A 57671-nucleotide genomic window follows, 5' to 3' on the forward strand; every position below is an offset into this window, starting at 1 on the left:
GCTCCGCTACCAGGCTGATGCGCACAATCGACTTGATGCTCTTGAAGCCATACTTCCAAGGCACCACCAAACGCAACGGCGCACCGTTCTGGTTGGGCAGTTCCCGGCCGTACATACCCACTGCGAGAATTGCCAGCGGGTGCATCGCCTCATCCAGGCGCAACCCTTCTCTATAAGGCCAGTCGATCAAGGCGAAGCCAGAACGCTGCCCCGGCATATGCTGCGGATCCTTCAGCGTTTCGAAACGCACATAACGCGCACTGGAAGTCGGCTCGACCTGCTTGAGCACCTGAGCCAAAGGGAACCCCAGCCACGGAATGACCATCGACCACGCCTCTACGCAGCGCAGCCGATAGATCCGCTCCTCAAGCTGATAGGGTTTGACGAAGTCCTCCAGTGCATAGCGTCCGGGCTTGCCAACCTCACCATCCACCACAATGGACCACGGTTCGGTCTTCAGGCTGTCGCCATTGGCCGCCGGGTCGCCCTTGTCGGGCCCGAACTCGTAGAAGTTGTTGTAGTGAGTGGCGTCCTTGAACGGCGTAATCGCCTCGTCCTTCACCGTCACCGCTTGCCAGCGCGTGGCCGCGAGCTTGTCAGTGAACCAGGCCGGCGCGGCCCCCGCCTGCACATCGGCATAACGCGACATTTGCGCCGCGCCCACCCCGCCCGGCAATGCGCCTAGCGCCAAGCCAGCCAATGAGCCACCCAGCAGGGCTCGACGGGAAAGGTAAATGCCTTCGGGGGTGATCTCCGACGCCTTGCACTCGGAAGACCTGGGAAGCTTGATAAGCATGAACGGCTCCATAGCACTGAGTAACGGATGTACCAGTAAGACTATGGAGCCGTGAGGTTATTCCAGCGTTAAGTGATTTTCACGCTTTGCGACGGCGCGCCTTCAGCAGGAACTGGATCGGCCCCGATGCTGCATAGGCGAGGAAGATCAACAGAAGGATACGCGGCGGGTCGCTGAACACGACGGCAAACACCAGCACCACCGCCAGGATCGCCACGAACGGGACGCGCCCCTTGAGGTCCAGCTCCTTGAAACTGTTGTACTTGATGTTGCTGACCATCAGCATGCCAGCAGCAGCCACCAGCAGCGCGACCAGGAACGACAGCTTGGAGCCCTGGATGCCGTAATCGCTGAACGCCCATACGGTGCCCGCCACCACACCTGCGGCAGCCGGGCTGGCCAGGCCGATGAAGTAGCGCTTGTCGGCGGTACCGACCTGGGTATTGAAGCGCGCCAGGCGCAACGCGGCGCCGGCCACATAGATGAAAGCAACCATCCAGCCGACCTTGCCCATGTCACCCAGCGCCCAGCCGAAGGCCAGCAAAGCCGGGGCCACGCCGAAGGCGACCATATCCGACAGCGAGTCATACTCGGCACCGAAGGCACTCTGGGTATTGGTCATGCGCGCAACGCGGCCGTCCAGGCCGTCGAGCACCATGGCCACGAAGATGGCGATAGCGGCAAAAGCGAAGTATTTGCTCGCCTCGCGCGGGTCGCCGGCACTCAGGGCGCTCTGTGCGCTCATCGAGCTGATGATGGAATAGAAACCGGCAAACAGGTTGGCGGTGGTAAACAGGTTGGGCAGCAGGTAGATGCCGCGATGGCGCACCTTGCGGCCTTCGGCGTCATGCCCTTCTTCAACGTGCTCATCGACAGGTAGCAGGCTTTCGGCGTCGGAGGGCTTGTTCGGCTCTTCGGGACGTTCGCTCATGGAGGGTACCTTGCAACAGGATGGAAAATGTTCGACACGGGCCCGCGAAACAGGTTCTGACAGCGAGCCACTGGTCTGCTTTATACCAGAAGCTGGATGCCAGAACGAAAAAACGCGGCCGAAGCCGCGTTTTTCATCTTTCGATAAGACTTAGTTCTTGGTCTTGTCGACGATTTTGTTAGCCGAGATCCACGGCATCATCGAGCGCAGCTGCTCGCCGATGATTTCGATGCCGTGAGCGGCGTTGTTGCGGCGCTTGGCGGTCATCGATGGGTAGTTGGTAGCACCTTCGGAGATGAACATCTTCGCGTACTCGCCGTCCTGGATGCGCTTCAGGGCATTGCGCATGGCCTTGCGGGATTCTTCGTTGATGACTTCCGGGCCAGTGACGTACTCACCGTATTCGGCGTTGTTGGAGATCGAGTAGTTCATGTTGGCGATGCCGCCTTCGTACATGAGGTCTACGATCAGTTTCAGCTCGTGCAGGCACTCGAAGTAGGCCATTTCCGGCGCGTAGCCAGCTTCGACCAGGGTTTCGAAACCGGCTTTGACCAGCTCGACGGTACCGCCACACAGAACAGCCTGCTCACCGAACAGGTCGGTTTCGGTTTCGTCCTTGAAGGTGGTTTCGATGATACCGGTACGGCCACCACCCACGCCCGAAGCGTAGGACAGTGCGACGTTCTTGGCGTTGCCGGATGCGTCCTGGTAGATAGCGATCAGGTCAGGGATGCCGCCGCCTTTGACAAACTCGGAGCGAACGGTGTGGCCCGGGGCTTTCGGCGCGATCATGATCACGTCGAGGTCGGCACGCGGAACAACCTGGTTGTAGTGGATCGAGAAGCCGTGAGAGAAGGCCAGGGTAGCGCCCTTCTTGATGTTCGGCTCGATTTCGTTCTTGTACAGAGCGCCCTGGAACTCGTCCGGGGTCAGGATCATGACCAGGTCAGCCGCAGCGACAGCGGTAGCAACGTCGGCAACTTTCAGGCCGTGGGCTTCAGCCTTGGCAACGGTAGCCGAACCTTTACGCAGACCGACGGTAACGTCTACACCGGAGTCTTTCAGGTTGCACGCCTGAGCGTGGCCCTGGGAGCCGTAACCGATGATGGCGACTTTCTTACCCTGGATGATGGAAAGGTCGCAGTCTTTATCGTAGAAAACTTTCATGAAAATACCCCTGGTTATATCTCGGCCCCTGCGGAGCCATCGCTAATTTTTTGGATTTAGATGCTGAGCACTTTGTCGCCACGGGCAATGCCGGTAACGCCGCTGCGCACGGTTTCCAGAATCGATGCAGTGCCGATCGCCTGGATGAAGCTGTCCAGTTTGTCGCTGGTACCGCTCAGCTGCACGGTGTACACGCTGGCGGTCACGTCGACGATCTGGCCACGGAAGATATCCGTAGTGCGCTTGATCTCGGCACGCTGGGCACCGGTGGCCTTGACCTTGACCAGCATCAGTTCACGCTCGATGTGAGCGCTTTCCGACAGGTCGACAAGCTTGACCACTTCGACCAGCTTGTTCAGGTTCTTGGTGATCTGTTCGATCACTTCGTCATGGCCAACGGTGGTCAGCGTCAGACGCGACAGGGTCGGGTCTTCGGTTGGCGCTACAGTCAGGCTTTCAATGTTGTAGTTGCGCTGGGAGAACAGGCCGACCACGCGGGACAACGCACCTGGTTCGTTTTCCAGCAGCAGGGAAATGATGTGCCGCATATCAGGTACGCTCCGTCTTGCTCAGCCACATGTCACGCATCGAGCCATCCTTGATCTGCATCGGATAGACGTGCTCACTGCGGTCAACCGCGATGTCGATGAACACCAGACGGTCCTTCATCGCAAACGCTTCTTCCAGCTTCGGCTTGAGGTCCTTCAGGCTGGTGATGCGGATACCCACATGGCCATAGGCCTCGGCCAGCTTGATGAAGTCAGGCAGCGACTCGACGTACGAGTGCGAGTGACGACCGTTGTAGGCCATGTCCTGCCATTGGCGGACCATGCCCAACACACCGTTGTTCAGGTTGACGATCTTCACCGGCAGGCCGTATTGCATGCAGGTAGACAGCTCCTGGATGTTCATCTGGATGCTGCCTTCGCCGGTCACACAGGCCACGTCCTGATCCGGGAAGTTGAGCTTGACGCCCATCGCCGCCGGGAAGCCGAAGCCCATGGTGCCCAGGCCACCGGAGTTGATCCAGCGGTTTGGCTTGTTGAAGCGGTAGTACTGCGCGGCAAACATCTGATGCTGGCCCACGTCGGAAGTGACGAAGGCATCGCCATTGGTCACTTCACACAGTGTCTCGATGACTTTTTGCGGTTTGATGACGTTGCCATCGCCCTTGTCGTAAGGGAACAACTCGCCATTGCCACGCCATTCGTCAATCTGCTTCCACCAGGCATCCAGCGAAGCCTTGTCAGGCTGCTCGCCGATTTCCTTGAGGATGCCGAGCATTTCGCTGAGCACGCTGTCGACCGGGCCGACGATTGGCACGTCGGCCTTGATCATCTTCGAGATCGACGCCGGGTCGATGTCGATGTGGATGATCTTGGCGTTCGGGCAGAACTTGGCCGGACCGTTTACAACGCGATCGTCGAAACGCGCACCGACGGCAAAGATGACGTCGGCATTGTGCATGGCCATGTTGGCGGTGTAGCTGCCATGCATGCCGAGCATGCCGAGGAACTGGCGGTCGGTACCCGGGAAGCCACCCAACCCCATCAGGGTATTGGTGACCGGCAGGTTCAGCGACTTGGCGATTTCAGTCAAGGCTTCGGAGCCACCGCCGAGGATCACACCGCCACCGGAGTAGACGACCGGGCGCTTGGCCGCCAGAAGCATCTCGGCAGCCTTGCGGATCTGGCCGGAGTGACCACGGACCGCCGGGCTGTAGGAGCGCAGCTTGACCTTTTTCGGGTAGACGTATTCGAACTTCTCAGCCGGGTTGGTCATATCTTTTGGAATGTCGACCACGACTGGACCTGGACGACCGGATTGCGCCAGGTAGAAAGCTTTTTTCAGAACTTCAGGGATCTCGGTCGGATTCTTGATCATGAAGCTGTGCTTCACGATCGGCCGCGAGATACCGATCATGTCAGTTTCCTGGAAGGCATCGGTGCCCACCATGGTGCTAGGCACCTGGCCGGACAGAATGACCATCGGAATCGAGTCCATGTAGGCGGTGGCAATACCGGTAATGGCATTGGTTGCGCCAGGACCGGAGGTTACCAGCACCACACCGGCCTTGCCGGTGGCGCGAGCGTAACCGTCCGCCATATGGGTGGCCGCCTGCTCGTGACGAACCAGGATGTGTTCCACTTCCGGTTCTTTGAACAGTGCGTCGTAAACATGCAGGAGAGCACCACCAGGGTACCCGTAGATGTGCTTAACGCCTTCGTCACGCAAAAAGCGGACGACCATCTCAGCGCCAGATAAAAGCTCCACGTTGTTCACCTCTAAAACGCCAGAATACCGCCCTCACTGGACGGGTCTTAATAGGTTTACTGCCAAGCAGAGCATGAGCGAACGTCAGCACTGACTGAGCAAGTATTGGGAAATCCCCAGAGTGTTGCGGGGGTTTCCCACCCAGCGCGAGGTAACGCGTTGCGGGGTGTAACAGGTCGGCGCGGGTGTGCACCTCATGATCTGCTTAGCGGGTCTGCTTCTGGCAGTCCCTCTACAGCGGAAGTTGGATTCTTGTGATTCGGCGCCAACAAGTCAAGAAAAATTATTGCCAATTTTTCCCCAAGATGAATTCCTGCCACCACTAAAAATCGCTTCAGCAGCAGAATTAAGAAGATTTCCAAAAAAAAGGGCCACAATCTGCGGCCCTTGACGGAAAAACTGAAGAAATCAGGCGGAAGGAGCGATCAATTGGTCAAAAGCTGCCAACAGGCGGCGTAGCTCACGACTTTGCTCTGGCCGGTCGGTAAACACGGTTTCGGCCATGACAAGGATGCTCGATGCGTTGGGCAGCGGGTGGCCCAGCTCGATGATGATCTTCATGCGTGGCAGGAAGATCCATTGCAGCCACTGCTCAAAACTGAGGGTATCCACGGCGAACGGCACCGTACTGGCCAGTGCCTCGTCGCTTGGCGGCTCGTCATCCCACCAGCCTTGCACCTGCAGCTCGCGCTCGATCAAGAGCAGGTGGTCGGCAATATCCAGCACGCGTTGCTCGATCATCACGAATTGACCCGCGCCTTTTGCCGGGCCAGCGCAGCGCCGGCGCTGTCACCCTGCTTTTCACGGGCCTGGGCGATCGTGTTCCAAAGCTCTGCCTGCAGGCTTGGGCGGCCGTTGGCGTAGGTCAGGGCGCGGCGCGCCAACTGCTCGGCCTGCGCCGCATCACCTTGCGAGAGGCGCACCTGGGCCAGGCGATACAGTACCTGCGGCTCACGCGGAGCAATGCGCTGGGCACGCTCCAGGCTCGAGGCGGCACCGTTGAAGTCGCCACTGCCCTGCTGCGTCTTCGCAGTGGTCAGCAGTGCCAGCACAGGACCGTCCAGCTGCTCGTCGGCCGACAGGCCACCGGCGGCGGCGCTGCGCGGAATACCGGTTGGCGCACTGGCGCTTTGCGGGGTACTGTTCATCGCAGCGATGTCGAAGGGTTCATCGGCAATCGGGTTGGGATTGGTGGTCATCGGCGCCGAACTGACAGGCCCTGCACTGATCGGCCCCGGGGTGATCGGCGAGGTACTGATCGGCGCAGCGCCATTGCCCGCCGGGAATGTCTGGATGCCCGATGCGCCTGCGCCCTGCGGGATCATCACGGTGACACCGGAATCCTCCGGCAGCGTCTGCGCCTGGGCGGTGCCGGTGTTATAGCCACCCGCCGAGCGGTTGGCCGTCACGCGTTCGCTGTTGGACACGCGGGTGCTCGAGTCGACCACCGGAATATTGCCACGCGGGACGCTGGAGCACCCCTGGAGCACAGCCAACGCCGTCACGGCAGGAAACAGCCACTTGTTCACGTCACACCTCATCAATGCAGCCTGTGCTTAATTCATCCAGCCCTTGACCCAGTCCATTACCGATTCGACTGGGTCCTGCTCGCCGCCACAGGTTGCGCCGGCCGGCGGCTCACTCCCGCGAATATACGGCATCTGCACCGCTCCCGGACAGCTGGCATCAGACCCGTGGCCTGTGTAAGGGTCGATCCAGGCCTGCACCACGTTATCCGGTTGCGGCATATCCAGCGGCAGCGGGTCGGCTTTCTTCATGAAGCTGGTCCACACCTGCAAGGCGCCGGTGGCGCCGGTAAACGGTGTCTTGCCGTTATCGTCACGGCCCATCCACACCACGGCCAGCAGATCCTGACTGAAGCCGGAGAACCAGCTGTCACGCGAGTCGTTACTGGTACCGGTCTTGCCCGCCAGGGTCAGCGAGCGTGGCAAGGTGTTGTACACCGAACGCCCTGTACCTTCGCGCATTACACGCTGCATGGCGTTCTGCACCAGGTAAATGGCACCCGGGTCGAAGGTTTGCTGGATCTGGAACGGGTAGCGCTTGAGCGGCTCGCCCTCGGCGGTGAGCACGCTGCGGATACCGCGCATCGGCGTGTTGAAGCCGCCGTTGGCGATGGTCTGGTACATGGTTGCGACCTGCATCGGCGACATGCCACCCGCCCCCAGCAACATGGCCGGAAACGCTGGCCAGTCGACATTCACGCCCAAACGACCAATGGTCTTGATCACGTTCGGCACACCCACTTCCAGGCCGAGCTTGGCGGTCGACAGGTTGTAAGAGTTGGCCAGCCCCTGGTACAGGTAGATAGTGCCATGCGGGCGGCGGTCATAGTTTTGCGGGCGCCAGACCTGGCCGTCAGCCCCTTTGACCGAAAATGGCTCGTCCTGCACCCAACTGGTCAGGGTGTACTTGCTCGGCTGCTCCAGCGCAGTCAGGTATACCGACGGTTTGACCAGGGAGCCGATCGGCCGTACAGCATCGATGGCCCGGTTGAAACCGGCAAAACCTGCCTGGCGGCTACCGATCAGCGCCTGTACTTCACCGGTTTCAGGGTTGGTCACGACCATTGCCGCTTCGACATCGTCTGCCCCCTTGCGGCCCGCCAGGCGCTTGAAGGTCTCGCTCATCGAGGTTTCGGCCTTCATCTGCAGGATAGGGTCGAAGCTGGTAAAGATGCGCAGGCCTTCTTCGGTCAAGTCTTCGTCGCGGTAGTCCTGGCGCAACTGTCGCTTGACCAGGTCGAGGAAGGCAGGGAACGAGCTGTCGGCCAGGCTGCCACGCTTGGTCACGCCCAGCGGCATTTTCTTCGCCGCATCGACTTCTGCCTGGCTGGCCACGCCCTGCTCGGCCACCAGGTCGAGCACCAGGTTGCGGCGAGCCAAGGCACGCTCGGGGTGACGCCGCGGGTTGTAGTAGGACGGGCCTTTGACCATGCCCACCAGCAGGGCGATCTGATGCAGTTTCAGCTCAGACAGCGGCTGGCTGAAGAAGAACTGGCTCGCCAGACCAAAGCCGTGCACCGCGCGTTGACCGTCTTGGCCGACGAACACCTCGTTGAGGTAAGCCTCAAGGATTTCGCGCTTGTCGTAGTGCAGTTCGAGCAGGACCGCCATCATCGCCTCGGTCAGCTTGCGGCTGAGGCTGCGCTCGCTGCTGAGGTAGAAGTTCTTCACCAACTGCTGGGTCAGGGTACTGCCACCCTGGCGCATCGAGCCGGACGACGTGTTGACCCACATGGCCCGGGCGATGGACTTTGGCGACACGCCGTAGTGGCTGTAAAACTCGCGGTCTTCCGTGGCCACCAAGGTTTCGAGCAGATATTTGGGTACCTGATCGATCTTGATCAGGATGCGGTCTTCGAGATTTTTCGGATAGATGCCGCCGATCATCAGCGGCTCCAGCCGCACCACGTCAAGCGCCTTGCCATTGGCACCGGAAAGGCCTGCAACGTAATCGCCAGAGAAGCGTACACGGACGAACTGCGCCGGCTCCATGCCCTCGTAGAACTGAAAGCCACGGGTATTGAGGTCGACGGTATTGCCGCTGACGGACGCAGCGCCCGGGCCGTTGGCCGCGTTTTCGCGACGGTAGCCGAGCGCATCGAGCTCGGTGAGGAAGTCGTTCTTGCTCAACTTCTGGCCGGTGAACAGCTCCAGCGGTCGGGCATACACTTTGGCCGGAATGGTCCAGCGCTTGCCGGAGAACTTTTCCTGGACGACGGCATCGAGGTAAACCGCGAAGCCGGCGACGATCACCAGGCCAACCAGGCTGAGCTTCAAAGCCCAGCCCAGCCAGGCGCGGGAGCGGCCGGTCGGGCGTTTCTGAGGGGTGCGGGGATTTCGGGTTCGGGTCATGGCGGCGGATTATACGCACTTTATAAAGGCTGGGCAGACGGCCCGGCGGTAGGCAGGGACGGCACCATTGACCATAATGGCGCATTCGAATTCCCTTGCCCCGGAAGGATTTGCCGTGAGCCAAGCTCTTATTACTGCGTTGCAGAACCCTGCCCTGTACCCTCACCCCGTGGAGGGGTTTCAGCTCATCGAGACGCATATCTCCTGGGTCCTGCTCACTGGCGAATACGCCTACAAGATCAAGAAACCGATGAATTTCGGCTTCCTGGACTTCACCGGACTGGACCAGCGCCAGCATTTCTGTAACGAAGAATTGCGCCTGAACCAACGCCTGACCGAAGGCCTGTACCTGGAAGTGTTGCCCATCACCGGTAGCGTCGACGCACCGCAGATCGGTGGAGAAGGCGTAGCCATCGAGTACGCGCTGAAGATGCGCCAGTTCCCCCAGGGGCAGATGCTCAACACCCTGCAGGCCAATGGCGAACTGAACGCCACGCACATCGACCAGATGGCCCGGCAGATTGCCGATTTTCACCTTCAGGCGCCGCGTGTGCCGATGGAGCACCCGCTGGGCACGCCAGACAGCGTGATGGCCCCGGTGGAGCAGAACTTCGAGCAGATTCGCCCATTCCTCAGCGACAAAGCCGATCTGCAGCAACTTGACGCCCTGCAGGCCTGGGCCCGCAGCAGCTTCGAGCGCCTGCAAGGGCTGCTGGAAAAGCGCAAGGCCAATGGCTTCATCCGTGAGTGCCACGGTGACATTCACCTGGGCAACGCCACCTTGATCGATGGCAAGGTGGTGATTTTCGATTGCATCGAATTCAACGAGCCTTTCCGACTGACCGACGTCTACGCCGACACCGCCTTCCTGGCCATGGACCTGGAAGACCGCGGCCTGAAATGCCTGGCCCGGCGCTTCATCAGCCAGTACCTGGAACTGACGGGGGATTACGAAGGCCTGGAACTGCTCAACTTCTACAAAGCCTACCGTGCGCTGGTGCGGGCCAAGGTCGCACTGTTCAGCATGCCGGCCGACGCCGATGGCGTGCAACGTGCCACCACCCTGCGCACCTACCGCAACTACGCCAACCTGGCCGAAAGTTACAGCGCCATCCCGTCGCGCCTGCTGGCCATCACCCATGGTGTTTCGGCGGTGGGCAAAAGTCACGTGGCCATGCGCCTGGTCGAGGCCTTGGGTGCAGTGCGCGTGCGTTCGGACGTGGAGCGCAAGCGCCTGTTCGGCGAACAACAGCAGGCCGACGCCGGCCAACTGAGCACAGGCATCTATGACCAGGACGCCAGCGCTGCGACCTATCTGCGCCTGCACGAGATAGCTGCGACCGTGCTGCGCGCCGGCTTCCCGGTGGTGCTGGACGCCACCTACCTCAAGCGTGAACAACGCCAGGCTGCGGCAGAGGTTGCCAGCCAGACCGGCGTGCCGTTCCTCATCCTCGACTGCCACGCGCCAGAGGCGGTCATCGCCAGTTGGCTGGAGCAGCGCCAGGCTGAAAACAGCGACCCCTCGGATGCCACGCTGGAGGTGATCAAGGCCCAGCAGGCCAGCCGTGAGGCGCTGGATGCGCAGGAGCTGGTGCACAGCACCCGCGTCGATACCCAGGCTGCCGGCAGCATGGATCAAGTGATCGAGCAGATTCGCCAGCGGTTGCCTGGCCTGTAAGTTCGTCATCTTCCTGTGCCTGCCCGCGAAGGGGCAGGCACAGGCCGCTCATCACCCGATGGCAAAAAGCCGCATATTTCCCAACGCCCGCTACACTCCTCTCAGACCTGCTCGCGATTTATCCCCCATTCCCGTTCAGCCATCGCAAGGAGGCTCGATGAACGATGAATTGCAGCATCTGAAGAACCTTGGCAAGACGTCTGCGCAGTGGCTGCATGCAGCCGGCATCCACAGTGCATCGGATTTGCGCCGCCTGGGCGCGGTGGGTGCGTACCAGGCCGTGAAGACACGAGGGTTCCGTGCATCGAAGGTGCTGTTGTATGCCATTGAAGGCGCCCTGCTGGACATGCACTGGAACGATTTGCCGCTCGAACGCAAGGAAGCACTCAACCAACAATTGGACGCGAAAAACCCTGCGCAAAAAAAACCAAAATAATCGGGGTAAAGGGATTGACGGCTAAATGAGAATTGTTATGATTATCACAACTGGTCGCGAGACTGGTTGGATAAGCTAAGAGCCCCTGGTTCGGACTCTCAGATTATCTCCTCATCAGGCTAATCACGGTTATTGACCCGGCAATTTGCCGGGTCTTTTTTTTGCCTGTGCTTTTTCAGGATCAACGCCGCAGCTGCGCACAATAATCCTGCTCCGGCATCGCCGCCGTGTACCACACATAATCAGCCTCGCCAGGCTCGACTCGCTCGCCCACCTCAGCCAGCAGCAAAACCTTGCTCTCCCCCGACACCCCCAGGTCAGCCAGATGCAAGGGTATGCCCAGGTCCTTGCGCACATGGTAAGCCCCGGCAAACAGCAGCGCCGGCTGCGGTGCCGCCTGCAAGCGCTCGGCCATGCGCCGGTCGCGCTGCTGCTGAACGGCCAGCATCGCCGGTAACTGGTTTTCCGGCAGCATCCCGCAATGCCCGGCGCGCACCTGTTCCAGCAAGGCAGCCTTTACCGCGGGTGCATTGGACTTTTCGCCCTGCACCGGCGCCGGCTGTCGATAGGCCTGACGCATCTCGTCGGGCGAAAGGTTGGCGGCCAGCAACGTCACCCGATGCTGCAAGGCTTCGGTGACAATCGGCCCGTACAACTGCCAATCCCAGCCCTCCTGCCAGGCCAGTGCCTTGGGCAAGTCTTCCGGCAAAGGCTGCCCCACCAGCTTGTCCACCCGCGATTGCTGGCTGGGCTGCAGCATCTCCAGCAACAGGCTGCCCTGAGTGCGCTGGCCTTGAAGAGCGCGCAGCAGCCACAGTTGCAGCGCGTGATGGTCAGGGTTGTCATGCTTCTCGCCGACAAGCACTCGGGGCGCATCAGCCAGGCGCTGCACCAGCGTTTCAGGGCTTATGGCCTGCTCATTGGACAGGTCGACAATCTTTCCCAGCTCGGCGTGCGTGCGACCTTCACTGCTCTGCCAGGCGGGCAACGGCGGCAGGCTGGCCTGACAGCCGCCTATCGCCAGTACCAGGCACAGCGAGAAACCGGATAGCATCGGGTGTCGCATCGGCAGTTACTCCATGTCATCCACACTTTAAATGGCCTGCACCGGGGGCGGGCCGGTCGCAAGACAAGGCCACTTTCACAAAGGCCATGCACGCGTTGAGAACATCAACGGGTGATGATCAGCGGGTGCCCGCGCTCGGGGTGCGCCTGCACCAACACGTCAATACCGTACACCGCCTTCAGTGCCGCTGGGGTCAGTGCCTCTTCGGGCGTGGCAAACGCGTGGCAGCGCCCCTGTTCCAGCAACAGGATACGGTCACAGTAACGTGCCGCCAGGTTCAGGTCATGCAGGATCACCAACACTGCAGCACCGCAGTCGGCGAAGCGGCGTACGGCTTCCAGGGTGGTGTGCTGATGCAGCGGGTCGAGCATCGAGGTCGGTTCGTCGAGCAACAACGTGCTGCCCTCCTCCCCCGGCCATAGCTGCGCCAGCACGCGGGCCAGGTGTACCCGTTGCCGCTCGCCACCGGAAAGCGCCAGGTAGCTGCGCTCCACCAGGTGCCAGGCATCTGCCGCCCGCAACGCCGCTTCGACAATTTCCGCATCGCGCCGCTGACCGGTGCCATGAGGCATGCGCCCCATGCCTACCACTTCCTCCACCCGAAACGAGAAACCCAGGCTGGACACCTGCGGCAACACTGCCAGGCGCCTTGCCCGTTCCTGTCCGGCCCAATCGGCCAGCGGGCGGCCCTGCAGCGTTACCCGCCCGCGGTCGGGCGCCAGTTCACCGCACAGCACACTCAGGAGGCTGCTCTTGCCGGCACCGTTGGGACCGAGCACACCCACGACCTGCCCCGGAGGCAACTGCAGGTGAATGTCGTGCAGCACCTCATTGCTGCCCCTGCGCAGGTACAGGCCCTCTACATGCAACATCAGCCGCGCCCTCGCATCAGCAGGAACAGGAAGAACGGCGCACCAATGAAGGCCGTGACGATACCAATCGGCAGCTCGGCAGGCGCCAGTAGCAGCCGCGCCGCCAGGTCAGCGAACAACATCAGTACACCGCCGGCCAGCAGCGAGGCAGGCAGCACCACACGGTGATCAGGTCCGGCCAGCAGACGTACCAGGTGCGGCACTACCAGGCCGATGAAGCCGATCAACCCGGCTGCCGCCACTGCCGCCCCCACGCCCAGCGCCGTGCAGAACACCAGCTCACGCTTGAGCCGCTCCACGTCAACGCCCAGGTGACGCGCCTCCGACTCACCCAGCAACAGGGCATTCAGCGCCTTGGCCCGGCGCGGCAGCCACACCGCTACCCCTGTCGCCACCAGCAACAATGGCCACAGCCGCTCATAGCTGGCGCCATTGAGGCTGCCAAGGTTCCAGAACGTCAGCGTGCGCAAGGTGGCGTCATCGGCCAGGTAAGAGAACAGCCCCACGGCCGCGCCCCCCAGTGCGGTCATGGCCACGCCAGCCAATAGCATCGTGGCGACGTTGGTCTGGCCATCGCGGCGCCCCAGGCGGTAGACCAGCGCAGTTACCCCAAGCCCGCCGACAAACGCGCAGAACGACAGCAGATAAGGCGCGAAAGCATCCGGCATGCCGCCAAACCAGGCGCCGCCAACAATGGCAACCGCTGCCCCCATCGCGGCGCCGGCGGCAACCCCTACCAGCCCGGGGTCGGCCAGCGGGTTGCGAAACAGCCCCTGCATGGCCACCCCGGACAGCGCCAGCACCGCGCCCACCGCCAACCCCAACAAGGTACGGGGCAGACGGATCTGGCCAAGGATCATCTCGGCCTGCTGCAGGCCATCTTCGGACACAGGCAATCCCAAAAGGCGCAGGCCAGCGCGCAGGGTATCGAACATTGGCAGGCTGACTGGCCCCAGCGCCAGTGACAGCCAGATCGCCAACAGGCACAGCAGGCTCAGGCTAATGAACAACGTACGTGGCGAGACCCGCTGTTTCATTGCGCGAAGCTGGCCTGAGCAGCCGGGTAGAAGGTGGCTGCCAGCGACTGCAAGGTCGCCGGTAGCCGAGGCCCGAGCCCGCCGACCAGCAGCGTCGGGTCCAAGGAGACCAGGCGTTTCTCACGCACGGCCCGCGAGGCAGCCAGCGCGGGGTTTTCTTTCAACAGCGCCTGCAAGGCCTGTTCATCGGCCAGCGCCCGGTCGGAAAACACGATCACATCCGGGTCAAGCGCCGCCAACGCTTCGTTGGAGAAGTTCTTGTAGCCTGGGTGCGCGGCCAGGTTACGCCCACCCGCCTGGCTCAGCAGCCAGTCACCGGCAGTGCCTTGCCCGGCGATCAGCGGCTTGGCCCCGGCATGGTCGACCAGCAGCAACACCCCAGGGGCCTGCTGCCCGGCCTGGGCCAGCTTGACGTTGGCCTGCAACGCATCGAGCCGCTGGCGGTAGTCCGCTGCAAGCGCGGACGCTTGCTGCTCTGCACCGAGCAACTGCCCCAGGTGCCTGAGGTTTTCATCTACTGCCGGCAGCTCGGCCTTGCTGGAGAACAACTCGACCCGCACGCCGGCCTTGCGGATTTGCGCCAGTACCGGTGGCGGCCCCATTTCCTCGGTGCCCACCAGCACATCCGGACGCAGGCTGAGAATACCCTCGGCCGACAGTTGTCGCTGATAACCCACACTGGGCAAGGCTTTCAACGAGGCCGGGTGCTGACTGGTAGTGTCCACACCGACCAGGCGCGCTTCACCCCCCAATGCGGTTATCCACTCGCTCAAGGCGCCACCCGCGCTGACCCAGCGTTGCGGCAGCTCGGCTGCCAAGGCTTGGGTAGAAAGCACAAGGCTTGCACACAGAGCGAGAAAAGCAGCTGGACGGCGCATCATCGGGTTCCTTCTGAAGACGGGCTACACGCCTTGTGGCGAGCAGCGGAACTGCGCACCATAGGCAGCCAGGCGCAGCGAATGCGATCAATTTGATAATTATTCGCATTGGAGCGTCAAGCCATCACGTGTTTCACGGGTCATCCTTGCCATGCACTTCCTTTGTACATCCCTCGGCCTGGCCGAGGGCCAAAGCCGCGCCTTCAGCGTAGACGGCCTCGAACTGTTCGGCGTGCGTCGCCAAGGCCAGGTGTACCTGTACCGCAACCGCTGCCCGCACCGGGACATCCCGCTGAACTGGGCAGCGGACGCGTTTCTGGATGACAGCGCCAGCCTCATCCACTGCGCCCATCACGGTGCGCTGTTCCTGATAGAAAGCGGCGAATGCGTGGCAGGCCCCTGTGAGGGTGAGCAGCTGCAGCCCCTGGGCTGCCACGAAGACAGCCAGGGCATCTGGTTCAAGGGGTCAGCAGCACCGGCAAGCGGCGATCGATGACGATACCCTCGGCGTCCAGCCGAGTGCCATAGGCCAGCACCTCCACCCCGTCCGCTACGGCAGCGCGCAGCGCTTGGGCGTAGGCCGTATCGATTTCTTCAGCCGGGCGCACAGCGTCGATACCGGTCAGGTTCACGCAATACAGCTGCACGGCCCGCACGCCCTGCCGGGCCAGCTTTGCCAGCTCGCGCAGGTGTTTCGCACCGCGTTGAGTCACCGCATCAGGGAAGGCCGCAACTGCAGTGTCGGGGTAGCCCAGCGTCACACTCTTGACCTCGACATAGGCCGGGGCACCCTCGAACTCCAGGCGAAAGTCGATACGGCTGCCTTCTTCGCCATAGGCCACTTCGCGCTTGAGTGCAGTGAAACCGGCCAGTTCAGTGATTGTGCCGGCGCGCAGGGCCTCTTCGACCAACGCATTGGCCCGCCCGGTATTCACGCAGGCCAACCGCCCCTGGGGGGTTTCGCTGATTTCCCAGGTCCCTGGCAGCTTGCGCTTGGGGTCGTTGGAGCGGCTGAACCACACCTGCCCACCTTCACGCATGCAGTTGAGCATGGAGCCGGTATTCGGGCAGTGGATAGTCATTTGCTCGCCGCTGGCCAGTTCGATATCGGCCAGAAAGCGCTTGTAGCGACGCAACAGGCGGCCCTGCTCGAGTGAAGGAGAGAAACGCATCAGCCTTGCCAGCTCTACAGGCCACGGGCAATACGCTGCACCGCTTCTTCCAGGCGCGGCAGGCTCTGGGTGTAAGCGAAGCGCACATGGTGCCCGGCCAGGTGGCGACCGAAGTCCAGGCCCGGCGTGAACGCCACGTGCTCGGTTTCCAGGAAGTGTCGGCAGAATGCGAACGCATCCCCGCCGAAAGCACTGATATCGGCATACAGGTAGAACGCGCCTTGCGGCTCGACGGCAATGCGGAAGCCCAGTTCACGCAGGGCGGGCAGCAGGTAGTCGCGACGGCGGGCGAATTCGGCGCGGCGCTCTTCGAAAATGGCCAGCGCCTCGGGCTGGAAACAGGCCAGCGCGGCATGCTGGGCCATGCTCGGCGCACTGATGTACAGGTTCTGCGCCAGTTTCTCCAGGTCGGCGACCGCACCGGGCGGGGCCACCAACCAGCCAAGGCGCCAACCGGTCATACCGAAATACTTGGAAAAACTATTCAGGACGAATGCCGAGTCGTCGACTTCCAGCACGCTCGGCGCGTCCATGCCATAGGTGAGGCCGTGGTAGATCTCGTCCACGACCAGATGGCCATGCCGCTCATGGGTGGATTTGGCCAGGCAGGCCAACGCATCGCGCCCCAGCACGGTACCGGTCGGGTTGGCCGGCGAAGCAACCAGGGTACCGACGGTGTCCTTGTCCCAGTAGCGCTCAACCAGGTCGGCAGTCAGCTGGTAGTTCACATCCGGGCCCACCGGTACCAATTGGGCCCCGCCCTCGACCAGGCGCAGGAAGTGGCGATTGCACGGGTAACCCGGATCGGCCAGCAGCCAGTGCTTGCCCGGGTCCACCAGCAGGCTGCTGGCCAGCAGCAGCGCGCCGGAGCCACCTGGGGTAATAAGGATGCGTTCCGGGTCGATGTTCAGGCCATAGCGCTGCCCATAAAAGCCGGCAATTGCCTCACGCAGTGCCGGCAGACCGCGTGCAGCGGTGTAGCGCGTGTGCCCGGCGGCCAGCGCGGCCTGGCCGGCCGCAACGATGGGTGCGGCCGTGGTGAAATCCGGTTCGCCGATTTCCAGGTGGATCACGTCGTGCCCGGCCGCCTGCAGCTCGTTGGCCCGGGCCAGCAGCGCCATGACGTGGAAAGGTTCGATGGCGCGGCTGCGCGCACTGTAGGGTTGGGCCATGACCTTCTCTCAATTGGGTCTAAACTGGAGATTCTACCTCTGCACACCACCGAACATACCGCTCAGGCCGGTGTCAATTAGCAGGATCGGGCGGGGTAGCGCACCCCCGATCTATCTGGTAAGTTCGGCGGCTCGCAGTCGCAGGGCCGGCGGTCGCCGGAGATGGAGCATCCTGCGCATTGGATCAGATGAGTGAGAGGCGGTCTATTCATGTCCACCCTAGAAAAGCAAAAAGCCAACCAGAATCTTTATGGGGTTGCACCCTATCAGGAGACCAAGGGTGAGGAGTACATGGGTGAGCCCATGCGCAAGCACTTCACCAAGATCCTCACTGGCTGGAAGCAAGAGCTGATGGTCGGCGTCGACAAGACCGTTGACCATATGAAAGAAGAAGCAGCCAACTTCGCAGATCCCGCAGACCGCGCATCCCAGGAAGAGGAATTCGCCCTCGAACTGCGCAACCGCGACCGCGAGCGCAAGCTGATCAAGAAAATCGATAAAACCCTGCAGAAGATTCAGGACGAAGAGTACGGCTGGTGCGAGTCGTGCGGCATCGAGATCGGCTTGCGCCGCCTGGAAGCCCGCCCAACCGCCGACCTGTGCTTCGACTGCAAGGAAATTGCCGAGAAAAAGGAAAAAACGGTCGGCAAAGGCTGATCTTTCTTCCACCTGAACGGGGCGCATCATGCGCCCCGTTTCATTTATATGCCCAGCCTGACCATGACCGACTCCAGCTACATCGGGCGCTTCGCCCCCACCCCCAGCGGCTTCCTGCACTTCGGCTCGCTGGTCGCCGCCCTCGCCTCCTGGCTTGATGCCCGCGCCGTCAACGGCCGCTGGCTGCTGCGCATGGAAGACACCGACCCGCCCCGGGAAATGCCCGGCGCCCGCGATGCCATCCTCCAGACACTGGAACGTTATGGCCTGCACTGGGATGGCGAGGTGGTATTCCAGAGCCAGCGCCACGATGCCTATGCTGCCGTGGTAGACCGCCTGTTCAACATGGGCCTGGCGTATGCATGCACCTGCTCGCGCAAGCAACTGGAACGCTACAACGGCATCTACCCGGGCTTTTGCCGTAACGCCGGGCATGCCCGTGAAGGGGCGGCCATCCGCTTGCGGGTGCCAGAGCTGATCTACCGCTTTACCGACCGAGTGCAGGGTGAGTACCAGCAACACCTGGGGCGTGAGGTGGGCGACTTCGTCATCCAGCGTCGTGACGGGTTGTACGCTTACCAGCTGGCCGTGGTGCTGGACGATGCCTGGCAGGGTGTTACCGACATCGTGCGGGGTGCCGACCTGCTCGACAACACCCCGCGCCAGCTGTACCTGCAGGAGTTGCTGGGCTTCTCACAGCCGCGTTACCTGCATATTCCGCTGATCGTGCAGCCGGATGGGCACAAGCTGGGCAAGTCGTACCGTTCACCGCCACTGCAGGCGGAGCATGCTACCCCCCTGCTGCTGCGGGCATTGCGGGCGCTGGGGCAGGAGACAGACCCGGAACTGCTGTTGGCGACGCCGGCAGAGGTGCTGGCAGTCGCGCGCACGCAATGGCGGCCAGAAGCGATCGCGCAGCGGACCACGGTGCCAGAGGCTGATTTGCGCTGAACCTTTACCGGCCTCTTCGCGGGTGCGCCCGCGCCCACAGGGTCCTCAATAAACCTAGAGGCAACGCTTTACCTGTAGGAGCGGGCTCACCCGCGAAGAGGCCGGCACATTCATTCCACCTCTCAAAAACAAAAGCCCAATAAATTCAAACCCTTGGCGAACGCTGTGGATTCCCGCTAGCATCCCCCCTGCCATTTGCGCCAATAATAAGTTCAAGCCCGCAGCGCCCAACCATCGAGGCCAGCATGTACATCTATCGTTTGGTCCTGCTTCTGGTCGTGGGGATCTACCTGTTCTCCCCGGCCATCATGGACTGGTGGATCGAACCGACCGGAGCCTGGTACCGCCCCTACCTGCTCTGGCTGATCCTGATCGTCGTCACCTTCATCCTGCAGAGCCAAAGAGATGCCGATGAGCTTTAGCCTGACCCAGATGATCCTGATCAGCGCCGGGTACCTCATGGTGCTGTTCGGCGTGGCCTGGATCAGCGAGCGCGGGCTGATCCCGCGTTCGATCATTCGCCACCCACTCACCTACACCCTGTCGCTGGGCGTCTACGCCAGTGCCTGGGCCTTCTATGGCTCGGTTGGTCTGGCCTACCAGTACGGCTACGGCTTCCTTGCCTGTTACCTGGGGGTGTCTGGCGCATTCCTGCTGGCGCCGGTGCTGCTCTATCCGATCCTCAAGATCACCCGCACCTACCAGCTGTCATCCCTGGCCGACCTGCTGGCCTTCCGCTTCCGCAGTACCTGGGCCGGGGCCTTGACCACCATCATCATGCTGATTGGCGTGCTCCCGTTGCTGGCCCTGCAGATCCAGGCGGTGGCCGACTCGATCAGCATCCTTACCGGTGAACCGGTCAAGGCCCGGGTGGCCTTTGCCTTTTGCACGCTGATCATTCTGTTCACCATCTTCTTCGGCTCGCGGCACATCGCCACGCGCGAGAAGCATGAGGGGTTGGTTTTCGCCATCGCCTTCGAGTCGGTGATCAAGCTGCTGGCCTTGGGCGGCATCGGCCTGTATGCCTTGTATGGCGTATTCGGCGGCCCGCACGAGCTGGAAGTCTGGCTGTTGCAGAACCAGACCGCCCTTGCCGCCCTGCACACCCCCCTGCAGGAAGGCCCATGGCGCACCCTGCTGCTGGTGTTCTTCGCCTCGGCCATCGTCATGCCGCACATGTACCACATGGCCTTTACCGAAAACCTCAACCCGCGCTCGCTGGTCAGCGCCAGCTGGGGCCTGCCGCTGTTCCTGCTGCTGATGAGTCTTGCCGTGCCGCTGGTGCTGTGGGCCGGCCTGCGCCTGGGCGCCAGCACCAACCCCGAGTACTTCACCCTGGGCCTGGGCATCGCCGCCAACAACCAGGCATTGGCACTGCTGGCCTACATTGGCGGCCTGTCGGCAGCCAGCGGCCTGATCATCGTCACCACCCTGGCGCTGTCGGGCATGGCCCTGAACCACCTGGTGCTGCCGCTTTACCAGCCCCCGGCCGAAGGCAACATCTACCGTTGGCTGAAGTGGACCCGCCGTGCATTGATCGTCGCCATCATCACTGCCGGCTTCATGTTCTACCTGAGCCAGAACTACCACCAGAGCCTGGCCAACCTGGGTATCGTCGCGTTCGTCGCCACCTTGCAGTTCCTGCCTGGGGTGCTGTCGGTGCTCTACTGGCCAACCGCCAACCGCCGCGGTTTCATCGCCGGGCTGCTGGCCGGTACGCTGGTGTGGATGGTGACCATGCTGCTGCCGCTTCTCGGTAACTTGCAGGGCTTCTACATCCCGCTGCTGGACATGATCTATGTGCTGGACGACACCAGCTGGCACATGGCAGCCATCGCCTCGTTGGCGGCCAACGTGCTGCTGTTCACCCTGATCTCACTGTTCACCAACGCCAGCACCGAAGAGGTCAGCGCGGCCGAAGCCTGTGCCGTGGATAACGTGCGACGCCCGCAGCGCCGCGAGCTGCACGCCGCCTCGCCGCAGGAATTCGCCACCCAGCTGGCCAAGCCGCTGGGCGCCAAGGCCGCGCAAAAGGAAGTCGAGCAAGCACTGCGCGACCTCTACCTGCCGTTCGACGAACGCCGCCCCTATGCCCTGCGCCGCCTGCGCGACCGCATCGAAGCCAACTTGTCCGGCCTGATGGGGCCGAGCGTGGCCCAGGACATGGTCGAGACTTTCCTGCCGTACAAGTCCGGTAACGAAAACTACGTGACCGAAGACATCCACTTCATCGAAAGCCGCCTGGAAGACTACCACTCGCGCCTGACCGGGCTGGCCGCCGAACTCGATGCCTTGCGCCGCTACCATCGCCAGACCCTGCAGGAATTGCCCATGGGCGTCTGCTCACTGGCCAAGGACCAGGAAATCCTGATGTGGAACAAGGCCATGGAAGAGCTCACCGGCATCGCCGCCAAGCATGTGGTCGGCTCGCGCCTGGTCACCATCGACGAGCCTTGGCGCGGCCTGCTGCAAGGCTTCATCAACGTGCCCGACGAGCACCTGCACAAGCAGCGCCTGGCGCTGGACGGCCAGCCGCGCTGGCTGAACCTGCACAAGGCAGCCATCGACGAGCCACTGGCCCCCGGTAACAGCGGGCTGGTATTGCTGGTGGAGGACCTTACCGAAACCCAGGCACTGGAAGACAAACTGGTGCACTCCGAGCGCCTGGCCAGCATCGGCCGCCTGGCCGCCGGCGTGGCCCACGAGATCGGCAACCCGATCACCGGCATCGCCTGCCTGGCGCAAAACCTGCGCGAGGAACGCGAAGGCGATGGCGAAATCATCGAGTTGTCCAGCCAGATCCTGGACCAGACCAAGCGCGTATCGCGCATCGTCCAGTCGCTGATGAGCTTCGCCCATGCTGGCGGCAGCCACCAGAACAGCGAGGAACCGGTGTGCCTGGCTGAAGTGGCACAAGACGCCATCGGTCTGCTGGCGTTGAACCGGCGCAATTTCGAAGTACAGTTCTTCAACCTTTGCGACCCGGACCATTGGGCCGAAGGTGACCCGCAGCGCCTGGCCCAGGTGCTGATCAACCTGCTCTCCAACGCCCGCGATGCCTCGCCGCCCGGTAGCGCCGTGCGCGTGCGCAGCGAGGTTAACGAGCACACCGTCGACCTGATCGTCGAAGACGAAGGCAGCGGGATTCCGAAGAACATCATGGACCGCCTGTTCGAACCCTTCTTCACCACCAAGGACCCGGGCGAAGGAACCGGACTGGGGCTCGCTCTGATCTATTCCATCGTGGAAGAGCATTATGGGCAAATCACCATCGACAGCCCGGCCGATATCGAACGGCAACGTGGCACCCGGATCCGCGTGACCCTGCCCCGGCATGTCGTAGCGACGTCCCCTGAAATTCGAGACCGTCGAGAGAATTGAATCAATGCCGCACATTCTGATCGTCGAAGACGAAACCATCATCCGCTCGGCCCTGCGTCGCCTGCTTGAGCGGAACCAGTACCAGGTCAGCGAGGCCGGCTCGGTGCAGGAAGCCCAGGAACGCTTCAGCATTGCCACTTTCGACCTCATCGTCAGCGACCTGCGCCTGCCAGGCGCGCCCGGCACCGAGCTGATCAAGCTCGGCCAGGGCACCCCGGTGCTGATCATGACCAGTTACGCCAGCCTGCGCTCAGCGGTGGACTCGATGAAAATGGGCGCGGTGGACTACATCGCCAAGCCCTTCGACCATGACGAGATGCTGCAGGCCGTAGCGCGTATTCTGCGTGACCGGCAGAACGCCCCCGCTGCTGCACCGCCTGCCGAGCCACGCGCCAGCAATGGCAAGGCTACAGCGCCCGACAAAGGCAGCGCGGCAACGGCCAATGGCGAAATCGGCATCATCGGCTCGTGCCAGCCCATGCAGGACATGTACAGCAAGATCCGCAAAGTCGCGCCTACCGACTCCAATGTGCTGATCCAGGGCGAGTCCGGCACCGGTAAAGAGCTGGTGGCCCGCGCCCTGCACAACCTGTCTCGCCGGGCCAAGGCACCGATGATCTCGGTGAACTGCGCGGCCATCCCCGAAACGCTGATCGAATCCGAACTGTTCGGCCACGAAAAAGGCGCGTTCACCGGCGCCAGCGCCGGGCGCGCCGGCTTGGTGGAGGCCGCCGATGGCGGTACGCTGTTCCTCGATGAAATTGGCGAACTGCCGCTGGAAGCCCAGGCTCGCCTGCTGCGTGTGCTGCAGGAAGGCGAGATACGCCGGGTAGGTTCGGTGCAGTCGCAAAAGGTCGATGTGCGCCTGATCGCCGCGACCCACCGCGACCTGAAAAACCTGGCCAAGGCCGGCCAGTTCCGTGAAGACTTGTATTACCGACTGCACGTCATCGCCCTGAAGCTGCCGGCCCTGCGCGAGCGTGGCAGCGACGTCAACGAGATCGCCAGCGTCTTCCTCGCCCGCCAAAGCGCTCGCATCGGCCGCGACGACCTGCACTTCTCGGCCGAGGCCGAGCAAGCCATTCGTCACTACAGCTGGCCCGGTAACGTGCGTGAACTGGAAAACGCCGTGGAGCGCGCGGTGATTCTCAGCGAGAGCGCGGAAATTTCCGCCGAGCTGCTGGGCATCGACATCGAGCTGAGCGACCTGGAAGAGGATGACATCCTCGACAATGCCCTGGTGGTGGCCAACGCGGGCAATGCCAGCCACGAGCCGACCGAAGACCTGTCGCTGGAAGACTACTTCCAGCACTTCGTGCTTGAGCACCAGGACCACATGACCGAGACCGAACTGGCACGCAAGCTCGGCGTCAGCCGCAAGTGCCTGTGGGAACGCCGCCAGCGCCTGGGCATCCCACGGCGCAAGAGCAACGCTACCAGCGAATAACCGACCTGCGCACCGTACGCCGCAGCCTATGCGGCGTCGGTGAGATCGAGCGCCGCCCGCGCGGCGCTTCGCGGCTAAAGCCGCGCCTACATTTGTTTCGGGCCAGTCCCTCCTGTGCCACGCGCGCGCGACCGCCTTGTTGTACGACGCAATCTCGAGCCATGCGCCAAGGCGTTCGCGCGCAAATCCCACAGAAAAAATTGGCCCGAACACATGTAGGAGCAGCTTTAGCCGCGAAGCGCCGCGCGGGCGGCGCTCGGTCTCACAGGCGCTGAACGTGTCACGGCGAACACCCCAGGTAACACCTCACCTCCCGTAAAAATCTGTTACCCAAGCTTTCCGCCGTAACAGTCCCCGAGGCGTACGGTAACGAAATTGCGACATTTTCGACCTGCCAAAAATTGCAGAACCCGCTCAACCCCTTGATTTTACTGAGTTTTGAAAAGTTGGCACGGCACCTGCTATATGTTTGGTACAAGAACAATAACAAGCACTGCAACTCAGAATAAGAACAAGACGAAACGGCTCACGCACAATAAAAACAAGATGGCGGAGGCGCAGCTAACTGATTCTTTTGGAGAGGATGCGTGTTTGGGGCTTGCCCCACAACCAGGCAGAGAACAACAAAAACTGCACTAAAAGCAGCGCCTGAACTGGTTGGATCGACAGATCAACGTGTCATCAGCGGCCAAAGCAATCCGTTTGCTCTTTACCCCCGGTTTGGGGGTCGTCCACAAGTTTCGAGATTTGTGGGCAGGGCACTCAACAAAAACAAGAAGCCCAGCAAAAAAACAATAAGAGCACGCAACGACTTCTTGGGGAGCTTAGGCTCCCCTTGTCGTTTCTACCCTTCTGGCAGGCATCCTGCTACCCGCCTACACCATTCCCCGAGTAAATGCTAGAATCCCCGCCCATCATGCGGCCATTCTCCTATTCTTGGCCGAACATTCCTTCACACAGTGCATCCCATGCTGAAGAAGCTGTTCCAGTCTTTCCGCCCGCCCGTACCGGGCCCGCACCACAGGCGCACCACGCCCGAGGTGATCAACAAGAGCCAGCACTCGCTGCAGCGCCACCAGTTCAGCCGTCATGCGGTGAACATCGTGGAGCGCCTGCAAAGCGCCGGCTACCAGGCTTACCTGGTCGGTGGCTGTGTCCGCGACCTGATGCTGGGCATCACGCCGAAGGACTTCGACGTCGCCACCAGCGCCACCCCCGAACAGGTCCGTGCAGAGTTCCGCAACGCCCGCATCATTGGTCGTCGCTTCAAATTGGTCCATGTGCATTTCGGCCGTGAGATCATTGAAGTCGCCACCTTCCGCGCCCACCACTCCGAGGACGACCAGGGCGATGCCCACCGTTCGTCGCATAACGCCAGTGGCCGCATTCTGCGAGACAACGTGTACGGCACCCTGGAAGAGGACGCGCAACGCCGCGACTTCACCATCAACGCCCTGTACTACGATCCGGTCAGCGAGCGCATTCTCGATTACGCCAACGGTGTGCACGACGTGCGCAATCGCCTGCTGCGGCTGATCGGGGACCCGACCCACCGCTACCAGGAAGACCCGGTGCGCATGCTGCGCGCGGTGCGCTTTGCCGCCAAGCTCGACTTTGGCATCGAAAAGCACACCTACCTGCCAATTCGCGGCCTGGCCCCGATGCTGCGCGAAATTCCACCCGCGCGCCTGTTCGAGGAATGCCTCAAGCTGTTCCTCAGCGGCCAAGGTGCCATCGCCTTCGAAATGCTGGTTGACCTGGAGTTGTTCGAACCGCTGTTCCCGGCCAGTGCCCACGCGCTGGATGAGCGGCCGACCTACACCCACACGCTGATCAGCCAGGCACTGAACAACACCGACCTGCGCGTGAAGCAGGGCAAGCCGGTGACGCCAGCGTTCCTGTTTGCTGCTCTGCTCTGGCCAGCTCTGCCGGCCCGTGTGCTGCACCTGCAGAATCAGGGCGTGCCGCCGATCCCGGCCATGAACGGTGCAGCCCACGACCTGATCGCCGAGCAGTGCGCGCGCATTGCCATCCCCAAGCGTTTCACCCTGCCGATCCGCGAGATCTGGGACATGCAGGAGCGCCTGCCGCGCCGCAGCGGCAAGCGCGCCGACATGCTGCTGGACAACCCGCGTTTCCGCGCCGGTTACGACTTCCTGCTGCTGCGTGAAAGCGCCGGGGAAGAAACCGACGACCTGGGCCAGTGGTGGACCGATTACCAGGAGGCAAACGACAGCGAGCGCCGCGAGATGATCCGCGAGCTTGGTAGCCGTGACGACAGTGCCGGCCCGCGCAAGCGCAAGCGCAGCGGCAGCAAACGCAAGCGCAGTGGCGACGAGGCGTTCGAGTGACCATTCGCGCCTACGTAGGTCTGGGCAGCAACCTGGACGCACCTGCCGAGCAGTTGCGTAGCGCCTTGCAGGCGCTGGACCAGGTCGAAGCCACGCGCCTGGTAGCCGCCTCGGCCCTGTACACCAGTGATTCGCTGCTGCCCGGCCAACCGCGCTACACCAACGCTGTCGCCGCCCTGGACACCACCCTGGCGCCACTGGCATTGCTCGATGCGTTGCAGGCCATCGAAAACGACCAGGGCCGCGTGCGCAAGGAACGCTGGGGCCCACGTACGCTGGACCTGGACATCTTACTGTTCGGTGACCAGGTGCTCGACCAGCCACGCCTGAAAGTGCCGCATTACCACATGCATGCCCGCCCCTTCGTGCTGTATCCGTTGGCCGAGCTGGTACCGGGCGATTTCCGCCTGGCCGATGGTCGTGCCCTCGCGCAACTGCTCGACGAATGCCCATTCGTCGGCCTGGAACGCCTGTAGACCGGGCGTTCCAGCCTGCATTACCACCTCGGTAACGCCAGTAACACCCTGATCGTAACAATGCGGTAACAGGGTGATTGACTTCCCCCACCTCGCTCACGACTATAGGCGTCCCGTGTGGCACCAAAGTGCCGCATACCCGTATTTAGGCCCGGACGGACCTGTGCCCGAACATCACGCGCGATGATGTGCCGCTCCGGAAGATGACTACACGCGTTGAATGCAGTCGTTTTTTACAGCGCCTGAACGAGGAATTTCCTACATGCCTGAAGTAACCCTTACCACCCTTAACGGCCTCAAGGCCAAGGGTGAAAAAATCACCATGCTGACCTGCTACGACGCGACCTTCGCCAAGGCCGCCAGCCAGGCCGGCGTTGAAGTGTTGCTGGTGGGCGACTCGCTGGGGATGGTCCTGCAGGGCCACGACAGCACCTTGCCGGTCACCACGGCGGAGATGGCCTACCACACCGCCAGCGTCAAACGCGGCAACGACGGCGCGCTGATCCTCACCGACCTGCCGTTCATGGCCCACGCCACGCCGGAGCAGGCCTTTGCCAACAGCGCCACACTGATGCAGGCCGGCGCCCACATGGTAAAAATCGAAGGCGCAGCCTGGCTGGCCGAAACCATCCGCTTGCTGGCCGAGCGTGGTGTGCCGGTGTGCGCGCACATGGGCCTGACCCCGCAAACCGTCAACGTGCTGGGCGGCTACAAAGTGCAGGGCCGCCAGGAGGCCCAGGCCCGGCAGATGCGCGCCGACGCCATTGCCCTGGAACAGGCCGGTGCGGCCATGCTGCTGCTCGAGTGCGTACCCAGCGAGCTGGCAGCGGAAATCACCAATGCCGTTGGCATCCCGGTAATCGGCATTGGCGCCGGCAGCGCCACCGATGGCCAGGTACTGGTACTGCACGACATGCTCGGCCTGTCGCTGAGCGGCCGGGTACCGAAGTTCGTGAAGAACTTCATGCAGGGCCAACCGGATATCCATAGCGCCCTCGTCGCTTACGTTGAGGCGGTCAAGCAAGTCAGTTTCCCAGGCAGCGAACACGGGTTCAGTGCATGAATACAGTCAAGACCGTCCGCGAACTGCGCGCGGCAGTGGCCCGCGCGCGCGGTGAGGGCAAACGCATCGGTTTCGTGCCGACCATGGGCAACCTGCACAGCGGCCATGCAGCCTTGGTGACCAAGGCTGCCCAGCGCGCCGACTTCGTGGTCGCCAGTATCTTCGTCAACCCGCTGCAGTTCGGCGCCAACGAAGACCTCGACAAATACCCACGCACCCTGGCAGCCGACCAGGAGCGCCTGGTGCAGGCCGGCTGCAACCTGCTGTTCGCGCCCACCGTGGAAGATATGTACCCCGACGGCATGAGCGTGCAGACACGCGTCAGCGTGCCGCAGCTTTCCGAAGGCCTGTGCGGCGCCAGCCGGCCTGGGCATTTCGAGGGCGTGGCCACCGTGGTCAACAAGCTGTTCAACATGGTCCAGCCAGACCTTGCCGTGTTCGGCGAGAAGGACTATCAGCAGTTGGCGGTGATCCGCGCCATGGTGCGCGACCTGAACATGCCGATCCAGATCATCGGCGAACCCACCGTGCGTGCCGAAGACGGCTTGGCGCTGTCGTCGCGCAATGGCTACCTCACGCCAGAGCAGCTTACTGTTGCGCCAGCGCTGTACCGCACACTGCAGCACATTGCAGCGGGCATCGGTCATGGCCAGCGAGATTTTGCCGCGCTGGTCGCTGAAGGCCAGGCGCAACTGAGCGCAGCGGGTTTCCGCCCGGATTACCTGGAAGTACGCCATGCCGTAAGCTTGCGCCCGGCAGTGATCGATGATCGAGACCTGGTGGTGATTGCGGCGGCTTACCTGGGTAACACACGCTTGATCGACAACCTCTACCTGCATGTGGAAGAGAAGACCGCATAACGGTCTTGGGCTGCCTTGCAGCCCATTCGCGGGCAAGCCCGCTCCTGCACGTTTACCTGTAGGGGCGGGCTTGCTTGCAATGCCCCACCAAAATCCCCCTGCCATACCCATTCCCAGCACGTGGCCTTTGCCTATAATGGTGCCAGCCTGAACCCGGCAACGACTGCCGTGTCCAAGCCCTCACCACGCACCAAGGGAACCCCGCGCAATGGCGTATTACCGTACACCCCACGATGTGACGGCCCTGCCCGCCTGGCAGGCGCTTCAGAAACACCGCGACGCCATGCAAAGCTTCAGCATGCGCGAAGCCTTCGCCGCCGATGCCAAGCGCTTCGACCAGTTTTCCCTTAGCGCTTGCGGCCTGTTCCTCGACTACTCAAAAAACCTGATCACCGAGCAAAGCCGCGAGCTGCTGGTCAGCCTGGCCAATGAAGTGGGCCTGCAAGACGCCATCAAGTCGATGTTCAGCGGTGAGATCATCAACGCCTCCGAAGGCCGCCCGGTGCTTCACACCGCCTTGCGCCGGCCCGTAGGTGACAAACTCAGCGTCAACGGCGTGAACGTCATGCCGGAAGTGCACAAGGTGCTCAACCAGATTACCGAACTGGTTGGCCGCATTCACGATGGCCTGTGGCGCGGCTACAGCGAAAAGCCGATCACCGACGTGGTCAACATTGGCATCGGCGGTTCGTTCCTCGGCCCCGAGCTGGTGTCCGAAGCGCTGCTACCCTACGCCCAGCGCGGCGTGCGCTGCCACTACCTAGCGAATATCGATGGCAGCGAGTTCCACGAGCTGTCGGCCAACCTGCGCGCCGAAACCACCCTGTTCATCGTCTCGTCGAAGTCGTTCAACACCCTCGAGACGCTGAAAAACGCCATGGCCGCGCGTACCTGGTACCTGGCCCAAGGCGGCTCGGAAGCCGAGCTGTACCGCCACTTCATTGCAGTGTCCAGCAACAAGGCCGCTGCTGTAGCGTTCGGTATCCGCGAAGAAAACATCTTCCCGATGTGGGACTGGGTGGGCGGGCGCTACTCGCTGTGGTCGGCCATCGGCCTGCCGATCGCCCTGGCCATCGGCACTGCCAACTTCAAGGAACTGCTGTCCGGCGCCTACACCATGGACCAGCACTTCCAGACCGCACCGTTCGACAAGAACATGCCGGTGCTACTGGCCCTGCTGGGCGTGTGGTATGGCAACTTCTGGGACGCAAACAGCCACGCGATCCTGCCGTACGACCACTACCTGCGCAACATCACCAAGCACTTGCAGCAGCTGGACATGGAATCCAACGGCAAGAGCGTGCTGCAAGACGGTACCCCGGTGAAGACCGACACCGGGCCGGTGATCTGGGGCGGCGTGGGCTGCAACGGCCAGCATGCCTACCACCAGTTGCTGCACCAGGGCACCCAGTTGATTCCGGCCGATTTCATCGTGCCGGTGGTGAGCTTCAACCCGGTGGCCGACCACCACCAGTGGCTGTACGCCAACTGCCTGTCGCAGAGCCAGGCGCTGATGCTGGGCAAAACCCGCGAGGAAGCCGAAGCCGAATTGCGCGCTAAAGGCCTCAACGAAGCAGACATCGAAAAGCTGGCCCCGCACAAGGTAATCCCGGGTAACCGCCCGAGCAACACGTTGGTGGTCGAGCGCATCAGCCCGCGCCGCCTGGGCGCGTTGGTGGCGATGTACGAGCACAAGGTGTTCGTACAGAGCGTTATCTGGGGTATCAACGCCTTCGACCAGTGGGGTGTTGAGCTGGGCAAGGAACTGGGCAAGGGCGTTTACCAGCGCTTGGTCGGCAGCCTGGAAGACAGCGCCGAAGACGGTTCCACCCAAGGCCTGATCAACTACTTCCGCGGCCGTCACCGCGGTTGATCCAAAGCCTGTACCGGCCTCTTCGCGGGTAAACCCGCTCCTACCAGGCAACGCGTTACCTCGTAGGAGCGGGTTTACCCGCGAAGAGGCCGGCCCAGGTTGAACACCGCTCCCAGCTACACTGTCCTATCGAATAGCCGTTGCAGTCCATCGCCCCTTACAAGAGCAGGACCACCCGCCATGTTCGATATCCGCAAATACCCCCAGGCCCTGGCCGTCAGCCAGTCCGCCGCCCTCACCCCCGAAGACTACCGCCGCCTCTACCGCCAGTCGGTCGAAGACCCAGACACCTTCTGGGCCGAACAGGCCAAACGCCTGGACTGGATCAAGCCTTGGTCAAGCGTGCAGCAATGCGACCTGCATACCGGCAAGGCCCGCTGGTTCGACGGTGCGCAACTCAACGTCAGCTACAACTGTATCGACCGTCATCTGGCCCAGCGCGGCGAGCAAACGGCCTTGCTGTGGGAAGGCGACGACCCCAAGGACTCCAAGGCCATCACCTACCGCGAACTGCACCGTCAGGTCTGCCGCCTGGCCAATGCAATGAAAGCGCGCGGTGTGAAGAAAGGCGACCGGGTGTGCATCTACATGCCAATGATTCCCGAGGCCGCGTTCGCCATGCTCGCCTGCACCCGCATCGGCGCCATCCACTCGGTGGTGTTTGGCGGTTTCTCCCCCGATGCCTTGCGAGACCGTATTCTCGATGCCGACTGCCGCACCGTGATCACCGCCGATGAAGGCGTGCGTGGCGGTAAACGCATCCCACTGAAACAGAACGTCGACAAAGCCTTGGCCAGTTGCCCAGCGGTCAGTAGCGTATTGGTGGTGCGCCGCACTGGCGGCGATGTTGCCTGGGCCGAGGGCCGCGACCTCTGGTATCACGAAGCGACGAAAGAGGCCGGCGACGACTGCCCCCCTGAACCGATGGAGGCCGAAGACCCGCTGTTCATCCTCTACACCTCCGGCAGCACCGGCAAACCCAAAGGGGTGCTGCATACCACCGGCGGCTACCTGCTGCAGGCAACAATGACCTTCAAGGTGGTGTTCGATTATCGTGACGGCGAGGTGTTCTGGTGCACCGCCGATGTCGGCTGGGTGACCGGCCACAGCTACATCGTCTACGGCCCGCTGGCCAATGGCGCAATCTCGCTGATGTTCGAAGGCGTGCCCAACTACCCAGACACCTCGCGCTTCTGGCAAGTGGTGGACAAACACCAGGTGAACATCTTCTACACCGCTCCGACCGCCCTGCGCGCACTGATGCGCGAGGGCTCTGCGCCACTGCAGAGCACCTCACGCAAAAGCCTGCGTCTGCTGGGCAGCGTCGGCGAGCCGATCAACCCGGAAGCCTGGGAATGGTATTTCGAGGAGGTCGGGCAAAAGCGCTGCCCGATTGTGGATACCTGGTGGCAGACCGAAACCGGCGGCATCATGCTCACCCCACTGCCCGGCACACAGTCACTCAAACCCGGCTGCGCTACCCAGCCAATGTTCGGCGTGCAACCGGTGCTACTGGACGAAAAAGGCAAACTGATCGAAGGCCCCGGCGCCGGCGTGCTGGCGATCAAAGCCAGCTGGCCGGGGCAGATCCGCAGTGTCTACGGCGACCACCAGCGGATGGTCGACACCTACTTCAAGCCCTTGCCCGGCTACTACTTCACTGGCGACGGTGCCCGCCGCGATGCCGATGGCGACTACTGGATCACCGGGCGCATCGACGATGTGATCAACGTGTCCGGGCACCGCATCGGCACCGCTGAAGTGGAAAGCGCACTGGTGCTGCATGACAGCGTGGCCGAAGCCGCGGTGGTCGGCTACCCCCACGACCTCAAGGGCCAAGGCGTCTACGCCTTCGTCACGACCATGAATGGCGTGACACCAGATGACACGCTGAAGGCCGAGCTGCTGGCCCTGGTCAGCAAGGAAATCGGCAGCTTCGCCAAGCCTGAGCTGATTCAGTGGGCGCCAGCGCTACCCAAGACGCGCTCAGGCAAGATCATGCGGCGTATACTGCGCAAAATCGCCTGCAATGAGCTGGAAAACCTGGGCGATACCTCGACCCTGGCCGACCCAAGCGTGGTACAGGGCCTGATCGACAAACGCCTCAACCAGTAACCGGCGGCCGCAAATCTGGCCGCCCTGTACAGCAGGTCGCCATGGAAGCCCTTCGTCGCCGTATCGAAACCCAGGTCATGAGCCTCACTGGGCTGGCCCTCGGCCAGCTCGACCTGGAATCGCCCAAGGGCGACCCCGGCCTGTTCGGCCCGCACAGTATTAGCTGGCGGGTACATGGCGACTTCCCGAGCATGCTGGTCGGTGGCATCAGCGCGCTGATGCTGCAGTTGTTGCATCCCCTGGCCTTGGCCGGTGTGTGGGACCACTCCAATTTTCGTGAAGACCTGCTCGGCCGCTTGCGCCGCACCAGCCAGTTCATTTCCGGCACCACCTTCGGCGCCACTGGCGATGCCGAGTGGCTGATCGACAAAGTGCGCACCATTCACCTGCAGGTCACCGGCACTGCACCCGATGGCCGCCCTTATGCGGCCAGCGACCCGGATCTGTTGACCTGGGTGCATGTAGCGGAGGTCAGCCGTTTCCTCGCCGCCCACCTGCGTTACCGCAACCCACACCTGCCACGCGCCGAGCAGGATGCCTATTACAACGAAATCGCCCTGATCGCCGAGCGCCTCGGTGCCCGTGACGTGCCGCGCTCGTGCCAGCAAGTTGAAGACTATCTGCAACACATACGCCCACAGCTGCACTGTGATACGCGCAGCCATGAGGTCATGCGAATCCTGCTCGACGCCCCTGCACCCAGCCGCCTGGCACAGCCTGTTGGCAAACTGATGCTGCACGCGGGTATCGACTTGCTGCCCGGCTGGGCCCAGGCACTGCTCGGCCTGCAGCACGGGCCCCTGCAGCAGCGCCTGATCCGCCTGGGCCTGCGCCGCACCGCGCCGGTATTGCGCTGGGCAATGCGCGACGGCTCGGCACACCGGGCCAAACGGCGCATGGGCATTGATTGAGCGAAAAGGTTGGCCCCTGCGGAACTGATTTAACGTGCCATACTCCAAGCACTCCTGCTTAGACAGACGAAGCGACACATGTACAAAGGATTGACTCGCGCCGCTGGCGCAATCGTGGCCTTGGTAGCCCTGTATAGCCTGCTCGGCTTTCTTATTCTTCCCGGTGTCGCACTGCGCATCGCCAACCAGCAGTTGGCCCAATACGCCACCGTGCCGACCCACCTCGAACGGATCGAACTCAACCCCTTCAGCCTCGAGCTGACGCTGTGGGGCCTGCAGATCGGCGAGCCGGGCAAGGAACAGGTCGGTTTCGAGCGTCTTTATGCTAACGCCTCGCTCGACAGCCTGTGGACAAACGCCCTGCATCTGGAAGCGGTGGAGCTCGACAAACCGCGCAACGAAGTGCTGTTCGCCAAGGACGGTACCCTCAACCTGACCGGGTTGTTCAAACTACCGGCCAGCGAAGCCAAACCCGAAGAGCCGCCCAGCGACCCGTTCCCGCTGCGTATTGGCAGCATCAAGCTCATCGACGGTTACCTGCACTTCGAGGACCTGCGGCCCAGCGAGCCGATCGAGTTCCTCTACGACAACATGAATCTGGAGCTGAAAAACCTCAGCACCCTGCCCAACGACAACGCCGACATGACCTTGGTGGCCAGCGGCCCCAATGGCGGACGCATCGACTGGAAGGGCACGCTGAGCCTGTCGCCGATCGCCTCCGAAGGCACACTGAAGGTCACTGACGGCAAGATGAAGCTGTTCTGGCCCTACGTGCGCGATGCCGTGCCACTGGTGCTGGAAGACGGCGTGGTAAGCCTCGATACGCACTACAAGCTCAACCTCGCCAAACAGACCGAGCTGCTGCTGGATAACGTCTCCGTGCGCATCGCGCCATTCGCCATCAAGGCGCCGGATGGCCGACCGTTGGCACGCCTGGCCAGCCTGGAGGTTAGCGAAACCACCATTGATCTGGTCAAACAGCAGGTCACCGTGGGCAAGGTTCGCAGCGAAAAGCTCGAAACCTGGGCGGCGCTGGAAAAAGATGGCCAGCTCGACTGGCAGAAGCTGTTCGCCAGCCAACCCGCCAAGGCCACGCCGAAGGAAAAGGCCGAGCCGGCGGCCGCAGCACCTACGCCTGAAGAGAAAGCGGTCAACGAGCCAAGCAAACCCTGGCAAGTGCTGCTCAAGGACGTGCAGTTGCGCAACTACCTGGTACACCTGGCAGATCGCAGCCAGAAGGCACCGGTAGCCTTGGACATTGGCCCTCTCAATGCCGACCTGCAAGGTTTCGACAGCCTCAACCAGTCGCCCTTCACCCTCAAACTCGATACAGGTGTGGGTAAGCAAGGCAAGCTGCAGGCTGCAGGCCAGGTCAACCTGGCACCGATATGGGCAAAGCTGGATGTGAGCACCCGCGACATCGACCTGCGTGTAGCCCAGGCCTACATCAGCCCGTTCATCCTGCTGGAGCTGCGCAGCGGCATGCTCTCGAGCGACCTCAAGGTCGACCTGAAGAACACCGCGCCGCTGGCCTTCAATGTGACCGGCAAGGCGCAGGTCAGCCAGTTGCATACCCTCGACACCATCAAGAGCCGCGACTTCGTCAAATGGCAGCAGGTGAACGTCGACGGCTTGTCCTACGTGCACGGCGATGCTCTGTCGATCGACAAGGTGACCCTGCTGCAGCCCTATGCACGCTTCATCATCAACGAAGACCGCACCACTAACGTGAATGATCTGCTGATCCCGCAACCGGCCGACGCCCCGGCGAGCAGCCAGCCCAAGCCGAACACGGCCAGCAGCAACAAGCCGCTTGGCATCCATATCGGGCAGATAGACATCAACGACGGCTCGGCCAACTTTGCCGACCTGTCGCTAACCCCCAACTTCGCCACAGCCATCCAGCAACTCAACGGGCAGATCGGCACCATCGACAACCGCAAGCCACAGCCGGCCAAGGTCGACGTCAAGGGCAAGGTAGACCGCTACGCACCGGTTACCATCAAGGGCGCACTCAACCCGTTCAACCCACTGGCCAGCCTGGACATTGCCACCAGCTTCAAGCGCGTCGAACTGACCACGCTGACGCCCTACTCCGGCAAGTTCGCCGGCTTCCGCATCCGCAAGGGGCGGCTGAACCTGGACCTGCACTACTTGATCACCAACGGCCAGCTCAAGGCCGAGAACAAGGTAGTAGTGGAGCAACTGCAGCTGGGCGAGAAAGTCGACAGCCCGGATGCGGTCGACCTTCCGATCCGCCTGGCGGTGGCATTGCTGAAGGATACCGAGGGCAAGATCTCGATCGAGCTGCCGGTGTCTGGCGACCTCAACAACCCGCAATTCAGCGTGATGCCGATTGTTTGGCAAACCCTGCGCAACCTGGTGCTGCGCGCGGCGCAGGCGCCATTCAAATTCATTGGCGGGCTGATCAGCGGCGGTAGCTCGGAAGACCTTGGCAACGTGGCGTTCGCCCCCGGCTCCAGCGAACTCAGCGGCGAGGCCCAGTCGTCCTTGGACAAGCTGGCATCCGCGCTGAAAGAGCGCCCGGAACTGCGCCTGGAAATCGAAGGCACCAGCGCCCAGGCCAGCGACGGCCCGCTGATTGCCCAACAGCGCCTTGAGCGTGAGTACCAGGCCACCTGGTACAAGATCCTGCAGCGACGGGGTGACAAGGTGCCGGCCAATGCCTCGATGCTGGTGGTTGACGACAGTGACAAACCGGCGATGCTCGAAGGCATCTACCGCACCCGCCTGAAGCAGCAGCCGCCTGCCGAATGGGAGCAGTTGGGCCGTGACGAGCGCGCCGCCAAGCTGCGCGAGGCCGTGATCAAGTCGTGGGCCGAGAGTACCGCCTTGCTGCGTACCTTGGGGCAGGAGCGGGCCAGCAGCATCAAGGACTACCTGGTCGACAAGGGCAAGCTGGAAGACGACCGGGTGTACTTCATCGATACCAGCCTGGGGCAGCCTCAAAGCGATGGCCGGGTGGTGACACCGATGCACCTGGATGCCGAGTAATCCCCTCTGGCAGGCCTGGCCTGTTCGCAGGCACGCCTGCCCCCACAGGCCTGCGCACTACCTGTGGGAGCGGGCGTGCCCGCGAAGAGGCCAGCACGGGCTTTAAACCAAGCGCTGCCCCGACACCGCCGGGTGATACAACGGTTGAACCTTGTTCCCGGCCGGGTCCAGCAGGTGGAAGCTGCGTGCGCCGTCACCATGGTTGAACGGCCGGTCGAGCAAGGTCACGCCACGGGCCTTGAAGTAGGCATACCAGGCCTCCAGCTCCTCCACACTGTCGACAACGAACCCGTAGTGATCCAGGGTCTGCAACCCGTTGGCCGCCCCTGCCCCACGCCCCAATGACAGGTTGTCGTTACCGCAAGTGAGGTACACCAGGTCCTCATTGGCGCGATTCAGCACTTCCATGCCCAGCACATCGACGTAGAAGCGTTCACACTCTTCCAGGTTAGGCACCAGCAGGGCGATGTGGCGCAAGCCATTCAGGCGGCCAGGGCGTGCAGGCAATTCGGACATTGGCGAAGCTCCATTTTTGTATACAATTCATTATTGAATTTAAAACAAAAGGAGAGATTTGTGTATAGCCTGTTCATCAAGACCCGAGTGAAGCCTGGATGCGCCGACGCTTTCCTGAGTGCAATCAAGGTCAATGCTGCAGCTTCCGTGGCGAGTGAGCCTGGCTGTCTGGTGTTCGATGTGTCGCAGGACCGGGTTGATCCGGAGGTGATCTACCTGTACGAAATCTACCGCGATGATGCTGCGTATGAAGCGCATACCCAGACCGCGCATTTTCGCGACAGCCGCCCATTGGTGGAGCCTCTGATCCTTGAGCAGGAATGCTTCGAAAGCGATGTGATCGCGCGCAACCCAGTGTATTGAACTCAAGAAAAAGCCCTGGCACGGGCCAGGGCTTTGCTGAAAGTGGCCAAATCCATTTGGCCGACGGGACATTCCTTTACTCGGCTTTCAGGCCGTCAGACATTACGCTCTTGACGCCTTTGATGTTCTTGGTGATGCGCACCGCTTCTGCTTTCTGCGATTCGGTAACCTTCACATCAGAAGACAGCGAAACAACACCTTGGCTGGTCTCGACTTTGATGTCGCTGCCTGGGATGCCTTTTTCAGTCAGCAGATCAGCTTTGACCTTGGTAGTGATCCAAGTGTCGGAGCCTTCTTGCTTGGCGTTGTCGACGGTGTTGGCCGCCAACATGACTGGAGCCTGGGTTGGCTCAGCGGCGAATGCACCGTTAGCCATGGTCAGGGTCAGAGCGGTAGCAGTAGCGGCAGCAATGGCGAACTTCTTCATGTGGGTCACTCCTGTTTTTCGAAGGGTCTGCGCCGTATGTCCTGGCGTCAGGTATGAAGGTAGTTGCATGGGCTGTGCCAGCTTGGCTTCTCCGTTTATTCCCTTTTAAATCAAACAGTTAGCAAAACACCATCGCTGCTGCGGTCGTGCATTTTGCAATCTGCGCGGTAAACCTGCATGCAAGATGCAAGTCCGCAAAAGGTTCCCGCCCCCATGAAAAAAGGGCCCCTAAGGGCCCTTTCTCTATTGCGTGACGGTCGCTTAGACGCCCGAGGCCTTGGCCGCAGCGACGTCTTTGATCGACAGCTTGATACGGCCGCGGTTGTCCACGTCCAGTACCAGCACTTCGACTTCCTGGCCTTCTTTCAGGATGTCGGTGACTTTCTCGACGCGAGCATCGCTCAGCATGGAGATGTGCACCAGGCCGTCCTTGCCAGGCAGGATGTTGACGAAGGCGCCGAAATCGACAATGCGCTCGACCTTGCCGACGTAGATCTTGCCGATCTCGGCCTCGGCGGTGATGCCCAGGATGCGCTGCTTGGCAGCATCTGCCGCTTCCTTGGTTTCGCCGAAGATCTTGATCGAGCCGTCGTCTTCGATGTCGATCGAAGCCTTGGTCTCTTCGCAGATGGCGCGAATGGTGGCGCCGCCTTTACCGATGACGTCACGGATCTTGTCGGTGTCGATCTTCATCGCGATCATGGTCGGGGCGTTGGCCGACAGTTCGGTACGCGACTGGCCAATGACCTGGTTCATCTGGCCGAGGATGTTCAGGCGCGCTTCCAGGGCTTGGCCCAGGGCGATTTCCATGATCTCTTCGGTGATGCCGTTGATCTTGATGTCCATCTGCAGCGCGGTGACGCCTTTGGCGGTACCGGCTACCTTGAAGTCCATGTCGCCCAGGTGGTCTTCGTCACCCAGGATGTCAGTCAGGACTGCGAACTTGTCGCCTTCCTTGACCAGGCCCATGGCGATACCGGCAACTGGCGCCTTCATCGGCACACCGGCGTCCATCAGGGCCAGGGAAGCACCACAGACCGAAGCCATGGAGCTGGAACCGTTGGATTCGGTGATTTCCGAAACCACACGGATGGTGTACGGGAACACGTCAGCAGCAGGCAGCATGGCCTGAACCGAACGGCGGGCCAGACGGCCGTGGCCGATTTCGCGACGGCCAGCGCCGCCCATGCGGCCACACTCACCTACCGAGAACGGTGGGAAGTTGTAGTGCAGCATGAAGGGGTCTTTCTTCTCGCCTTCGAGGGTGTCCAGCAGCTGGGCATCACGGGCAGTACCCAGGGTCGCAACGACCAGGGCCTGGGTTTCGCCACGGGTGAACAGTGCCGAACCGTGAGTTTTCGGCAGCACACCCACTTCGATGTTCAGCGGGCGTACAGTCTTGGTGTCGCGGCCGTCGATACGTGGCTTGCCGTTGACGATGTTTTCGCGAACGGTGCGGTATTCGATTTCGCCGAAGATGTCTTTTACTTCGGAAGCCGAAGGCTGGCCTTCTTCACCGGAGAACTTGGCAACCGCCTGGTCACGCAGCTCACCCAGACGCGCATAGCGGTCGGCTTTGACGGTGATGGTGTAACCCTGCGAAACCGCTTCGCCGAACTCGGCGCGGATAGCATTGAACAGCTCGGTGTTGGCAACGGCAGGTTTCCAGTCCCAAGTCGGCTTGCCAGCTTCGGCAGCCAGCTCTTTGACAGCCTGGATAACAGCCTGGAATTCGTCGTGGGCGAACAGTACGGCACCCAGCATCTGGTCTTCGGTCAGCTCTTGAGCTTCCGATTCAACCATCAGTACGGCGTCGGAGGTACCGGCAACGACCATGTCCAGGCTCGAGGCAGCCAGTTGCTCGTAGGTCGGGTTCAGCAGGTAGCCAGTGCTTTCGTGGAAGGCAACGCGGGCAGCGCCGATCGGGCCTTCGAACGGAATGCCGGAAATGGCCAGGGCAGCCGAGGTACCGATCATCGCGGCGATGTCCGGGTCGGTCTTCTTGCTGGTGGAAACCACGGTGCAGACGACCTGCACTTCGTTCATGAAGCCTTCCGGGAACAGCGGACGGATCGGACGGTCGATCAGGCGCGAGGTCAGCGTCTCTTTCTCGGAAGGACGGCCTTCACGCTTGAAGAAGCCACCTGGGATCTTGCCAGCGGCGTAGGTCTTTTCCTGGTAGTGAACCGACAGCGGGAAGAAACCCTTGCCTGGATCAGCCTGTTTGGCGCCTACCACAGTCACCAGCACGGTGACGTCGTTGTCGACGGTAACCAGCACGGCGCCGGTTGCCTGACGGGCAATACGGCCCGTTTCGAGAGTGACGGTCGATTGACCGAACTGGAAAGTCTTGATTACCGGGTTCACGGTTTCCTACCTTTTTCAGTGGCTCTTGGGGGAACTGGTTTCTTGCGAATTCTTGGGCAGAACGGGGAATCGGCCCCATTGACCGTCCAGATACAACACGAGGCTGGGAGCCTGGCACCAAGCGGAAAAACCGCTCAGCATTGCCAGGCTGCCAACCTCGGAGATACGCGTGAAGTGCCCAACGGCAGCGCTGCAAAACAGCCCTGCCGAAGCCTGCGACACCCCACGCACACCACTGACCAGGCCGCTATTAGCGACGCAGGCCCAGGCGACCGATCAGGGCGCTGTAACGAGTGGTGTCTTTGCCCTTCAGGTAATCCAGCAGCTTACGACGCTGGTTGACCATACGGATCAGACCACGACGGGAGTGGTGGTCTTTATCGTTGGCCTTGAAGTGGCCTTGCAGCTTGTTGATGTTGGCGGTCAGCAGAGCAACCTGCACTTCCGGGCTACCGGTATCGCCGGCGGCTTGCTGGTATTCGGCAACGATCTGAGCTTTTTCTTCAACGCTGAGGGCCATTTGGCTTCTCCTGATAACGGATCCCGCAAGCGGGGTCCAATAGGCCAGGGACAAATCCCTGTATTAATAAAAAAGGTGTGACCGTGCCTACTGACAGCCACCCTTGATGCCGTGGGGCTCGGCAACTGCCTGACCCCGCGGTTTCGGTCATTCCGACCGAATCAGCCGACGCGGCGCAATGCGCCCGTCTTCGCTCACTTCACCGATACCGATGAAGCGTGCGTTGTGATCCTGTACCCGCACCATGCCAAATTGTGGCGCGTCCGGCGCGCGTACCGCCTGGCCATGCAGCCAGTAGAACGCACTGTGTTCCGACAGGCTGACCAACGGCCAGTCCTGCAGCCCGCTGTCCGATGGCATCAGGAAGCGGTCGAGCGCTTCGTTACCACCTTCGGCATGGGCCTGTTCGAGTTCCTCGAGGGTGACCGTCTGTGCCAGCGCAAAGGGCCCTGCCTGGGTCCTGCGCAGCTCGGCGACATAGGCGCCGCAACCAAGGGCTTCACCGATATCCTCCACCAGCGTGCGGATATAGGTGCCTTTGCTGCATCCTACGCTCAGCCGTGCACGGGTGCCTTCGCACTCGAGCAACTCCAAGCGGTTAATAGTAACAGAACGCGCCTCGCGCTCCACTACCTCTCCTGCACGTGCCAGTTTGTAAAGCGGCTGGCCGTCACGCTTGAGCGCCGAGTACATAGGCGGTATCTGGCTGATCGGGCCGCGAAAACGGGGCAGCAGCGCTTCGATGTCGGCGCGACCAACGGTCACGTCGCGGGTCTGCAGCACCTCACCCTCGGCATCGCCGGTGTTGGTAGTCTGCCCCATCTGCATGACGGTTTCGTAGCCCTTGTCGGAATCCAGCAAGTACTGCGAAAACTTGGTCGCTTCACCGAAGCACAGCGGCAACACGCCGGTCGCCAGCGGGTCGAGGCTACCGGTATGGCCGGCCTTTTCCGCGTTCAGCAGCCAACGCACTTTCTGCAAGGCGGCATTGGACGTGAAGCCCAGCGGCTTGTCGAGCAGGATGATGCCGCTGACATTGCGGCGGATACGTTTGACCTGGGCCACCGCTTACTCCTTGGTGTCCGACTCGTCGGCATCCTTGTGCAGGCGGTCTTCGGCCACTGCACGCTCGATCAGCGCCGACAGGTGCACACCACGGCTGACACTTTCATCGAAATGGAAGTGCAGCTGCGGCACGCTGCGCAGTTGCATCGAACGCCCCAGGTGCAGACGCAGGAAGCTGGCGGCGCTATTCAATGCCTTGAGCGATTGCTGCACGGCATCCGGGGTTTCCTCGCCCATGACGGTGATGAACACCTTGGCATGGCCCAGGTCACGGCTCACGTCCACGGCGGTGATAGTCACCAGACCGACACGCGGGTCCTTGACTTCGCGACGGATCAGCTCGGCCAGCTCGCGCTGCATCTGATCGCCAATACGTTGGGTACGGCTATATTCTTTGGCCATTCTTGCTACCTGTAACTTAAAGCGGCAAACGCCCGGACAGACGAATGCCTGACCGGGCGCTACCTGAAGAGGTACCGCAAGCCGCCCTGTAGCAGGCGCTTGCGGCTCGCTCGCCCTTAAAGGGTACGAGCCACCTGGACTTTCTCGAAGACTTCGATCTTGTCGCCGACCTTGACGTCGTTGTAGCTCTTGACGCCAATACCGCACTCCATGCCCGAACGGACTTCGGAAGCATCGTCCTTGAAGCGACGCAGCGATTCCAGCTCGCCTTCGAAGATCACAACGTCATCACGCAGTACGCGAATCGGACGGTTGCGGTACACGGTACCCTCGATGACCATACAGCCAGCGATGGCGCCGAACTTCGGCGAACGGAACACGTCACGTACTTCGGCGACACCCAGGATGTTCTCGCGAACATCGCTGCCGAGCATGCCGGTCAGGGCCTTCTTGACGTCTTCGATGATGTCGTAGATCACGTTGTAATAACGCATATCCAGACCTTCCTGCTCGACGATCTTGCGCGCACCGGCATCGGCACGCACGTTGAAGCCGAACAGTACTGCATTCGAAGCCAGCGCCAGGTTGGCATCGCTCTCGGTGATACCACCGACGCCACCACCAATCACGCGCACTTGCACTTCGTCGTTGCCCAGGCCGCCGAGCGAACCCTGCAGCGCTTCCAGAGAACCACGCACATCGGTCTTGAGAACGATGTTGAGGGTTTTCTTCTCTTCCTGACCCATGGTCTCGAAGATGTTTTCCAGCTTGCCGGCGTGAGCACGGGCCAGCTTGACCTCGCGATACTTGCCTTGACGGAACAGGGCAACTTCACGGGCTTTCTTCTCGTCGGCAACCACGGACAGCTCGTCACCGGCTTCCGGAGTACCGTCCAGGCCGAGGATTTCGACCGGGATCGACGGGCCAGCTTCCTTCACAGGCTTGCCGTTCTCGTCGAGCATGGCACGTACGCGGCCATAGTTGGAGCCGCACAGGACCATGTCGCCCTGACGCAGGGTACCGTCCTGAACCAGGATGGTCGCCACCGGGCCACGACCCTTGTCCAGGCGCGATTCGACAACCACACCACGACCTGGCGCGGTTGGGGTAGCGGTCAGTTCGAGGATCTCGGCCTGCAGCAGAACGGCTTCGAGCAGCTCGTCGACACCGGTACCCATCTTCGCCGAAACCTTGACGAACGGCGTGTCACCACCCCAGTCCTCGGAGGTAACGCCTTCGACGGACAGCTCGTTACGGATGCGATCGAGGTCAGCACCTGGCTTGTCGATCTTGTTCACTGCAACGACCAGCGGAACACCGGCTGCCTTGGCATGCTGAACGGCTTCGCGGGTTTGCGGCATCACGCCGTCGTCCGCCGCCACCACCAGGATGACAATGTCGGTCGCCTTGGCACCACGGGCACGCATCTGGGTGAACGCAGCGTGACCAGGGGTATCGAGGAAGGTGACCATGCCGCGGTCGGTTTCCACGTGGTAGGCACCGATGTGCTGGGTGATACCACCGGCTTCGCCAGCGGCAACCTTGGCACGACGGATGTAGTCGAGCAGCGAGGTCTTACCATGGTCAACGTGACCCATGACGGTAACCACCGGCGCACGCGACTCGGTCTGGCCTTCGAACTTCAGCGATTCGGCCAGGGAGTCTTCCAGGGCGGTGTCGCTGACCAGCGTGACCTTGTGGCCCAGCTCTTCTGCGATCAGCTGAGCGGTTTCCTGGTCGAGCACCTGGTTGATGGTGACCGGGGTCCCCATCTTGAACATGAACTTGACCACTTCAGCGCCCTTGACGGACATCTGGTTGGCCAGCTCGGAGACGGTGATGGTCTCGCCGATGGTCACGTCACGGATGACGGGGCCGGTCGGGTTCTGGAAGCCGTGCTGATTACGCTTTTTCAGCTTGCTCTTGCCACCACGGCCACGACGAGCGCCATCGCTCTCTTCGTCGGTAGTGCGCGGAGCAGCACGCGGAGTCGGCGCCTTTTCCTTCTCCTTGACCTTGACCTTGATCGACACACGAGGCGCTTCGCCACGACGACGGTCGTCATCACGGGTACGGCTTTCGTTGCGACGGGTCTCGTCTTTCTTGCGCTCGGCAGCACGGGCTGCGGCGTCTTCAGAGGCCGGGGCGTCTGCGACTACCGGGGCCGGAGCAGCGACCGGAGCAGCGGCAGGAGCCGGCTCTGGCTTGGCAGCAGGCGCAGGGGCGGCGGCGGTGGAGCCGGCCGCCTGACGGCGAGCCTGCTCTTCGTTGCGCTGGCGAACTTCGGCCTCGACCTTGTCGCGAGCGGCATTTTCAGCCGCGCGGCGCTCTTCCAGCTCACGCTTCTGCTCAGCCTGGATTTCTTCAGGGCTGCGCTGAACGAAAACTTTCTTCTTGCGTACTTCTACGCTGATGCTCTTGCTACCGGCGACACGCAGGGTGCTGGTGGTTTTGCGCTGCAAGGTAATCTTGCGCGGCTCTTCCGCCTTGCTCTTGTGGCTGCTTTTCAAATGAGTCAGCAAGGTCTGCTTCTCATTGTCGGTCACTACCTGACCGGCGTCGGTGTGCGGCAGACCTGCCTCACGCATCTGCTGCAGCAGGCGCTCTACCGGTGCCTCGACCTCTTGGGCCAGTTCTTTCACCGTGACTTGCGTCATGCACTTCTCTCCTCAGGCCGCGCCTAATTACTCGAACCAGTGGGCTCGGGCGGCCATGATCAACTTGCCGGCACGCTCTTCGTCGATGCCGTCGATGTCGAGCAGATCGTCGATCGACTGCTCGGCCAGGTCTTCGCGGTTAACCACGCCGCGCACCGCCAGTTCAGCCGCCAGGTCTTTGTCCATGCCCTCAAGGGAGAGCAGGTCTTCGGCCGGGTGGGCGTCTGCCAGTTTTTCTTCGGTAGCGATGGCCTTGGTCAACAAACGGTCCTTGGCTCGAGCGCGGAGCTCATTGACGATATCTTCGTCAAAGCCATCGATGTTGAGCATTTCTTCCAACGGTACGTAGGCAATTTCTTCAAGGCTGGTGAAGCCTTCGTCGACCAGCACTTGGGCCAGCTCCTCGTCGACTTCCAGTTCCTCGATGAAATTGCGCAGGATGTCACCGGTTTCGGCCTGTTGCTTGGCCTGGATGTCCTTCTCGGTCATCACGTTCAGGGTCCAGCCGGTCAACTGACTGGCCAGGCGAACGTTCTGACCGCCACGGCCAATGGCCTGGGCCAGGTTGTCCTCGGCGACGGCGATGTCCATGGCATGGGCATCTTCATCAACGATGATCGCCGCGACTTCAGCCGGCGACATGGCGTTGATGACGAACTGCGCCGGGTTATCGTCCCACAGGACGATATCCACACGCTCACCACCCAGCTCCCCGGATACGGCCTGGACGCGCGAACCACGCATGCCGATGCAGGCACCTTGCGGGTCGATACGCTTGTCCTTGGAGCGGACGGCGATCTTGGCTCGCGAACCCGGATCACGGGAAGCAGCCATGACTTCGATGAGGCCCTCGGCAATTTCCGGCACTTCAATGCGGAAAAGCTCGATCAGCATCTGCGGCGCGGTGCGCGACAGGATCAGCTGTGGGCCACGGTTTTCGGTGCGAATTTCCTTGAGCAGCGCACGCAGGCGCACACCAACACGGAAGGTTTCGCGCGGAATGATGTCTTCGCGAGCCAGCAAGGCCTCGGCGTTGTTGCCCAGGTCAACGATGACGTTGTCGCGGGTAACCTTTTTTACGGTACCGGAGATGATCTCGCCAACGCGCTCACGGTAGGCATCGACCACCTGGGCACGCTCGGCCTCACGGACCTTCTGCACGATGACCTGCTTGGCGGTCTGGGCGGCAATACGACCGAACTCGATGGACTCGATCTTCTCTTCGATCACGTCACCGACCTTGGCTTCAGGGTGGGTGTCCTTGATCTTGTCCAGCCAGGTCTCGATCGCCGGATCATCAAGATCGGCTTCGTCGACCACGGTCCAGCGACGGAAAGTCTCGTAGCTACCGGTGTGGCGGTTGATTTCCACACGTAGGTCGACTTCGTCTTCAAAACGTTTTTTGGTTGCAGTGGCCAGGGCCACTTCCAGCGCTTCGAAAATGACGCCGGGCGGTACACCTTTTTCGTTGGATACCGATTCAACAACCAGCAGTACTTCTTTGCTCATCGTACGCCTCGCCTTGCGCAAGCCATTGGGCCCGGATAGTCCGCCGGGCCCGGCACGTCTCAGTCAAAACTGGGAATAATATTGGCCTTGTCGATCGAGTCGATCGGTAACAGGAACTCCTGGTTGTCCACCTGGACCACCACATCCTGCTCCTCCACACCGCGGAGAAGGCCCTGGAAGTTACGACGACCCTCGAAGGGTGAGCGCAGCTTGATCTTCACTTGTTCGCCGGCATGCGAGGCAAACTGTTCCAGCGTGAACAGTGGGCGATCCATGCCTGGAGAAGACACCTCGAGGGTGTACTCACTGCTGATTGGATCTTCCACATCGAGGATTGCGCTGGCCTGACGGCTGACTGCTTCGCAGTCGTCCACCAGAATACCGCCTTCCTTGTCGATGTAGATGCGCAGTACCGAATGCTTACCCTGGGAAACGTATTCGATCCCCCAGCACTGATAGCCCAGACCCTCGACAACCGGGGCCAACAAGGCCTGCAACTGTTCTAGCTTGCTCGACACCTGAACCCCCTCGTGCATGCTGTGCAAATAAAAAATGGGCGAAGCGCCCATCCCTGAAAGCGCCGTAGGACAACGACGCCGAAACTGTTCGGTTAGCAAAAAGCCCCTGAAAAGGGGCTCCGCTGAAGCTGGTTGCGGGGGCTGGATTTGAACCAACGACCTTCGGGTTATGAGCCCGACGAGCTACCAAGCTGCTCCACCCCGCGACAAAGCTGGGGCAAAAGTATAAGACCGAACCCTGTTGAGGGTCAAATCCAAACATTCACCTACAAGAAAGCCCGCTAAAGCGGGCTCTCAAGCTTTAATTGGTACCGAGAAGGGGACTCGAACCCCTACACCCTATGGGCACAACCACCTCAAGGTTGCGTGTCTACCAATTCCACCACCTCGGCAATACTACTACTTGAAACCCGTTACTTCTGCTCTTGAGCCGGAGGAGGTACATCACCCGTATTACTGGTGGTTTCGCTCTTCTGCTGCTGGAGCACCGGTACATCATCATTAACTGCCGGTTTTTGCGGCTCTTTCACTTCTAGCACTGCTGGATCTGGAAGACCTGCTTGGCTAAGCTGGTGAGCTTGTTGCTTCGCGAAGTATCCTAACCCAAGTGCTGTCAAAAAGAAAGTGGCAGCGAGTATAGCAGTTAATTTACTTAGGAACGTTGCAGAGCCTTGGCTCCCGAACACGGTATTTGAATCCCCCGCGCCGAAAGATGCACCTGCTTCAGCACCTTTACCCTGTTGCAACAGAACCAGCACTACAAGCGACAGCGCTGCCAACAGATGAAAAACAACGATGACTGTTTCCAGCATTTGTTCAGTTTCCTGCGGCGCGACAAATTGCACCGAATTCGTCTGCGTTCAGGGAAGCCCCACCAATGAGCCCCCCATCGATATCCGGCATGCCGAACAGTTCGGCCGCATTGGCCGCCTTCACGCTGCCGCCGTATAGCAACTGCACCTTCGCAGCCACTTCAGCATCTTCTGCCGCCAACTGGCCGCGGATGGCGGCGTGCACATCCTGGGCCTGCTGTGGCGTGGCCGTAAGGCCCGTACCGATGGCCCATACAGGCTCATAGGCAATTACTGCATCGGCAAAAGCCTTAACACCGAATGCTTCGATGATACTGCTTAGTTGACGCCCGACAACTTCGAGCGTTTTGCCAGCCTCGCGCTCCTCAAGGGTTTCCCCTATGCAAAGCACTGGCTTCAAGCCTTTGGCCTGGGCCGCTGCAAACTTGCGATTGAGCACTTCGTCGGTTTCACCAATAATCTGGCGACGCTCCGAGTGACCAATCAACACCAACTTGCAACCTGCTTCAACCAGCTGCTCCGGAGCAACTTCCCCGGTCAGCGCACCCTGTTCGGGTTGTACAGCAGAATTCTGTGCGCCGACAGTAATTTCTTTACCTGCCAGGCCATCAATCACCTGATTGATGAACAAGGCCGGTGGAAATACGGCGACTTCCACTCCGCTCGGCAAGGCGAGATTGCTCAAGCCTTTGGTCAGCTCAGCGACGCTAGCGCGGGTACCGTGCATTTTCCAGTTACCAGCTACCATAGGGCGACGCATGCTTTACCTCGTCGGTCAAAGTGGGCGCAGATCTTACCCAACCAGATCTGCGCTGGCAAGCGCCTTCAGACACAAACTTCGCTGACCAGTTTGGCCAGTGCTTCAGCATGGGCCCGCACCTGGCTTTCGTCTTCGCCCTCAACCATGACCCGCACCAGCGGCTCGGTACCGGACTTGCGCAACAGCACGCGACCACGCCCCGCCAGCGCATCGGTAACCTTTGCACTGGCTTCCTTGACGGCGGGGTGCTCCAGCGGGTCGACCTTGCTGGCGCCAAAGCGCACATTGATCAGCACCTGCGGACACTTGCGCAGGGCCTGACGGGCCTGGGCCAGGGTTTCACCCCGGCGCTTGAGCGCCATCAGCACCTGCAGCGCGGCAATGATCGCATCGCCGGTTGTGGTGTGGTTGCAGCACACGACGTGACCGGAGTTTTCACCGCCGACCAGCCATTCACGCTCCAACAGCTCGGCCATGACGTAACGGTCGCCGACCTTGGCTCGCACAAACGGGATGTCCAGGTCCTTGAGCGCCAGCTCCAGGCCCAGGTTACTCATCAGCGTGCCGACCACCCCACCTTGCAGCTTGCCATGCTCCTGCAGGTCGCGAGCAATGATGAACAGCAGCTCGTCACCGTCGACGATGGCGCCCGTGTGGTCGACCATCAGCACGCGATCGCCGTCACCGTCAAAGGCAATGCCGAGATCGGCATGCCCGACCAGTACAGCGGCCTGCAGCGATTCGATGTGTGTCGAGCCGCAACCTTCGTTGATGTTCAGGCCGTCCGGTTGCGCATGCAGCACGGTCACGTCGGCACCCAGCTCACGGAATACGCTGGGCGCAACCTTGTAGGTCGCACCATGGGCGCAGTCGACCACCAGCTTGAGGCCTTCGAAGCTGGTGCTGCTCGGCACGCTGCTCTTGCAGAATTCGATGTAGCGGCCGGCGGCATCGTTGATACGCGAAACCTTGCCCAGCTTGCCCGACTCGACAACGGTCATCGGTTGGTCGAGCAGCTCTTCGATCATCAGCTCGACCTCGTCCGGCAGCTTGGTGCCCTGGCCCGAGAAGAACTTGATGCCGTTGTCATCGTGCGGATTGTGCGAGGCACTGATGACGATGCCGGCTTCGGCGTGGAAGGTACGCGTGAGGTAAGCGATGGCCGGTGTCGGCATCGGCCCGAGCAGCATCACATCGGCACCTGCCGCGGACAGGCCGGCTTCGAGTGCGGACTCGAACATGTAGCCGGAGATACGCGTGTCCTTGCCCACCAGCACGCGGCAATGGCCTTGCTTGCGGAAGGCCATGCCGGCCGCCCAGCCAAGCTTCAGCATGAAGTCAGGCGTGATCGGGTATTCGCCGACGCGGCCACGAATGCCGTCGGTACCAAAGTATTTTCTGCTCATAGGGACTCCAATGTTCTTATTCGGCGTTTTGCACCGCAGCGATCATGCGTACCACATCAACGGTTTCGGCCACGTCATGTACCCGAAGGATGCTCGCCCCTTTGGTCATGGCCAACGCCGCCAGCGCAAGGCTGCCGTACAAGCGCTCGCCGACCGGACGTTCCAGCGTCAGGCCGATCATGCTCTTTCGTGAAACGCCCACCAGCAGTGGGCGCCCAAGGCGATAGAGCGCTTCCATGTGCTTGAACAGGCTCAGATTGTGCGCCAGTGTCTTGGCGAAACCGAAGCCCGGGTCAAGGATGATTCTGTCAGCGTCGATGCCCGCTGCGGCGCAGGCGGCCATCCGCTGTTCTAGATAACGGGTGACGTCGGCGGTCACGTCCTGGTAATGCGGATCGTCCTGCATGTTACCTGGCTCGCCACGCATGTGCATGAGGCACACCGGCAGACCGGTGTCCGCCGCAGCGTCCAGGGCACCATCGCGCTCCAGGGCCCGCACGTCGTTGATCAGCCCGGCACCCAGGCGGGCTGCTTCACGCATGACAGCAGGCGTGGAGGTATCGACCGAAATGACCACGTCGAGGCGACTGTTGATGGCCTCGACCATTGGCGCCACACGCTCCAGCTCCTCGGTCACCGACACTGCACGCGCACCCGGGCGCGTGGATTCGCCACCGATGTCGATCAGCGTTGCGCCAGCGGCCACCATCGCTTCGGCATGGCGCAGGGCCTCGTCGCGCTGACTGAAGCGACCGCCATCGGAGAAGGAATCGGGGGTGATATTGAGAATACCCATGACATGGGTATGTGACAAATCAAGAACCCGGCTGCCGCAAGGCAACCGGGTGGGGTACTGCACTGAGCTCATAGATGCCCTTAGTGTTCAGCCGCTGGGCCGCCGATTGGCGATTCCGGACGCTCATCCTGGGCCGCAGGCGTGCCCGAGTGCTTGTCATCGTCCCAATCACGCGGCTCACGTGGTGTGCGCCCAGCCATGATGTCGTCAATCTGATCGGCATCGATGGTCTCGTACTTCATCAGCGCTTCGGTCATCGCCTCGAGCTTGTCGCGGTTGTCGATCAGCAACTGTTTGGCAGTGGCGTAGCACTGATCGATGATGCTGCGCACCTCGGAGTCGATCAATTTGGCCGTCTCGCCGGACACGCTGGCATGCTGGCTACCGGCACTACGGCCGAGGAACACCTCGCCCTCTTCCTCTGCATACATCAGCGGGCCAAGCTTCTCGGACAGGCCCCATTTGGTCACCATGTTACGGGCGATCTGGCTGGCGCGCATGATGTCGTTGGACGCGCCAGTGGTCACGCCATCGAAGCCCAAGGTCATCTCTTCGGCGATACGGCCGCCATACAGCGAGCAGATCTGGCTGATCAGCGCACGCTTGGAGAGGCTGTAGCGGTCTTCTTCCGGCAGGAACATGGTCACACCCAAGGCACGACCACGCGGGATGATCGAAACCTTGTAGACCGGGTCGTGCTCAGGCACCAGGCGACCGACAATGGCGTGGCCAGCCTCGTGATAGGCCGTGTTTCTCTTTTCCTTCTCGGACATGACCATGGTCTTGCGCTCAGCGCCCATCATGATCTTGTCCTTGGCCAGCTCGAACTCTTTCATTTCGACCAGGCGCTTGTTGGAACGCGCGGCAAACAGCGAAGCCTCGTTGACCAGGTTGGCCAGGTCGGCGCCGGAGAAGCCTGGGGTACCGCGCGCGATGACCGCCGGGTTGACGTTCTCGCCAATCGGCACCTTGCGCATGTGCACCTTGAGGATCTGCTCGCGACCACGAATGTCCGGCAGGCCAACCACCACCTGGCGGTCGAAGCGGCCGGGGCGCAGCAGCGCAGGATCGAGCACATCCGGACGGTTGGTGGCAGCGATGACGATGATGCCATCGTTCATCTCGAAGCCGTCCATCTCCACCAGCAACTGGTTGAGGGTTTGTTCACGCTCATCGTGACCGCCGCCCATGCCAGCGCCACGATGGCGACCAACGGCGTCGATTTCGTCGATGAAGATGATGCACGGGGCGTGCTTCTTGGCCTGCTCGAACATGTCGCGCACACGGCTGGCACCGACACCCACGAACATTTCCACGAAGTCCGAACCGGAAATGGTGAAGAACGGTACTTTCGCCTCGCCCGCAATGGCCTTGGCCAGCAGGGTCTTACCGGTACCGGGTGGGCCAACCATCAGCACACCGCGCGGGATACGGCCACCCAGGCGCTGGAACTTGCCCGGATCGCGCAGGAACTCGACCAGCTCGCCAACCTCTTCCTTGGCCTCGTCGCAGCCCGCAACGTCAGCCAGCGTGGTCTTGACCTGGTCTTCGGACAGCAGGCGTGCCTTGCTCTTGCCAAAACTCATCGGCCCGCCCTTGCCGCCCGCGCCCCCTTGCATCTGGCGCATGAAGAACATGAACACGGCAATGATCACCAGGATCGGGAAGCTCGCCACCAGCAACTGCGTCCAGATGCTCTGTTGCTCAGGCTGCTTGCCTTCGACGACCACGTGGTTGTCGACCAGATCGCCGATCAGGCCATTGTCGGTGATGGCCGGGCGCACAGTCTTGAAGTTGTCGCCATCGGTGCGCTTGCCAGTAATGATGTAGCCATCGACGGTCACACGCTCGACCTTGCCATCCTTGACCTGCTGGATGAAGTCGGAGTAGTTGAGGGTCTGCGGCTCGTTAGGGCTGGAGAAGTTGTTCATCACTGTCACCAGGACAGCTGCGATGATCAACCACAGGATCAGATTCTTTGCCATGTCGTTCAATTAGCTACCCTCTGAGGCCGGCGCACGACGCAGCCGTGCCTCGCATGATATTCATCGCCCTAACTTACTACATTACCTACGCAGCCGCAGGCACCGTCTGTAACCCTTTGTGAAAGCTAGACTACACGAAGTTCGGACGATCCTGACGCAGTGGCCGATTGGAATTAACTATCGACCACCCCGCTTCACACCTTTCATTACCCTTTGAAGCCCCTGCCCAACAGGTATTGCTCGCGGGAACGGTCCCGTGACGACGATGGCTTGCGCATTTGCACCTTGTCGAACTTGCTGCGCACATCCTTCAGGTACACGTCAAAACCTTCGCCCTGGAAAATCTTGATCAGGAAGTCGCCCCCGGGCTTGAGTACGCGGGTCGCCAGATCGAGGGCCAGCTCGCAGAGGAACATGGCACGCGGAATGTCCACCGCGGGCGTACCACTCATATTGGGGGCCATGTCGGAAATCACAAGGTCCACATGCGAATCGCCCACCGCTTCGAGAATGCGCTGCAGCACTTCATCGTGGGTGAAGTCACCTTGAATGAAGGTCACGTCGGCGATCGAGTCCATTTCCAGAATGTCGGAAGCGATCAGGCGACCCTGGCCACCAATCAGACGACTGGTCACCTGGGACCAGCCACCAGGGGCCGCGCCGAGGTCGATCACGCTCATGCCTGGGCGGATAAGGCGGTCCTTCTCCTGGATCTCCAGCAGTTTGTAGCTCGCACGCGAGCGATACCCATCCTTCTGCGCCTGCTTCACAAAAGGGTCGTTGAAATGCTCTCGCAGCCAGTTTGCGCTGCTTTTGGAACGTTGTACCACGGGGCACCTCGATGATATGCGTCGTGATTGACTGGGCGGAGCCGGTGGCCCTCGGGTAAAATGCCGGTCAATTTTACAGAATCAGACGGAAAGGGTCAGATTATGCCGCTCAATAACGAGCAGAAGAAGCAATACAAGTCCATTGGTCATGACCTGAAGCCGGTCCTGATCGTTGCTGGCAACGGTTTGAATGAAGGCGTGATCGCCGAACTGGAGCGCGCACTGGTCGACCATGAGCTGATCAAGGTCGAAATTCGCTCGGAAGACCGCGAGGAACGCGCCGAAACCATCGCCGAGCTGTGCAAGGCCGGCCGTGCCGAGCTGGTGCAGACCATCGGCAAGAAAGCCCTGATCTACCGCAAGAACCCACAGCCGAACAAACAGCTGTCCAACATCCACCGTTACAAGTAACGGTGGCTCCGATCAGTGGCGCGGTGAACGCGCCCTGACCGGTACCGGCTGGGCCACCAGCACGATGCCGGAAAAGCCCAGCACCAGGAAGCAGAACATCTGCCAGCGCTCGCCCACGGAAATACCGTAGCGCAAGGTGTAATACCCCACGCAGGCACCAAAGCCGAGCAACAGCATCTGTCCGCGGAACTGCCGCCACCAGGCCGCCAGGCCGTCCACCCTCGCCAGCACTGCCAGCTGAGTCAACAAGCCAAGCAACGCCACGCCGATCAACCAGCGGTCGATCTGCCCGGCGATATCCTGCACCAGCAGCGGGGCCAGGCCACTGACCTTGAGCGCAGGCACCAGCCCTACATGGAACACCCACAGGCCACCGACCCAGAAAACCTGGGCCAGTTGCCAGAGGATCCCCTCAAGGGACGGCGCCCGCAGGCGTCGGTCAGATGTGCTTGACTTCGACAATCTCGTACTCGACCGTGCCACTAGGCGTCTTGACGACGACAGTATCACCTTCTTCCTTGCCGATGATGGCACGGGCAATGGGTGCACCGCTCGACAGCTTGCCCTGCTTCACGTCAGCTTCATCCTCACCAACGATCTGGTAGGTCACCTCTTCATCGGTTTCGGTGTTGGCCAGTACCACGGTGGTACCGAAAATCACCTTGCCGGTGTGAGGGATGGTGGTCACATCGATGACCACCGAATTCTGCAGACGGCCTTCGATATCACGGATACGCGCTTCGACCATGCCCTGCTCCTCACGGGCGGCATGGTATTCGGCGTTTTCCTTGAGGTCACCCAGCTCACGCGCTTCACCAATGGCCTGACTCAGGCGCGGACGCTCGGTCTTGCTCAGGAACAGGTGCTCTTCTTCCAGGGCGCGAGCGCCCTGGACGGTCATCGGGTATTTGGTAATGCTCATGCTTTCAGTCCTGCATGCAGATCCTGCAAGCGACGAACGGTCTTTTCCGGACCGAATTTCAGCGCTTCGCAGATGGCTTCACCAGCCGCAATGGTAGTGGTGCAGTAAATCTTGTGCTGCAGCGCATTGCGACGAATCGAGTAGGAGTCGGCGATCGACTGGCGACCTTCGGTGGTATTGATGATCAGCGACACTTCGTCGTTCTTGATCATGTCGACCACGTGAGGGCGACCTTCGGTCACTTTGTTCACACGGCGCACTTTCAGGCCAGCCGCCTCGATAACCTTGGCGGTGCCGGCAGTGGCAACCACTTCGAAGCCCAGGGCGATCAGGTCGCGGGCAACGCCGGCCACTTGTGGCTTGTCGTCGTCGCGTACGCTGATGAACGCGGTACCGCCCGTCGGCAGCACTTCGCTGGCACCCATCTGGGCTTTGGCGAAGGCTTCACCGAAGCTGTCACCGACACCCATGACTTCACCGGTCGATTTCATCTCAGGGCCGAGGATCGGGTCAACCCCTGGGAACTTGGCGAACGGGAAGACGGCTTCCTTCACGCTGTAGAAGTTCGGGATGATTTCCTGGGTGAAGCCCAGCTCTTTCAGGGTTTTACCCGCCATGACGCGCGCCGCGATCATCGCCAGGGACGTGCCGATGCACTTGGACACGAACGGTACGGTACGCGAGGCACGCGGGTTGACTTCGATCACGTAGATCTTGTCGCCCTGCAGGGCCAGCTGCACGTTCATCAGGCCGACCACGCCCAGCTCCAGCGCCATTTTCTTGACCTGAACGCGGACTTCGTCCTGCACTTCCTTGCTCAGCGAGTAAGGTGGCAGCGAGCACGCCGAGTCGCCGGAGTGTACGCCGGCCTGCTCGATGTGCTGCATGATCGCGCCGATGACCACGTCGGTGCCGTCGCACACCGCATCCACGTCCATCTCGATGGCGCAGTTGAGGAAGTGGTCGAGCAGTACCGGGCTGTCATTCGACACTTGCACCGCTTCACGCAGGTAGCGCTTGAGCTCGTCCAGCTCGTAGACGATCTCCATGGCACGGCCGCCCAGTACGTAGGACGGACGCACGACCAGCGGGTAGCCGATGCTGCCCGCAGCACGGATAGCCTCTTCTTCGCTGCGCACGGTAGCGTTTGGCGGCTGCAGCAGGTTCAGGCGCTGAACCATCTGCTGGAAGCGCTCACGGTCTTCGGCGCGGTCGATGGCGTCAGGGCTGGTACCGATGATCGGCACGCCAGCTTCTTCCAGAGCGCGGGCCAGCTTCAGCGGGGTCTGGCCGCCGTAGTGAACGATCACGCCCTTCGGCTTCTCGACGCGGCAGACTTCCAGCACGTCTTCCAGGGTCAGCGGCTCGAAGTACAGGCGGTCGGAAGTGTCGTAGTCGGTGGAGACGGTTTCCGGGTTGCAGTTGACCATGATGGTCTCGTAACCGTCGTCACGCAGCGCCAGGGCGGCGTGTACGCAGCAGTAGTCGAACTCGATACCTTGGCCGATACGGTTCGGGCCGCCACCCAGGATCATGATCTTGTCGCGGGTCGACGGGTTGGCCTCGCACTCTTCCTCGTAGGTGGAGTACAGGTAGGCGGTGTCGGTGGCGAACTCGGCGGCGCAGGTGTCGACGCGCTTGTACACCGGGAACACTTCCAGCTTGTGGCGGTGGCGACGCAGGTTCTTGTCGGTAATGCCCAGCAGTACTGCCAGACGCTGGTCCGAGAAGCCCTTGCGCTTGAGGCGCAGCATGTAGTCCTTGTCGATTGCCGACAGGGCCAGGGTCTTGACCTTCTCTTCTTCCTTGATCAGGTCTTCCATCTGCACCAGGAACCACATGTCGATGCCGGTCAGATTGAAGATTTCTTCGCAGGTCATGCCCGAACGCATGGCGTCAGCCACGTACCAGATACGCTCGGCACCCGGCACGGTCAGTTCGCGCTTGAGGATGCTGGCGGCTTCCGGGCTGGCCAGGTCGACTTTCGGGTCGAGGCCGCAGGCGCCGACTTCCAGGCCGCGCAGGGCTTTCTGCAGGGATTCCTGGAAAGTACGGCCGATGGCCATGACTTCACCCACGGATTTCATCTGGGTGGTCAGGCGGGCGTCGGCTTTCGGGAATTTCTCGAAGGCGAAGCGTGGCAGCTTGGTGACGACGTAGTCGATCGACGGCTCGAAGGACGCAGGGGTGCGACCGCCAGTGATGTCGTTCTGCAGCTCGTCGAGGGTGTAACCAATGGCCAGCTTGGCGGCGATCTTGGCGATCGGGAAGCCGGTGGCCTTGGAGGCCAGGGCGGACGAACGCGATACGCGCGGGTTCATCTCGATGACGACCATGCGGCCGGTGTTCGGGCAAATGCCGAACTGGACGTTGGAGCCGCCGGTTTCCACACCGATTTCACGCAGCACCGCCAGCGAGGCGTTGCGCATGATCTGGTATTCCTTGTCGGTCAGGGTCTGTGCCGGGGCAACAGTGATCGAGTCACCGGTGTGCACACCCATCGGGTCGAAGTTCTCGATCGAGCAGACGATGATGCAGTTGTCCTTCTTGTCGCGGACCACCTCCATCTCGTATTCCTTCCAGCCGATCAGCGATTCGTCGATCAGCAGCTCTTTGGTCGGCGACAGGTCCAGACCACGGGTGCAGATTTCTTCGAACTCTTCACGGTTGTAAGCGATACCGCCGCCGGTGCCGCCCATGGTGAACGACGGGCGAATGATGCATGGGAAGCCGAGCTTCTCGAGGACCGCATTGGCCTCTTCCATGCTGTGGGCGATACCGGAGCGCGGGCACTCCAGGCCGATGTCCTTCATGGCCTTGTCGAAGCGCGAGCGGTCTTCGGCCTTGTCGATGGTGTCAGCGTTGGCACCGATCATCTCTACGCCGAACTTTTCCAGAACGCCGTGGCGCTCCAGGTCCAGGGCGCAGTTCAGGGCGGTCTGGCCACC

At 61.5% G+C, this 57671-nt stretch carries 50 protein-coding genes and 2 tRNA genes (2 of these 52 running past the window's edge); 18 read left to right on the plus strand and 34 right to left on the minus strand.

The features are described 5' to 3' along the window. The 8 genes from msrP to mrcB all read right to left on the minus strand — a co-directional run. Window positions 1-796, minus strand: partial view of a protein-methionine-sulfoxide reductase catalytic subunit MsrP gene (gene msrP, locus KW568_RS24825; RefSeq protein ID WP_014860198.1) — the 5' portion only. The gene continues 218 nt to the left of window position 1, outside the view; the window shows 796 of its 1014 coding nt (coding positions 1-796); its start codon is at window positions 794-796; the stop codon falls past the left edge of the window. Window positions 797-875: 79 nt separating this feature from the next. After that, entirely contained in the window at window positions 876-1727 is an 852-nt protein-coding gene (gene pssA, locus KW568_RS24830) for a CDP-diacylglycerol--serine O-phosphatidyltransferase (protein ID WP_003250045.1), read from the minus strand. A gap of 150 nt (window positions 1728-1877) precedes the next feature. Next, a complete protein-coding gene (gene ilvC, locus KW568_RS24835; protein ID WP_003250043.1) occupies window positions 1878-2894 on the minus strand; it encodes a ketol-acid reductoisomerase in 1017 nt (338 codons plus the stop codon). A gap of 56 nt (window positions 2895-2950) precedes the next feature. Next, on the minus strand, window positions 2951-3442 hold the full coding sequence (gene ilvN, locus KW568_RS24840) for an acetolactate synthase small subunit (protein ID WP_003250040.1): 492 nt from the start codon (window positions 3440-3442) through the stop codon (window positions 2951-2953). A 1-nt stretch (window position 3443) separates the two neighbouring features. After that, entirely contained in the window at window positions 3444-5168 is a 1725-nt protein-coding gene (locus KW568_RS24845) for an acetolactate synthase 3 large subunit (RefSeq protein ID WP_003250036.1), read from the minus strand. 408 nt (window positions 5169-5576) lie between these two features. After that, a complete protein-coding gene (locus KW568_RS24850) occupies window positions 5577-5909 on the minus strand; it encodes a YqcC family protein (RefSeq protein ID WP_003250034.1) in 333 nt (110 codons plus the stop codon). Continuing rightward, complete coding sequence (locus KW568_RS24855) at window positions 5909-6709, minus strand: M48 family metallopeptidase (RefSeq protein ID WP_017147958.1); 801 nt, start codon at window positions 6707-6709, stop codon at window positions 5909-5911. The genes KW568_RS24850 and KW568_RS24855 overlap by 1 nt, the downstream gene beginning before the upstream one ends. Window positions 6710-6724: 15 nt before the next feature. Continuing rightward, window positions 6725-9046 (minus strand): penicillin-binding protein 1B, encoded by a 2322-nt coding sequence (mrcB, locus tag KW568_RS24860; RefSeq protein WP_004575791.1) that lies wholly within the window; start codon window positions 9044-9046, stop codon window positions 6725-6727. A gap of 115 nt (window positions 9047-9161) precedes the next feature. On the opposite strand from mrcB, the gene KW568_RS24865 reads away from it, so the two are divergent. Both KW568_RS24865 and KW568_RS24870 read left to right on the plus strand, forming a co-directional pair. Further along, window positions 9162-10724, plus strand: coding sequence for a bifunctional aminoglycoside phosphotransferase/ATP-binding protein (locus KW568_RS24865; RefSeq protein ID WP_003250028.1), 1563 nt, complete (start codon window positions 9162-9164; stop codon window positions 10722-10724). A gap of 157 nt (window positions 10725-10881) precedes the next feature. Then, the gene (locus KW568_RS24870; RefSeq protein ID WP_003250025.1) at window positions 10882-11160 is read left to right on the plus strand and encodes a TfoX/Sxy family protein; all 279 of its coding nucleotides are present in this window, start codon (window positions 10882-10884) and stop codon (window positions 11158-11160) included. Window positions 11161-11341: 181 nt separating this feature from the next. Here the strand turns inward: KW568_RS24870 and KW568_RS24875 are convergent, their stop codons facing one another. From KW568_RS24875 to KW568_RS24890, 4 genes are all read right to left on the minus strand, one after another. Then, window positions 11342-12226 (minus strand): ChaN family lipoprotein, encoded by an 885-nt coding sequence (locus KW568_RS24875; RefSeq protein WP_004575790.1) that lies wholly within the window; start codon window positions 12224-12226, stop codon window positions 11342-11344. Window positions 12227-12330: 104 nt separating this feature from the next. Continuing rightward, the gene (locus tag KW568_RS24880) at window positions 12331-13098 is read right to left on the minus strand and encodes a heme ABC transporter ATP-binding protein (RefSeq protein ID WP_003250021.1); all 768 of its coding nucleotides are present in this window, start codon (window positions 13096-13098) and stop codon (window positions 12331-12333) included. Then, window positions 13098-14081 (minus strand): iron ABC transporter permease, encoded by a 984-nt coding sequence (locus KW568_RS24885; RefSeq protein ID WP_161775158.1) that lies wholly within the window; start codon window positions 14079-14081, stop codon window positions 13098-13100. The genes KW568_RS24880 and KW568_RS24885 overlap by 1 nt, the downstream gene beginning before the upstream one ends. A gap of 50 nt (window positions 14082-14131) precedes the next feature. After that, window positions 14132-15016: a hemin ABC transporter substrate-binding protein gene (locus tag KW568_RS24890; RefSeq protein WP_259537083.1), complete on the minus strand. Its 885-nt coding sequence runs from the start codon at window positions 15014-15016 to the stop codon at window positions 14132-14134. Window positions 15017-15164: 148 nt separating this feature from the next. Here KW568_RS24890 and KW568_RS24895 point away from each other — a divergent pair, with 148 nt between their 5' ends. Continuing rightward, window positions 15165-15509 carry a Rieske (2Fe-2S) protein gene (locus KW568_RS24895; protein WP_004575788.1) on the plus strand — a complete coding sequence of 115 codons (345 nt, stop codon included), beginning with the start codon at window positions 15165-15167 and terminating at the stop codon, window positions 15507-15509. Here KW568_RS24895 and sfsA read toward each other — a convergent pair. Together sfsA and KW568_RS24905 are read right to left on the minus strand one after the other, a co-directional pair. Next, complete coding sequence (gene sfsA, locus KW568_RS24900; RefSeq protein WP_004575787.1) at window positions 15472-16185, minus strand: DNA/RNA nuclease SfsA; 714 nt, start codon at window positions 16183-16185, stop codon at window positions 15472-15474. The two genes, KW568_RS24895 and sfsA, sit on opposite strands and share 38 nt — an antisense overlap. Before the next feature lie 14 nt (window positions 16186-16199). Continuing rightward, the gene (locus tag KW568_RS24905) at window positions 16200-17357 is read right to left on the minus strand and encodes a pyridoxal phosphate-dependent aminotransferase (protein ID WP_004575786.1); all 1158 of its coding nucleotides are present in this window, start codon (window positions 17355-17357) and stop codon (window positions 16200-16202) included. 210 nt (window positions 17358-17567) lie between these two features. On the opposite strand from KW568_RS24905, the gene dksA reads away from it, so the two are divergent. The 13 genes from dksA (at window position 17568) to KW568_RS24970 (ending at window position 36457) form a co-directional block, all read left to right on the plus strand. Continuing rightward, complete coding sequence (gene dksA, locus KW568_RS24910) at window positions 17568-18014, plus strand: RNA polymerase-binding protein DksA (RefSeq protein ID WP_003250009.1); 447 nt, start codon at window positions 17568-17570, stop codon at window positions 18012-18014. 63 nt (window positions 18015-18077) lie between these two features. Continuing rightward, window positions 18078-18965 (plus strand): tRNA glutamyl-Q(34) synthetase GluQRS, encoded by an 888-nt coding sequence (gluQRS, locus tag KW568_RS24915; protein WP_003250007.1) that lies wholly within the window; start codon window positions 18078-18080, stop codon window positions 18963-18965. A gap of 245 nt (window positions 18966-19210) precedes the next feature. After that, a complete protein-coding gene (locus tag KW568_RS24920; protein ID WP_003250005.1) occupies window positions 19211-19387 on the plus strand; it encodes a hypothetical protein in 177 nt (58 codons plus the stop codon). Then, entirely contained in the window at window positions 19371-22346 is a 2976-nt protein-coding gene (locus tag KW568_RS24925) for a sensor histidine kinase (protein ID WP_259537089.1), read from the plus strand. The genes KW568_RS24920 and KW568_RS24925 overlap by 17 nt, the downstream gene beginning before the upstream one ends. A gap of 4 nt (window positions 22347-22350) precedes the next feature. Further along, window positions 22351-23793: a sigma-54 dependent transcriptional regulator gene (locus KW568_RS24930; protein ID WP_004575784.1), complete on the plus strand. Its 1443-nt coding sequence runs from the start codon at window positions 22351-22353 to the stop codon at window positions 23791-23793. A gap of 968 nt (window positions 23794-24761) precedes the next feature. Further along, entirely contained in the window at window positions 24762-26144 is a 1383-nt protein-coding gene (locus KW568_RS24935) for a polynucleotide adenylyltransferase PcnB (RefSeq protein ID WP_003249997.1), read from the plus strand. Further along, on the plus strand, window positions 26141-26620 hold the full coding sequence (gene folK / locus KW568_RS24940; protein WP_003249995.1) for a 2-amino-4-hydroxy-6-hydroxymethyldihydropteridine diphosphokinase: 480 nt from the start codon (window positions 26141-26143) through the stop codon (window positions 26618-26620). Before KW568_RS24935 ends, folK begins: the two co-directional genes overlap by 4 nt. Window positions 26621-26882: 262 nt before the next feature. Beyond that, entirely contained in the window at window positions 26883-27683 is an 801-nt protein-coding gene (gene panB / locus KW568_RS24945) for a 3-methyl-2-oxobutanoate hydroxymethyltransferase (protein ID WP_003249992.1), read from the plus strand. Then, window positions 27680-28543 (plus strand): pantoate--beta-alanine ligase, encoded by an 864-nt coding sequence (gene panC / locus KW568_RS24950; protein WP_004575783.1) that lies wholly within the window; start codon window positions 27680-27682, stop codon window positions 28541-28543. Before panB ends, panC begins: the two co-directional genes overlap by 4 nt. Before the next feature lie 208 nt (window positions 28544-28751). Next, the gene (gene pgi / locus KW568_RS24955; protein WP_003249988.1) at window positions 28752-30416 is read left to right on the plus strand and encodes a glucose-6-phosphate isomerase; all 1665 of its coding nucleotides are present in this window, start codon (window positions 28752-28754) and stop codon (window positions 30414-30416) included. A gap of 180 nt (window positions 30417-30596) precedes the next feature. After that, window positions 30597-32531 (plus strand): acetate--CoA ligase, encoded by a 1935-nt coding sequence (gene acs, locus KW568_RS24960; protein ID WP_004575782.1) that lies wholly within the window; start codon window positions 30597-30599, stop codon window positions 32529-32531. 41 nt (window positions 32532-32572) lie between these two features. Next, window positions 32573-33442, plus strand: coding sequence for an oxygenase MpaB family protein (locus tag KW568_RS24965; RefSeq protein WP_003249984.1), 870 nt, complete (start codon window positions 32573-32575; stop codon window positions 33440-33442). Window positions 33443-33520: 78 nt separating this feature from the next. Then, window positions 33521-36457 carry a DUF748 domain-containing protein gene (locus KW568_RS24970; RefSeq protein ID WP_004575781.1) on the plus strand — a complete coding sequence of 979 codons (2937 nt, stop codon included), beginning with the start codon at window positions 33521-33523 and terminating at the stop codon, window positions 36455-36457. A gap of 102 nt (window positions 36458-36559) precedes the next feature. On the opposite strand, the gene KW568_RS24975 is transcribed toward KW568_RS24970, so the two are convergent. Continuing rightward, entirely contained in the window at window positions 36560-36973 is a 414-nt protein-coding gene (locus KW568_RS24975; protein WP_003249980.1) for a VOC family protein, read from the minus strand. A gap of 60 nt (window positions 36974-37033) precedes the next feature. Between KW568_RS24975 and KW568_RS24980 the strand changes: the two genes are divergently transcribed. Continuing rightward, window positions 37034-37336 carry a putative quinol monooxygenase gene (locus KW568_RS24980; protein ID WP_003249978.1) on the plus strand — a complete coding sequence of 101 codons (303 nt, stop codon included), beginning with the start codon at window positions 37034-37036 and terminating at the stop codon, window positions 37334-37336. A 76-nt stretch (window positions 37337-37412) separates the two neighbouring features. On the opposite strand, the gene KW568_RS24985 is transcribed toward KW568_RS24980, so the two are convergent. The 16 genes from KW568_RS24985 to rlmE form a co-directional block, all read right to left on the minus strand. Then, on the minus strand, window positions 37413-37763 hold the full coding sequence (locus KW568_RS24985; protein ID WP_003249976.1) for a BON domain-containing protein: 351 nt from the start codon (window positions 37761-37763) through the stop codon (window positions 37413-37415). Window positions 37764-38024: 261 nt separating this feature from the next. Further along, window positions 38025-40130 carry a polyribonucleotide nucleotidyltransferase gene (gene pnp / locus KW568_RS24990; protein WP_004575780.1) on the minus strand — a complete coding sequence of 702 codons (2106 nt, stop codon included), beginning with the start codon at window positions 40128-40130 and terminating at the stop codon, window positions 38025-38027. Window positions 40131-40380: 250 nt separating this feature from the next. After that, on the minus strand, window positions 40381-40650 hold the full coding sequence (rpsO, locus tag KW568_RS24995; RefSeq protein WP_003249971.1) for a 30S ribosomal protein S15: 270 nt from the start codon (window positions 40648-40650) through the stop codon (window positions 40381-40383). 147 nt (window positions 40651-40797) lie between these two features. Then, window positions 40798-41715, minus strand: coding sequence for a tRNA pseudouridine(55) synthase TruB (gene truB, locus KW568_RS25000; protein ID WP_003249968.1), 918 nt, complete (start codon window positions 41713-41715; stop codon window positions 40798-40800). 3 nt (window positions 41716-41718) lie between these two features. Continuing rightward, the gene (gene rbfA / locus KW568_RS25005; protein ID WP_003249967.1) at window positions 41719-42117 is read right to left on the minus strand and encodes a 30S ribosome-binding factor RbfA; all 399 of its coding nucleotides are present in this window, start codon (window positions 42115-42117) and stop codon (window positions 41719-41721) included. A gap of 116 nt (window positions 42118-42233) precedes the next feature. Next, the gene (gene infB, locus KW568_RS25010; protein WP_004575779.1) at window positions 42234-44774 is read right to left on the minus strand and encodes a translation initiation factor IF-2; all 2541 of its coding nucleotides are present in this window, start codon (window positions 44772-44774) and stop codon (window positions 42234-42236) included. A gap of 27 nt (window positions 44775-44801) precedes the next feature. Continuing rightward, entirely contained in the window at window positions 44802-46283 is a 1482-nt protein-coding gene (gene nusA, locus KW568_RS25015) for a transcription termination factor NusA (protein WP_003249963.1), read from the minus strand. Between the two features lie 59 nt (window positions 46284-46342). Further along, window positions 46343-46801, minus strand: a complete 459-nt coding sequence (gene rimP / locus KW568_RS25020; protein ID WP_003249960.1) for a ribosome maturation factor RimP — start codon at window positions 46799-46801, stop codon at window positions 46343-46345. A 129-nt stretch (window positions 46802-46930) separates the two neighbouring features. Beyond that, window positions 46931-47007: transfer RNA gene (locus tag KW568_RS25025), tRNA-Met, on the minus strand. A 100-nt stretch (window positions 47008-47107) separates the two neighbouring features. After that, window positions 47108-47193 (minus strand) — tRNA-Leu (locus KW568_RS25030). A 21-nt stretch (window positions 47194-47214) separates the two neighbouring features. After that, on the minus strand, window positions 47215-47613 hold the full coding sequence (gene secG / locus KW568_RS25035) for a preprotein translocase subunit SecG (protein ID WP_259537106.1): 399 nt from the start codon (window positions 47611-47613) through the stop codon (window positions 47215-47217). Window positions 47614-47617: 4 nt separating this feature from the next. After that, window positions 47618-48373 (minus strand): triose-phosphate isomerase, encoded by a 756-nt coding sequence (gene tpiA, locus KW568_RS25040; RefSeq protein ID WP_003249956.1) that lies wholly within the window; start codon window positions 48371-48373, stop codon window positions 47618-47620. A gap of 65 nt (window positions 48374-48438) precedes the next feature. Beyond that, complete coding sequence (gene glmM, locus KW568_RS25045; RefSeq protein ID WP_003249955.1) at window positions 48439-49779, minus strand: phosphoglucosamine mutase; 1341 nt, start codon at window positions 49777-49779, stop codon at window positions 48439-48441. Between the two features lie 16 nt (window positions 49780-49795). Then, complete coding sequence (gene folP, locus KW568_RS25050; RefSeq protein WP_003249952.1) at window positions 49796-50647, minus strand: dihydropteroate synthase; 852 nt, start codon at window positions 50645-50647, stop codon at window positions 49796-49798. An 8-nt stretch (window positions 50648-50655) separates the two neighbouring features. Next, on the minus strand, window positions 50656-52560 hold the full coding sequence (gene ftsH / locus KW568_RS25055) for an ATP-dependent zinc metalloprotease FtsH (protein WP_003249950.1): 1905 nt from the start codon (window positions 52558-52560) through the stop codon (window positions 50656-50658). Between the two features lie 206 nt (window positions 52561-52766). Next, window positions 52767-53390, minus strand: a complete 624-nt coding sequence (gene rlmE / locus KW568_RS25060) for a 23S rRNA (uridine(2552)-2'-O)-methyltransferase RlmE (protein ID WP_003249947.1) — start codon at window positions 53388-53390, stop codon at window positions 52767-52769. Window positions 53391-53492: 102 nt separating this feature from the next. Here rlmE and yhbY point away from each other — a divergent pair, with 102 nt between their 5' ends. Further along, a complete protein-coding gene (gene yhbY, locus KW568_RS25065; protein WP_003249945.1) occupies window positions 53493-53801 on the plus strand; it encodes a ribosome assembly RNA-binding protein YhbY in 309 nt (102 codons plus the stop codon). Window positions 53802-53813: 12 nt separating this feature from the next. Here the strand turns inward: yhbY and KW568_RS25070 are convergent, their stop codons facing one another. The 3 genes in view from KW568_RS25070 to carB are tightly spaced (at most 2 nt apart) and all read right to left on the minus strand, a layout consistent with a single transcriptional unit that may run on beyond the window. After that, a complete protein-coding gene (locus KW568_RS25070) occupies window positions 53814-54263 on the minus strand; it encodes a hypothetical protein (protein WP_012053750.1) in 450 nt (149 codons plus the stop codon). After that, window positions 54241-54717: a transcription elongation factor GreA gene (gene greA / locus KW568_RS25075; protein WP_024717413.1), complete on the minus strand. Its 477-nt coding sequence runs from the start codon at window positions 54715-54717 to the stop codon at window positions 54241-54243. Before greA ends, KW568_RS25070 begins: the two co-directional genes overlap by 23 nt. A gap of 2 nt (window positions 54718-54719) precedes the next feature. Beyond that, a protein-coding gene (gene carB / locus KW568_RS25080; RefSeq protein ID WP_003249937.1) for a carbamoyl-phosphate synthase large subunit crosses the window boundary here: on the minus strand, window positions 54720-57671 show its 3' portion. Its footprint extends 270 nt past the window's final position; 2952 of the gene's 3222 nt are visible here — the last part of the coding sequence; the start codon falls outside the window, past its right edge — the gene reads right to left on this strand; it ends in the stop codon at window positions 54720-54722.

It is taken from the genome of Pseudomonas sp. HD6515 (assembly GCF_024971855.1).
In the GTDB taxonomy this organism is placed as follows: domain Bacteria; phylum Pseudomonadota; class Gammaproteobacteria; order Pseudomonadales; family Pseudomonadaceae; genus Aquipseudomonas; species Aquipseudomonas alloputida.

Excerpts from the sequence above, each read along its gene's own strand:
- pssA (WP_003250045.1), bottom strand. The coding sequence starts at position 1,727 with ATGAGCGAACGTCCCGAAGAGCCGAACAAGCCCTCCGACGCCGAAAGC.
- ilvC (WP_003250043.1), bottom strand. The coding sequence starts at position 2,894 with ATGAAAGTTTTCTACGATAAAGACTGCGACCTTTCCATCATCCAGGGT.
- ilvN (WP_003250040.1), bottom strand. The coding sequence starts at position 3,442 with ATGCGGCACATCATTTCCCTGCTGCTGGAAAACGAACCAGGTGCGTTG.
- KW568_RS24850 (WP_003250034.1), bottom strand. The coding sequence starts at position 5,909 with ATGATCGAGCAACGCGTGCTGGATATTGCCGACCACCTGCTCTTGATC.
- KW568_RS24855 (WP_017147958.1), bottom strand. The coding sequence starts at position 6,709 with ATGAGGTGTGACGTGAACAAGTGGCTGTTTCCTGCCGTGACGGCGTTG.
- mrcB (WP_004575791.1), bottom strand. The coding sequence starts at position 9,046 with ATGACCCGAACCCGAAATCCCCGCACCCCTCAGAAACGCCCGACCGGC.
- KW568_RS24870 (WP_003250025.1), top strand. The coding sequence starts at position 10,882 with ATGAACGATGAATTGCAGCATCTGAAGAACCTTGGCAAGACGTCTGCG.
- KW568_RS24875 (WP_004575790.1), bottom strand. The coding sequence starts at position 12,226 with ATGCGACACCCGATGCTATCCGGTTTCTCGCTGTGCCTGGTACTGGCG.
- KW568_RS24880 (WP_003250021.1), bottom strand. The coding sequence starts at position 13,098 with ATGTTGCATGTAGAGGGCCTGTACCTGCGCAGGGGCAGCAATGAGGTG.
- KW568_RS24890 (WP_259537083.1), bottom strand. The coding sequence starts at position 15,016 with ATGATGCGCCGTCCAGCTGCTTTTCTCGCTCTGTGTGCAAGCCTTGTG.
- KW568_RS24895 (WP_004575788.1), top strand. The coding sequence starts at position 15,165 with ATGCACTTCCTTTGTACATCCCTCGGCCTGGCCGAGGGCCAAAGCCGC.
- sfsA (WP_004575787.1), bottom strand. The coding sequence starts at position 16,185 with ATGCGTTTCTCTCCTTCACTCGAGCAGGGCCGCCTGTTGCGTCGCTAC.
- KW568_RS24905 (WP_004575786.1), bottom strand. The coding sequence starts at position 17,357 with ATGGCCCAACCCTACAGTGCGCGCAGCCGCGCCATCGAACCTTTCCAC.
- dksA (WP_003250009.1), top strand. The coding sequence starts at position 17,568 with ATGTCCACCCTAGAAAAGCAAAAAGCCAACCAGAATCTTTATGGGGTT.
- gluQRS (WP_003250007.1), top strand. The coding sequence starts at position 18,078 with ATGACCGACTCCAGCTACATCGGGCGCTTCGCCCCCACCCCCAGCGGC.
- KW568_RS24920 (WP_003250005.1), top strand. The coding sequence starts at position 19,211 with ATGTACATCTATCGTTTGGTCCTGCTTCTGGTCGTGGGGATCTACCTG.
- KW568_RS24925 (WP_259537089.1), top strand. The coding sequence starts at position 19,371 with ATGCCGATGAGCTTTAGCCTGACCCAGATGATCCTGATCAGCGCCGGG.
- KW568_RS24930 (WP_004575784.1), top strand. The coding sequence starts at position 22,351 with ATGCCGCACATTCTGATCGTCGAAGACGAAACCATCATCCGCTCGGCC.
- KW568_RS24935 (WP_003249997.1), top strand. The coding sequence starts at position 24,762 with ATGCTGAAGAAGCTGTTCCAGTCTTTCCGCCCGCCCGTACCGGGCCCG.
- panB (WP_003249992.1), top strand. The coding sequence starts at position 26,883 with ATGCCTGAAGTAACCCTTACCACCCTTAACGGCCTCAAGGCCAAGGGT.
- panC (WP_004575783.1), top strand. The coding sequence starts at position 27,680 with ATGAATACAGTCAAGACCGTCCGCGAACTGCGCGCGGCAGTGGCCCGC.
- pgi (WP_003249988.1), top strand. The coding sequence starts at position 28,752 with ATGGCGTATTACCGTACACCCCACGATGTGACGGCCCTGCCCGCCTGG.
- acs (WP_004575782.1), top strand. The coding sequence starts at position 30,597 with ATGTTCGATATCCGCAAATACCCCCAGGCCCTGGCCGTCAGCCAGTCC.
- KW568_RS24965 (WP_003249984.1), top strand. The coding sequence starts at position 32,573 with ATGGAAGCCCTTCGTCGCCGTATCGAAACCCAGGTCATGAGCCTCACT.
- KW568_RS24970 (WP_004575781.1), top strand. The coding sequence starts at position 33,521 with ATGTACAAAGGATTGACTCGCGCCGCTGGCGCAATCGTGGCCTTGGTA.
- KW568_RS24975 (WP_003249980.1), bottom strand. The coding sequence starts at position 36,973 with ATGTCCGAATTGCCTGCACGCCCTGGCCGCCTGAATGGCTTGCGCCAC.
- KW568_RS24985 (WP_003249976.1), bottom strand. The coding sequence starts at position 37,763 with ATGAAGAAGTTCGCCATTGCTGCCGCTACTGCTACCGCTCTGACCCTG.
- rpsO (WP_003249971.1), bottom strand. The coding sequence starts at position 40,650 with ATGGCCCTCAGCGTTGAAGAAAAAGCTCAGATCGTTGCCGAATACCAG.
- rbfA (WP_003249967.1), bottom strand. The coding sequence starts at position 42,117 with ATGGCCAAAGAATATAGCCGTACCCAACGTATTGGCGATCAGATGCAG.
- infB (WP_004575779.1), bottom strand. The coding sequence starts at position 44,774 with ATGACGCAAGTCACGGTGAAAGAACTGGCCCAAGAGGTCGAGGCACCG.
- nusA (WP_003249963.1), bottom strand. The coding sequence starts at position 46,283 with ATGAGCAAAGAAGTACTGCTGGTTGTTGAATCGGTATCCAACGAAAAA.
- secG (WP_259537106.1), bottom strand. The coding sequence starts at position 47,613 with ATGCTGGAAACAGTCATCGTTGTTTTTCATCTGTTGGCAGCGCTGTCG.
- tpiA (WP_003249956.1), bottom strand. The coding sequence starts at position 48,373 with ATGCGTCGCCCTATGGTAGCTGGTAACTGGAAAATGCACGGTACCCGC.
- glmM (WP_003249955.1), bottom strand. The coding sequence starts at position 49,779 with ATGAGCAGAAAATACTTTGGTACCGACGGCATTCGTGGCCGCGTCGGC.
- folP (WP_003249952.1), bottom strand. The coding sequence starts at position 50,647 with ATGAGCTCAGTGCAGTACCCCACCCGGTTGCCTTGCGGCAGCCGGGTT.
- ftsH (WP_003249950.1), bottom strand. The coding sequence starts at position 52,560 with ATGGCAAAGAATCTGATCCTGTGGTTGATCATCGCAGCTGTCCTGGTG.
- yhbY (WP_003249945.1), top strand. The coding sequence starts at position 53,493 with ATGCCGCTCAATAACGAGCAGAAGAAGCAATACAAGTCCATTGGTCAT.